This window comes from Lelliottia jeotgali, assembly GCF_016771845.1.
GTDB classification, from domain to species: Bacteria; Pseudomonadota; Gammaproteobacteria; order Enterobacterales; family Enterobacteriaceae; genus Enterobacter; species Enterobacter jeotgali.
The window spans coordinates 55,741-113,411 of record NZ_JAENMQ010000015.1; the positions used below are offsets into that span (position 1 = coordinate 55,741).

Sequence of the window (57,671 nt, forward strand, 5' to 3'; positions counted from 1 at the left end):
CGTCCAGGAAATCGTCTACAACCCCGATTACGATACGCTGTATCAGGAAGAGCTCAATCCAGCACTGGAAGGATACGAGCGAGGTGTGTTGACGAACACTGGTGCTATCGCCGTGGACACCGGGATTTTTACCGGCCGTTCGCCGAAAGATAAGTATATCGTCCGTGACGACACCACCCGCGATACGCTGTGGTGGGCAGATAACGGTAAAGGGAAGAACGACAATAAGCCGCTCTCCCAGGACACCTGGCAGCATCTGAAAGGACTCGTCACTCATCAACTCTCCGGCAAGCGCCTGTTCATTATTGATGCCTTCTGTGGCGCCAATGCCGACACCCGTCTTTCAGTGCGCTTCATTACCGAAGTTGCCTGGCAGGCGCATTTCGTGAAGAACATGTTTATTCGCCCGACCGATGAGGAATTACAGGATTTCGAGCCTGATTTCATCGTGATGAACGGTGCGAAATGCACTAACCCTCAGTGGAAAGAGCAGGGCCTGAACTCGGAAAACTTCATCGCCTTCAACCTGACCGAGCGCATCCAGCTTATCGGCGGCACCTGGTACGGTGGCGAAATGAAGAAAGGGATGTTCTCGGTGATGAACTACCTGCTGCCGCTGCAGGGCATTGCCTCCATGCACTGCTCTGCTAACGTTGGTGAAGAAGGTGATGTGGCGGTATTCTTTGGCCTCTCCGGCACCGGCAAAACCACCCTTTCCACCGATCCGAAGCGCCGTCTGATTGGCGACGATGAACACGGCTGGGACGATGACGGCGTGTTCAACTTCGAAGGCGGCTGCTACGCCAAAACGATCCGCCTGTCGGCAGAAGCGGAACCGGACATTTTCGGTGCCATCCGCCGCGATGCGCTGCTGGAAAACGTCACCGTGCGTGCCGATGGAAGCGTCGATTTTGACGATGCCTCGAAAACCGAAAACACCCGCGTGTCGTATCCGATCTATCACATCGATAATATCGTGAAGCCGGTGTCCAAAGCGGGCCACGCCTCGAAAGTGATCTTCCTCACCGCCGATGCCTTTGGCGTGCTGCCACCGGTTTCCCGCCTGACGGCCAGCCAGACGCAGTATCACTTCCTGTCCGGTTTTACGGCGAAACTGGCCGGCACCGAGCGCGGTGTGACTGAACCGACGCCAACCTTCTCCGCCTGCTTCGGCGCGGCGTTCCTGTCCCTGCACCCGACGCAATACGCCGAAGTGCTGGTGAAACGTATGCAAGCCGCAGGCGCGCAGGCGTATCTGGTGAACACCGGCTGGAACGGGACGGGTAAACGCATCTCCATCAAGGATACGCGTGCGATTATCGACGCGATTATCGATGGTTCGCTGGATGATGCGGAAACCTTCACCCTGCCCATGTTCGATCTGGCGATCCCAACGTCGCTGCCGGGCGTGGATACGCATATCCTCGATCCGCGTAATACCTACGGCTCACCGGAACAGTGGCAAGAGAAGGCCGAAACGCTGGCGAAGCTGTTTATTGAAAACTTTGAGAAGTACACCGATACGCCAGCAGGTGCGGCGTTGGTGAGTGCAGGACCAAGGTAAAAGCAAAACGGCAACTTCGGTTGCCGTTTTTAATGTTTTCTCCCTCTCCCTTAAGTGAGAGGGGATTGTTAGGTGCGATTTTTAACTCTCTTTCACCTGCCCTCGCGTCACCGGAACTGGCAGCCACGCGCGAATACTCAAACCACCCCGCTCGCTGGTACCAATCTCCAGCAGCCCGTTATGGTTGTCGATAATACGCTGCACAATCGCCAGCCCTAATCCGGTACCGCTGGTGCTACGTGCGCTGTCGCCGCGCACAAACGGCTGGAACAGATGCTTGCGCTGCTCAGGCTTTATCCCCGGACCATCGTCTTCAACCTGGAACCAGGCGCGATTCAGTTCCGAACCACTGCTGACTTTAATCCAGCCATTACCGTAGCGCGCAGCGTTGACCACCATATTGGCGACGGCACGTTTGATGGACAATGGATGCATACGGACCTGAATCTCGCCCGACTGCAAATCAGTATCAATTTCACGCTCGTAACCGCTTTCTGCCGCCACCACTTCGCCAAGCACGCCGTTAAGATCGGCCATTTCCATCGGCATTTCCTGACCGGTACGCAGGTAATCAATGAACTGTTCGATGATAGCGTTACACTCTTCGATGTCCTTGTTGATGGACTCCGCGAGATAGCCGTCCTCTTCGCCCATCATTTCCGTCGCCAGACGAATACGCGTCAGCGGCGTACGCAGATCGTGGCTCACACCGGCCATCAGCAACGTACGGTCGTCAGCAAGCTGCTTAACGCCCGCCGCCATGTGGTTAAAGGCACGCGTTACAGAGCGAACTTCAGACGCACCATATTCACGCAGGGGCGGCGGAATAATGCCTTTCCCCACCTGTAAAGCGGCGTGTTCAAGATCGACTAAGGGTCGGTTTTGTATTCGGATAAACAGCCACGCGCCGCCTATCGCCATCAGCATGATCGCCAGGGTATAGCGAAACAGCGGCGAGAAATCGCCCTGATGGATTTCGGTCAGCGGGACGCGCACCCAAATATTGGGTGACAGCCAGGTTTTCAGCCACACAACCGGCGAGCTTTTGTTGACCTCAACGCGCACTTCCGTCGGGCCACCCAGTTGCTGCGCCATCTGCTGACTTAAGAATTCGTAGTGTTGCGCCCAGCGCAGGCCAGCGTCTTCCGCCGCTTCGTTGGAATAGAGCGAAATTCCCAGCTCGCGGTAAATTTCACGCCGAAACGCCGGAGGAACCACCAGCTGCGTGCCGTCCTCCAGCTGCAGTTTATCGGTCATTAGCATACGAACTTCGTAGGCTAAGACCTTATTGAACTGCTGGAGGCTGGGCAGAATCGCGAAGTTCAGCACCACCAGATACGTCGTCACCAGGCTGACGAACAGCAGGGTGACGATCAGTAGCAGAGTGCGGGCAAACGAGCTGCGCGGTGAAAAGCGCATTCGCCTCATGCTTTAGAACCGTCCGGCACAAAGACGTAGCCCAGACCCCAAACGGTCTGAATGTAGCGAGGATGCGCAGGATCTTCTTCGACCATGCGGCGCAGACGAGAGATCTGGACGTCGATGGAACGCTCCATCGCGGAGTATTCACGACCGCGAGCCAGGTTCATCAGCTTGTCGCGCGACAGCGGCTCACGCGGATGGCTGACCAGCGCTTTCAGAACCGCAAATTCACCGCTGGTCAGCGGCATAGGTTCATCTTCACGGAACATTTCGCGCGTACCGAGGTTCAGCTTGAACTTACCGAAGGCAATCACGGCCTCTTCCTGAGACGGTGCGCCCGGCAGTTCGTTGGCCTGACGGCGAAGGACTGCGCGAATACGCGCCAGCAGTTCACGCGGGTTGAAGGGTTTTGGAATGTAGTCGTCGGCACCAATTTCGAGGCCTACGATACGGTCAACTTCTTCCCCTTTCGCCGTCACCATAATGATCGGCATTGGGTTGCTCTGGCTGCGCAGACGGCGGCAGATAGAAAGCCCGTCTTCACCAGGGAGCATTAAATCGAGCACCATCAGGTGGAACGATTCACGGGTAAGCAGGCGATCCATTTGCTCGGCGTTCGCCACGCTTCGAACCTGGAAGCCCTGCTCGGTCAGATAACGCTCAAGCAGCGCACGCAGGCGCATGTCGTCATCCACGACCAGAATTTTATAGTTCTCTTGCATTGTATGTACTCCCAAAGGTCCGGATAGTATTTCAGTACGTATTCTAAAAAAGTGCGCGTCTACGACCAGCTAATTCTGGTATAAATTCTAGTCGAAATTGTTACAAAGCATATTTAACAGCAGCTTATCTGCACATTTCATCACATTAATCATTATTAATCCTGTCTGGTAAGCTATGTGGTACGTAATGTGCGTAATGTCTGCAACTGAGTCGAGTCTTAAGGTCACACCATGAAAACGCCGCTAATCACCCGCGAAGGGTACGAAAAACTCAAAAAAGAGATGGATTACCTCTGGCGGGAAGAGCGCCCGGAAGTGACCAAAAAAGTGACCTGGGCGGCCAGTCTCGGCGACCGCAGTGAGAACGCTGACTATCAGTATAATAAGAAACGCCTGCGCGAGATTGACAGACGCGTCCGTTATCTCACCAAATGCCTTGAGAACCTAAGAATTGTTGATTATTCGCCGCAGCAAGAGGGCAAAGTGTTCTTCGGCGCGTGGGTAGAAATTGAGAATGATGATGGCGATATCCGCCGCTTTCGCATTGTCGGCTACGATGAAATTTTTGGTCGTAAGGATTACATCTCGATCGACTCGCCGATGGCCCGCGCGCTGCTCAAAAAGGAAGTCGGTGATTTAACCATCGTCCAGACGCCCGGCGGTGAAGCCAGCTGGTACGTCAACGAAATTGAGTACGTTAAATAGTCCGAGAGCACCCTCCACGGCTGGCATTTTCGCGTGTCAGCCCGTATAACTATCCCCCTGTTTTTCGACAAACCAGATGACAAAGCCATGATGAAAGATTCGCTCTGCCGCATTATTGCGGGTGAACTTCAGGCCAGAGCCGAGCAGGTAGAAGCTGCCGTTCGCCTGCTTGATGAAGGGAACACCGTGCCGTTTATTGCACGTTATCGTAAGGAAGTCACCGGCGGTCTGGATGACACGCAGCTGCGCAACCTGGAGACCCGTCTGGGCTACCTGCGCGAGCTGGAAGACCGTCGTCAGGCCATTCTCAAATCCATCGGCGAGCAGGGCAAACTGACCGATGCGCTGGCAGGTGCTATCAACGGCACGATGAGCAAAACCGAGCTCGAAGACCTTTATCTGCCGTACAAACCTAAGCGCCGCACCCGCGGGCAGATTGCGATTGAAGCAGGCCTTGAGCCGCTGGCGGATCTGCTGTGGAACACCCCGTCACACGATCCGGAAACGGAAGCCGCGAAATTTATCGACGCGGAAAAAGGCGTGGCCGATACCAAAGCCGCCCTCGACGGTGCGCGCTATATCCTGATGGAGCGTTTTGCCGAAGACGCCGCGCTGCTCTCCAAAGTGCGTGATTATCTGTGGAAAAATGCCCATATCGTCTCAACCGTGGTGAGCGGTAAAGAAGAGGAAGGCGCGAAATTCCGCGACTACTTCGATCATCACGAACCGATCTCTACCGCACCGTCGCATCGTGCGCTGGCAATGTTCCGCGGCCGTAACGAAGGTGTGCTGCAACTCTCCCTTAATGCCGATCCGCAGTTCGACGAGCCGCCGAAAGAGAGTTATTGCGAACAGATTATTACCAACCACCTCGGCCTGCGCCTGAATAATGCTCCGGCAGACAGCTGGCGCAAAGGCGTGGTGAGCTGGACATGGCGCATCAAAGTGCTGATGCACCTCGAAACCGAACTGATGGGCACCGTGCGCGAACGCGCCGAAGACGAAGCGATTAACGTCTTTGCCCGAAACCTGCACGACCTGCTGATGGCCGCACCGGCTGGCCTGCGCGCCACTATGGGCCTCGATCCGGGCCTGCGTACTGGCGTGAAAGTGGCCGTTGTCGACGGGACCGGCAAACTGGTCGCGACCGACACCATCTATCCGCACACCGGCCAGGCCGCGAAAGCCGCCGTGGTGGTTGCCGCCCTGTGTGAAAAATACAACGTTGAACTGGTGGCGATCGGAAACGGTACCGCATCGCGCGAAACCGAACGCTTCTTCCTCGACGTGCAGGAGCAGTTCCCGAAAGTCACCGCGCAGAAAGTGATCGTCAGCGAAGCCGGAGCGTCGGTTTACTCGGCGTCCGAACTGGCGGCGCTCGAGTTCCCGGACCTCGACGTTTCCCTGCGCGGCGCGGTCTCTATCGCCCGCCGCCTGCAAGATCCGCTGGCAGAGCTGGTGAAAATCGATCCGAAATCGATCGGTGTCGGCCAGTATCAGCACGACGTGAGTCAGACTCAACTGGCGCGCCGTCTGGATGCGGTGGTGGAAGACTGCGTAAACGCCGTCGGTGTAGACCTGAACACCGCCTCCGTTGCTCTGCTGACCCGCGTGGCAGGCCTGACCCGCATGATGGCGCAGAATATCGTCGCCTGGCGTGATGAGAACGGTCAGTTCCAGAACCGCCAGCAGTTGTTGAAGGTGAGCCGTCTCGGGCCGAAAGCCTTTGAGCAGTGCGCGGGCTTCCTGCGTATCAACCACGGCGATAACCCGCTGGATGCCTCAACCGTTCACCCGGAAGCTTATCCGGTGGTGGAGCGTATTCTGGCTGCCACTCAGCAAGCGCTGAAAGACCTGATGGGCAACAGCACCAATCTGCGTGACCTGAAAGCCGTCGATTTCACCGACGACAAATTCGGCGTGCCAACCGTCTCCGACATCATCAAAGAGCTGGAAAAACCAGGTCGCGACCCGCGCCCTGAGTTTAAAACGGCGAAGTTTGCCGAAGGCGTTGAAACGATGAAAGATCTGCAGCCGGGAATGGTGCTGGAAGGCGCGGTAACAAACGTCACCAATTTTGGTGCCTTTGTCGATATCGGCGTACATCAGGACGGTTTAGTGCATATCTCTTCCCTGGCCGATAAGTTCGTGGAAGACCCGCATACCGTGGTCAAAGCGGGCGATATCGTGAAGGTGAAGGTGCTGGAAGTGGATATGCAACGCAAGCGTATCGCGCTGACGATGCGTCTTGACGAGCAGCCAGGCGAAACCAACGCTCGTCGTAATAACGGCGGCGGCGCGCGCGAGCAATCCCGTCCAGCAGCCAAAGCCGCGAAACCACGCCCTCAGGCTCAGCCTGCCGGTAACAGCGCGATGATGGATGCGCTGGCCGCCGCGATGGGCAAAAAACGTTAATGTCCCCCATTTGCCCGGCTGAATGTTGGCCGGGCAAACGCAGTATCGCCCGACAATCACACCGCAATAAGCTGGAATAAATAAGAACGTACTCACTCATTTATTAGTAAATATGGAACCGATTGCATATCCATATTTATACCAACGATTATCACTTAGTTAACAAATTAATAATTCATACCTCACTCCCCATCTCATTAAAAATTGAGCAAGGTCAAACAGTCCTCGAATTAATGTCCATATGAACATCCGGTCACATTTTAAATATTGCTGATAGAAACCATTCTCATTATCATGAACCTGTTGATTATTTAACCTTCGGTCAAAGTGGTTTCTATGCAATACACACCAGACAGTGCCTGGAAAATTACCGGTTTTGCCCGCGAAATTAGCCCGGCGTATCGTCAAAAACTCTTGTCATTAGGCATGCTGCCTGGGTCTTCGTTCCAGGTTGTGCGCATTGCGCCATTAGGCGATCCCGTGCATATCGAAACCCGTCGCGTCAATCTGGTATTGCGTAAGAAAGACCTCGCGTTATTAGAAGTCGAAGCTTTAATCCGATAAATCGCCAGCCGTTATACCGAGTCTAAAACAATGAAAAAATTAACCATTGGCTTAATTGGCAATCCTAATTCCGGCAAGACCACCTTATTTAATCAGCTAACGGGCGCACGTCAGCGCGTCGGTAACTGGGCGGGCGTCACGGTGGAACGTAAAGAAGGCCAGTTTTCGACGACGGACCATCAGGTCACTCTCGTTGACTTACCTGGCACTTATTCGCTCACCACCATTTCATCGCAGACCTCGCTCGATGAGCAAATTGCCTGCCACTATATTCTGAGCGGCGACGCGGATTTACTGATTAACGTCGTCGATGCCTCCAATCTTGAGCGTAACCTGTACCTGACCCTGCAATTGCTGGAGCTGGGCATTCCGTGCATCGTCGCGCTGAACATGCTCGATATTGCCGAGAAGCAAAAAATTCGTATCGACATCGATGCCCTTTCAGCACGCCTTGGTTGTCCGGTGATTCCGCTGGTCTCCACCCGCGCGCGTGGGATCGACGCCCTAAAGCTGGCGGTCGATCGCCACACCGGCAATACCGATCTTGAGCTGGTTCATTACCCGCAACCGCTGGTGCGCGAAGCCAGCATACTGGCGCAAGAAATGACCCACGCGATGCCGCAGAAACAGCGCAACTGGCTGGGGCTGCAAATGCTGGAAGGCGATATCTACAGCCGTGGTTATGCGGGCAACGCCGCACAGCATCTGGATATTTCGCTGGCGCGACTGAGTGACGAAATCGACGACCCGGCGCTGCATATCGCCGACGCACGCTATCAAAGCATCGCAGCGATTTGCGAAGTGGTCAGTAATACCCTGACCGCCGAACCTAGCCGCTTCACCTCTGCCGTTGATAAAATTATTCTCAACCGCTTCCTCGGCTTGCCGATCTTCCTGCTGGTGATGTACGTGATGTTCCTGCTCGCCATCAACATCGGCGGCGCGCTCCAACCGCTGTTCGATGTCGGCTCTGTGGCCATTTTTATCCACGGCCTGCAATGGCTGGGCTACACGCTGCATCTGCCTGAATGGCTGACCATTTTCCTCGCGCAGGGGCTGGGTGGCGGTATCAACACCGTTCTGCCGCTGGTGCCGCAAATCGGCATGATGTATCTGTTCCTCTCCTTCCTTGAGGATTCCGGTTACATGGCCCGCGCGGCCTTCGTGATGGATCGCCTGATGCAGGCGCTCGGTTTGCCAGGTAAATCCTTCGTTCCACTGATTGTCGGTTTTGGCTGTAACGTTCCGTCGGTGATGGGCGCACGTACGCTTGATGCGCCGCGTGAGCGCCTGATGACCATCATGATGGCGCCGTTTATGTCCTGCGGCGCACGACTGGCGATCTTCGCAGTCTTTGCGGCGGCGTTCTTTGGCCAGGAAGGTGCGCTGGCAGTATTTTCCCTGTACCTGCTGGGTATCGTGATGGCGATTCTCACCGGCCTGATGCTCAAACACACCATCATGCGCGGCGAAGCCTCACCGTTTGTGATGGAACTGCCGGTCTACCACGTCCCGCACATCAAAAGCCTGCTGATCCAGACCTGGCAGCGCCTGAAAGGTTTTGTTCTGCGCGCCGGTAAAGTCATTGTCATTGTCAGTATTTTCCTTAGCGCGCTGAACAGCTTTACCCTCAGCGGTCAGGCGGCGGATAATATCAACGACTCGGCGCTGGCCTCCGTCAGCCGCGTGATCACCCCGCTGTTCAAGCCGATTGGCGTTCATGAAGATAACTGGCAGGCCACCGTTGGGCTGTTCACCGGCGCGATGGCAAAAGAAGTGGTTGTGGGCACCCTGAACACGCTGTATACGGCGGAAAATATTCAGGAAGAGGAGTTTAACCCGGCGGAATTCCACCTCGGAGACGAGCTACTGGGCGCGGTGGATGAAACCTGGGAGAGTTTGAAAAACACCTTCAGCCTGAGCGTGCTCGCCAATCCCATCGAGGCCAGCAAAGGCGACGGTGAAATGGCAACTGGCGCGATGGGCGTAATGAGTCAGAAGTTCGGCAGTGCGTCAGCGGCCTATAGCTATCTGATCTTCGTCCTGCTCTACATTCCGTGCATTTCCGTGATGGGGGCGATTGCCCGCGAATCCAGCCGTGGCTGGATGGGCTTCTCGGTTCTGTGGGGGCTGAACATTGCGTACTCGCTGGCGACCGTCTTCTATCAGGCCACCAACTTTAACCAGCATCCACGCTACAGCCTGGTCTGCATCCTGGCGGTTGTGTTGTTCAACGTCATCCTTATTGGCCTGCTTCGCCGCGCACGCAGCCGTGTCGACGTCAACCTGCTGGCGACCAACAAAACGGCGGCCAACTGCTGTAACAGTCCTGCTGGCGACTGCCACTAAGAGGTAAGAGTTTATGGCATCGATGATTCAGGTTCGTGATCTACTGGCGCTTCAGGGGCGAATGGAGGCCAGACAGTTGAGCCTTTCCCTGCACACGCCACAGCCGATGATCGATGCCATGCTCGAAAGACTGGAGGCAATGGGAAAAGCTGTTCGGGTTCAGGAAGATAAGGACGACTGCTTGTCCGGTAGCTGCAAAAGCTGCCCGGAAGGGAAAGCGTGCCTGCGGGAATGGTGGGTACTGCGCTAATGTGATTTGCCGGGAAAACGAAACGCCTCCCGGCAATAATGGCTACTTACTTAAACACTTCCGCCGTGGCGCGAACGTCTTTCTCATTCTTCGTACCGCTGGTGATCACATAATATGTGCCGCCTAATTTATCCGCCTTTTCCGACAGCTCTTTTTTCGCATCCATCGGTGAGGTTTTATCTGACGTTGAAACATCCCCTACTTTGGTCAAGTTCATCTTTTTCGCTTCATCCCTTTGCAACTCTTTCGCCGCAAAAGCCCCAAAAGACAATGACCCAATAACCAGTGAAGCAACAAGTCCTGTGACTATTTTCATATCCATACTCTCCATAGGTTTATAATTGCGTATATCGCAGGGACAATTGCCACAACGACACACTGAGTATTGTCGTGGCACACCAGTTTTTCCAGGATGGATAGAAAACAATCAGTCTAAACGTTGACTTAACGCAGTCAGCGCCGCGCAAAACTCAGCGGGATGTGAAACAAAAGGCGCGTGCGCCGCTTTGGCAATAACCAACGACTCACTCTGCGGCCACTGCGCATCCAGCATCGGCACCACTTTGCGCGGAACCAGCCCATCAAGATAACCGTAGATTCGCAGATGCGGCACGGTAAGCGCAGCCAGTTGTTCGCGCAGGTCGACGGTTTTCAGGATCTCCAGGCCGCCATTCAGAACATCAACGTCCGGCATTGGCAGAGCCAGCACCGCGTTTTTGAGCATTCGCGCATCCTGTCGTGCCGTTTCGGTGCCCATTGTTTGCAGTGCCAGAAAACGCTCAACCGTGCGCTTGAAATCTTCGCTCAGCTGCTGCTGAAAGCCCGCTAAGACCTCCGGCTTGATACCTGGCCACTCGTCGCGGGCGCTAAAACACGGTGAGGAAGCTACCGTCACCAGCGCCTGAACGCGCTCCGGGTGCGTCAGGGCAATCTGACTGGCCACAAGCCCTCCTAAACTCCATCCGAGCCAGATAGCCTTTTGCGGCGCACGTTCCAGAACCTGTTGCGCCATCGCCTCCAGCGCCAGAGCGCCAAAGCCGTGGCTGCGCCCGAAACCGGGCAGATCAACAAGGTGCAACGTAAATTGCGAGGCCAGTTCCTCCTGAATGCAATGCCACACCTCGGCATTCAGCCCCCATCCGTGCAGCAGCACAAGATCAACATTTCCTGTGCCTGTGGTCTGCCACCAAAGATTATTCATCGGTTAGGATTCTCTTTTTTAACAAGGAAGTTGCTCATGCTAACAGTGCCTGGCTTGTGCTGGCTATGCCGAATGCCGCTCACGATAAGCCACTGGGGAGTGTGTTCGGTCTGCACACGCTCATTCCAGACCCGTACGCCCTGTTGCCCGCAATGCGGATTACCGGCAACGAGCGTCCACATCCCCTGCGGAAGGTGCCTGCAAAAGCCGCCGCCCTGGGATGCTCTGGTCGCGGTCGATGATTACGTTCAGCCGCTGAGTGGCCTGATCCATAAACTGAAATTTTCCCGGCAAACCCAGCTGGCCGCCCCTCTCGCTCGCCTGCTGGTACTGGCGGTTTTGCACGCCAGACGCACACGAAATTTGCCTGCGGTGGATTTACTCATCAGCGTGCCCCTCCACCACCGGCGCCACTGGCGTCGCGGGTATAATCAGAGCGAGGTGTTATGTCACCCACTTGCCCACTGGCTACGCTGCAGTTATCACCCTGTCGCGCTGAAACGCACACATGCCACGGCAATCCAGCATCAGCTCAGCGCGAGGTTGCGCAAAAGAAACCTTAAAAACGCCTTTCGGCTTGAATTGTCGGTCAAGGGCCGCCATATCGCGATTGTGGATGATGTCGTCACAACCGGCAGCACGGTAGCAGAACTTTCCCGACTGCTTTTGCAAAGCGGCGCGGCGACGGTTCAGGTATGGTGTTTGTGTCGCACCTTGTAGCCCTTTTCCGATGGGCGTATTATTATACCCAGGTAATTTAGTCAACTATTAGGCCAAAGCTATGATCCGTATTTCCGATTCTGCACAATCACACTTTGCCAAACTGCTGGCAAATCAGGAAGAAGGGACGCAGATCCGCGTGTTTGTGATTAATCCAGGCACTCCGAATGCAGAATGCGGTGTCTCTTATTGTCCTCCGGACGCTGTGGAAGCATCTGACACTGCCCTTAAATTTGAGCAGCTCACCGCCTATGTCGATGAGTTAAGCGCGCCGTATCTTGACGATGCGGAAATCGATTTCGTTACCGATCAGCTGGGTTCTCAGCTGACGCTGAAAGCACCGAACGCGAAAATGCGTAAAGTGTCCGACGATGCCCCGCTGATGGAGCGCGTGGAATATCTGCTGCAATCGCAGATCAACCCGCAGCTGGCCGGTCACGGCGGTAAAGTCACCCTGATGGAAATCACTGACGACGGTCTGGCTATCCTGCAGTTCGGCGGCGGGTGCAACGGGTGTTCTATGGTCGACGTGACCCTCAAGGAAGGGATCGAGAAGCAAATGCTGAACGAATTCCCTGAGCTGAAAGGCGTGCGCGATCTGACCGAACACCAGCGCGGCGAGCACTCATACTACTGAGTTCCCGTCTGTCTTTGCCGGGTGGCGGCTTCACCTTATCCGGCCTACAGTTCGAGGCTTATGTAGGCCCGCTAAGCGTAGCGCCATCGGGCAAATGACCGCACACCACATCCAGGCCGGGTACGGCGTAACCGCCAACCCGGCTTTTGTTTGCCCATCACTCCCTCCCCATATGTTGACCTGCGTCTCATAATTCAAATTTTGCCTGCCAGGGTGATTCTCAATCCGCACATGTTACCCGTATCATTCACATGGGCACTAAGCATCCTCATAACAGCCGACTAAACTCAATAGTTTCGCAGGCAACCAGTATTAGTGCCGTTAATTCTCTGTTCCCAGTTGGGACAATCGGAAATTGTCGTCGAAACAATGACGTTACCCATAACAATTGAAAGGCCAGGTTAATCATGCCATTAGTTATCGTCGCTATCGGTGTTGTCTTATTACTGCTCTTGATGATCCGTTTCAAGCTGAACGGCTTCATCGCTCTGGTTCTGGTGGCACTTGCAGTCGGTCTGATGCAAGGAATGCCGCTGGTCAAAGTCATTAGCTCTATCAAAGCCGGTGTCGGCGGAACGCTTGGCAGCCTGGCGCTGATCATGGGCTTCGGCGCCATGCTCGGTAAAATGCTGGCAGACTGCGGCGGCGCACAGCGTATCGCGACCACGCTGATCGCCAAATTTGGTAAACAGCACATTCAATGGGCGGTGGTATTAACCGGTTTTACCGTCGGTTTCGCGCTGTTCTATGAAGTTGGCTTCGTGCTGATGCTGCCGCTGGTCTTCACCATCGCGGCTGCGGCGAATATCCCGCTGCTGTATGTCGGTGTGCCAATGGCCGCTGCGCTGTCTGTGACCCACGGCTTCCTGCCACCGCATCCGGGTCCAACCGCTATCGCGACCATCTTCCACGCGGATATGGGTAAAACCCTGCTGTTCGGTACCATCCTGGCGATCCCAACCGTTATCCTTGCGGGTCCGGTATTTGCTCGCTGCCTGAAAGGCATCGACAAGCCCATCCCGGAAGGTCTGTACAGCGCAAAAACCTTCACTGAAGAAGAGATGCCAAGCTTTGGCGTCAGCGTCTGGACTTCTCTGGTGCCGGTCGTGCTGATGGCGATGCGCGCCGTGGCAGAAATGGTGCTGCCGAAAGGTCACGCGTTCCTGTCCGTCGCTGAGTTCCTCGGTGATCCGGTCATGGCGACGCTGATTGCCGTCCTGATTGCGCTGTTTACCTTCGGTCTGAATCGCGGTCGTAACATGGACCAGATTAACGACACGCTGGGCTCTGCCATCAAAATTATCGCCATGATGCTGTTGATCATCGGCGGTGGCGGTGCGTTCAAGCAGGTTCTGGTGGACAGCGGCGTGGATAAATACATCGCCTCTATGATGCATGAAACCAACATTTCTCCGATTCTGATGGCATGGTCTATCGCCGCCGTTCTGCGTATCGCGCTGGGTTCTGCGACCGTTGCAGCGATTACCGCTGGCGGTATCGTGGCGCCGCTGATTGCGACCACCGGCGTGAGCCCTGAGCTGATGGTTATCGCAGTAGGTTCCGGTAGCGTGATTTTCTCCCACGTGAACGATCCGGGCTTCTGGCTGTTCAAGGAGTACTTCAACCTGACTATCGGTGAGACCATCAAGTCCTGGTCGATGCTGGAAACGATTATTTCCGTGTGCGGCCTGATTGGCTGTCTGCTGTTGGGGATGGTGGTTTAAGCCTTACCCGGTCTGGTTGATCTGTGCGGTCATTTGCCGGGTGGCGGCTGCGCCTTACCCGGCCTACAAGGTAAACGCAAAACGGCAACCAAAGGTTGCCGTTTTTAATGTGTTCTCCTTCTCCCCTGGGAGAGGGTCGGGGTGAGGGCATCAAACCGCACCCTCCGTAGGCCCGGCAAGCGCATTTGCGCCGCCGGGCTTTTTTATCACTTCTTCGCTCTTCTGCGCTTATCCAAATCCTTAATCAGCTTGTTCACGCCGTCGTCGGCAAACATCTTCTCAAGGGTGGTGGACAGCTTACGCCGCCAGTTTTTGTACTGATAGCTGGTGCCCGGAATGTTTACCGGCTCCGCCATTCCCAGCCAGTCTTCCGGCTGCAAACCCAGCAGAGCGCTGTTGCTGTCGGCAATATAGCGCTGCATCGCGCGATTGAGCGTCGGCGTCATCGCCATTAGCGAGGCCTTATGCCCGGCACGTTTTGGCAGACAGCCGTGCTTATGCAGCGCATCCAGCAGCCCTTGTTTTGCCAGCTCGCGATCCTGATACAGCCCGCGCAGCACCCCTTCATCCGGATACAAACCTAGCGTTTTGCCAAGCGTGAGATCGCCACTTTCCCAATAGCCTCGCAGCGTAGGAAGATCATGCGTTGTCGCGACAGCCATTGATTGTTCAGGATACGCTTTCGGCGAACGGAACGTCTTCTCATGGTCACTTTCGAAATAGAGTACTTTGTATGAATAAACGCCACTCTCGCGTAATTTGCTGACGATTTCAACCGGTACAGTACCGAGATCTTCGCCAATCACCATGCAGGAGTGACGCTGGCTTTCCAGCGCCAGAATCGACAGTAAATCGTCCACCGGATAATGCACATACGCGCCGTGATCCGCCGTTTCACCGTACGGAATCCACCACAGACGCAGCACAGACATTACGTGGTCGATACGCAATGCGCCGCAGTTTTGCATGTTGGCGCGCAGCAGATCGATAAACGGCTCGTACCCGCGCGCCGCCATCACGTGCGGGTCCATCGGCGGCAGGCCCCAGTTCTGACCCAGCGGACCGAGAATATCCGGCGGCGCGCCGACGGAGGCTTTCAGGCAGTAAAGCTCGCGATCGCACCAGGTTTCGGCTCCGCCTTCCGCCACGCCCACCGCCAGATCGCGGTACAGGCCGATCGGCATGTCGTAGCCCTGGCTCTCCTGCCAGCAGGCGGCAAACTGGCTGTACGCCAGCCATTGCAGCCACAGGAAGAAATCCACTTCGTTGGCGTGTGTTTTGCAGAAGGCTTTCACTTCCGGGGAATCCACCGACTGATACGCCTCTGGCCACACCGGCCAGCCCCAGCGCATTTCGTCCTCTTTCACCTGATAGGCATGCAGCGCATCGAACGCCGCCTGCCAGTAAAGGCTGTCACCTTCCTGGGTGACAAATTGACGGAACGCTTTCATCTGTTCGTCGGTGCGTTTTGCAAAGCCCTTCCACGCCATGCGCAGAGCGGCCATTTTCAGCGCCGTGACCGTTGCGTAGTCGACCCAGTCGGCGTCTCGCACCTGTTTCAGCGTCTGCTGAGTGGTGCTCATCTTCCACCACTCCTGCGCCTCTTTGCTGTTTTTGAAATCATCCAGCGCGTTGACGTCGATATAAATCACGTTCAACCAGCGCCGGGATGACGGGCTGTACGGGCTGGCGCTTTCCGGATTCGCCGGATACAGCGCGTGGATTGGGTTAAGGCCGATAAACGCCCCACCGCGTTTGCCCACGTCCGTCAGCATTTTCTTCAGATCGCCAAAATCGCCGATCCCCCAGTTGTCGTCCGAACGCAGCGTATAGAGCTGCACGCAGGCGCCCCACAGCTTTTTGCCTTCACGCAGTGCCTGCGGTTCGTAGCAGCGTTTCGGGGCAATAATCACCCGACAATGGAAACGATGCTCGCCCTGAGTGAGCGTCAGAGTGTGGTAGCCTTGCGGCAACTTCGTCGGAAGGTTGAGCTGTTTACCGCCCGTGGCATGGCCCTTATGTTCCTGACCCTCTTCGGTGATTAACAGCCAACTGAACTCGCCGCTGCCGTCAATCATCAGCGGCATTTTCTTGCCCGCAGTGAACACTTTCACCAGCGGAACCGGCATCACCGCCGCTTTCGCGACGGGTTTAGCCTTGTGCATGGCGTCCAGCAAACGTCTTTTGGTTTCAGCGCCAATTGACTGTGGTTTACCGTGAGCATTGATGTAACTGGGGCTGATCCCCGCCGCCAGCGCGGCATTATCCAGACGTTTGCTATCCATCGCGCTTCCTTAGCGTTTTGCCTGCCAGATACGGGCCTGATAATCACGGATTGAACGGTCAGAGCTGAACATCCCGCAGCGCGCGGTGTTCAGAATACACGCCCGGGTCCAGGCGTCCTGATCGCGATACAGCACATCGACCTGCTTCTGTGCATCCACGTAGGCGGTGAAGTCCGCCATCACCAGATACGGATCGCCACCCTGTTTGCCGATGCTGTGCAGCATCTGGTCAAACGCATGTTTGTCGCCATCGCTGTATTTGCCGCTTTCCAGCTCTTTCAGCACTGCATCCAGCACTTTGTCTTTCTTGCGCCATTTCACCGGGTCATAGCCTTTGGCTTTCAGGGCTTTCACCTCCTCGACCGTATGCCCGAAGATAAAGATGTTCTCTTCGCCCACCTGCTCAGCGATTTCGACGTTTGCACCGTCCAGGGTGCCGACGGTTAACGCACCGTTCAGCGCCAGCTTCATGTTGCCAGTGCCGGACGCCTCTTTGCCCGCCGTGGAGATCTGCTCAGAAATATCCGCCGCCGGGATCAGCATTTCCGCCGCCGACACGCAGTAATCCGGCAGGAACACCACTTTCAGCTTATCGCCGACGTTCGGATCGTTGTTCACCGCGTCGGCCACTTTGTTGATGGCCAGAATGATGTTCTTCGCCAGGTAGTAGCCAGGCGCGGCTTTGGCACCAAACAGGAACACGCGCGGCACGCGGTCGGCGTTCGGGTTCTCGCGGATCTCTTTATACAGCGCCAGAATGTGCAGCAGGTTCAGGTGCTGACGTTTGTACTCATGCAGGCGTTTAATCTGGATATCAAAAATCGCGTTTGGATTGATTTCAATCCCGGTACGCACTTTCACGAACGCCGCCAGGCGCACTTTGTTCTCTTGCTTAATAGCCTGATATTTCTGACGGAACTTCGCGTCGTCAGCCTGTTTTTCCAGGTTGATCAGTTGGTCGAGATCGTTGGCCCACTCTTTCTTCAGGGTTTTATCCAGCAGCGCGGCAAGCGCCGGGTTGCACTGTTTGATCCAGCGACGCGGCGTGATGCCGTTGGTGACGTTATGGAACTTGTTCGGCCAAAGCTGGTGATATTCCGGGAACAGATCTTTGACCACCAGATCCGAGTGCAGCGCCGCCACACCGTTCACCGCAAAGCCGCTGACCACACACATATTCGCCATGCGCACCTGTTTATCGTGCACCACCGCCAGTTTCGCCCACACCGCTTTGTCGCCCGGCCAGGTTTTGCTCACCAACACTTTGAACTGGTCGTTGATCTGATTAATGATCTGCATATGGCGCGGCAGAAGCGCTTTCACCAGCTTCTCGTCCCAGCACTCCAGCGCTTCTGGCATCAGGGTGTGGTTGGTATACGCGAAGGTCTTGCTGGTGATCGCCCAGGCCGCATCCCAGCTCAGCTGGTGCTCATCGAGCAGTACGCGCAGCAGTTCAGGGATCGCGATCGTTGGGTGAGTGTCGTTCAGCTGGATAACTTCGTAATCCGCCAGCTCAGACAGCTTACGCCCCGCCAGATGATGGCGACGCAGGATATCCGCCACCGAACAGGCGCACTGGAAATACTGCTGCATCAGGCGCAGTTTTTTACCCGCCAGATGGTTGTCGTTCGGGTACAGAACTTTGGTCAGCTTCTCGGCGTCGATACCCTGCTGCTCGGCACGCAGGAAATCGCCGTCGTTAAATTTGGTCAGATTGAACGGATGCGCGTGTTTCGCCTGCCACAGACGCAGCGGCTGCGCGACGCCGTTACGATAGCCCAGCACCGGCAGATCCCAGGCTTCGCCGGTGATGACAAAACCCGGTTCCCAATGGCCCTGCTTCGTGACTTTGCCGCCAATGCCGACGTGCACGTCGAGCTGCGCGTTATGGCGGAACCACGGATAGCTGCCGCGATGCCAGTCGTCCGGGGCTTCAATCTGATGCCCGTCATTAAAGGACTGACGGAACAGGCCGTACTGATAGTTCAGACCATAACCGATAGCGGATTGCCCTACCGTCGCCATTGAATCGAGGAAACAGGCCGCCAGACGCCCTAACCCGCCGTTGCCTAAGCCCGGATCGGTTTCTTCCTCCAGCAAATCGGTCAGGTTCACGTTGTGCTCATTCAGCACCTCGCTCACTTCCTGATACCAGCCAAGGTTCAGCAGATTGTTGCCGGTCAGGCGTCCAATCAGAAACTCCATCGAGATGTAGTTCACATGACGCTGGTTTTTGACCGGCTTCGCCGCTGGCTGAGCGCTGAGCAGTTCGGCCAGCGCACCGCTCACGGCTTGCCACCACTGATGAGGCGTCATGTCCTCTGCTGCAAACAAACCAAAACGCTGCCACTGACGCGTCAGGGCAGCCTGAAATTGAGCTTTGTTGAAGGTAGGCTGTGACATAGGGAATCGGCATCCTGTAGAGAAAGAAAACATAATGGCGCTAGTGTGCCTGGCTCATTCCCCCTCTTCCTCCTCCTGCCGGGGATTAGGCAGGGAGGAGTAACGGGGATGAGCGCAAAAGTGTGATCAAGGCCACTCTTGAGCATAGAACGAGTGTGCCGGGAAGGGGGAAAGATAAACGGGAAGAGTGTCAAATAAATGAAATGCAGTTTCGGATGAAATTAATATCAGCAGAAATGATTACTTACCAGGAATAATATTTATGTGTTTTAGGCGTTTCTCAGAGGGTTATTTTCCAGTAACAACTATACCGGTTATTTATTAACTTCGTGATGAGAATCGCCTTATGAAACCAGTTTCAGGATAAAGGCACTAAATGCATACAAGCCAGCATCCATGCTGGATACAGGGCATTTAAAAAAGTTCCCGGTCAATGGGGAATAATTTTGTGACAGAGTGCAAATTCAGGGATAGAAAAAACGGACATAACTTGCAATAGTTCCTTTTCTGGCCGACCTTATATCTATTAATTACGAAGCGCAAAAAAAATCGATTTCCTCGTTTCCCCACAGTGAAGTGAAAAACTTATGTTGATTCCGTCCAAATTAAGTCGCCCGGTTCGTCTTGACCATACTGTGGTCCGCGAACGCCTGTTGGCGAAACTTTCCGGCGCGAATAATTTCCGACTGGCGCTGGTTACGAGTCCTGCAGGTTATGGAAAAACAACGCTCATCTCACAGTGGGCCGCAGGTAAAAGCGATTTAGGCTGGTATTCCCTTGATGAGGGCGATAACCAGCAGGAGCGCTTTGCCAGCTATCTGATCGCGGCCATTCAGCAGGCGACCAACGGGCATTGCGTCACCAGTGAAGTGATGGTGCAAAAGCGCCAGTACGCCAGCCTCTCCTCCCTGTTCGCCCAGCTGTTCATCGAACTGGCCGAATGGCATCGCCCGCTGTTCCTGGTGATTGACGATTACCATCTGATTACCAATCCGGTGATCCACGAATCGATGCGTTTCTTCCTGCGCCATCAGCCGGAAAATCTCACCCTGGTGGTGCTGTCGCGTAACCTGCCGCAGCTGGGCATTGCCAACCTGCGCGTGCGCGATCAGCTTCTCGAAGTGGGCAGCCAGCAGTTGGCCTTCAACCATCAGGAAGCGAAACAGTTCTTTGACTGTCGGCTCAGCTCGCCGATTGAAGCCTCCGAAAGCAGCCGTCTGTGCGACGATGTGGCCGGTTGGGCAACTGCTTTGCAGCTCATCGCGCTCTCAGCCCGACAAAATAACAGCCCGACGCACCAGTCTGCACGCCGCCTGGCGGGCATTAACGCCAGCCATTTATCCGATTATCTGGTCGATGAAGTGCTGGACAGCGTTGATCCGGCCACCCGCCAGTTCCTGCTGAAAAGCTCGCTGCTGCGCTCGATGAACGACGCGCTAATTGTGCGCGTAACCGGCGAAGACAACGGCCAGATGCGCCTTGAAGAGATCGAACGCCAGGGACTGTTCCTGCAACGCATGGACGACTCCGGGGAATGGTTCAGCTTCCATCCGCTGTTTGGCAACTTCCTGCGCCAGCGCTGCCAGTGGGAAATGGCTACCGAATTACCCGACGTTCACCGCTCCGCCGCCGAAAGCTGGATGGCGCAAGGCTTCCCGAGCGAAGCTATCCACCACGCGCTGGCCGCCGGTGACGCCAATATGCTGCGCGACATTCTGCTTAACCACGCCTGGGGTCTGTTCAACCACAGCGAACTGACGCTACTCGAAGAGTCGCTCCGCGCCCTGCCGTGGGAAAGCCTGCTGGAAAACCCGCGTCTGGTGCTGTTGCAGGCGTGGCTGATGCAGAGCCAGCACCGTTATAGCGAAGTAAACACATTACTTGCTCGCGCCGAACAAGAGATGAAAGGCGAGATGGACGGCACGCTGCACGGTGAGTTTAACGCCCTGCGTGCGCAGGTTGCCATCAACGACGGCGACCAGGAAGAGGCTGAGCGTCTGGCGATGATCGCCCTCGACGAACTGCCGCTGGCGAACTATTACAGCCGCATTGTTGCCACCTCGGTCCACGGTGAAGTGCTGCACTGCAAAGGCGATCTCACGCGTTCCCTGTCGCTGATGCAGCAAACTGAGCAGATGGCCCGCCGTCACGATGTCTGGCATTACGCCCTGTGGAGCATGATCCAGCAGAGCGAAATCTTATTTGCTCAGGGGTTCCTGCAAGCCGCCTGGGAGACTCAGGAAAAAGCGTTCCAGTTGATTCACGATCAGCACCTGGAACAGCTGCCGATGCACGAATTCTTGCTGCGCATTCGCGCGCAATTACTGTGGGCCTGGGCGCGTCTGGATGAGGCCGAAGCGTCTGCTCGTCACGGCGTTGAGGTGCTTTCCACCTTCCAGCCGCAGCAGCAGCTGCAATGCCTGGCCCTGCTGGTGCAGTGCTCCCTGGCGCGCGGCGATCTGGATAATGCCCGGAATCACCTGAACCGCCTCGAAAATCTACTCGGCAACGGCCAATATCACAGCGACTGGGTTTCCAACGCCGATAAAGTGCGGGTGATCTACTGGCAAATGATCGGCGATAAAAAATCCGCCGCCAACTGGCTGCGCCAGACGCCAAAACCGGAATTCGCCAATAACCACTTCCTGCAAAGCCAGTGGCGCAACATCGCCCGCGCGCAGATCCTGCTCGGTGAGTTTGAGCCTGCGGAAATTGTGCTGGAAGAGTTAAACGAGAACGCCCGCAGCCTGCGTCTGATGAGCGATCTGAACCGCAACCTGCTGCTGCTCAATCAGCTTTACTGGCAGGCAGGGCGCAAAAACGACGCGCAGCGCGTGCTGCTGGAAGCCTTACAACTGGCGAACCGTACCGGATTTATCAGTCATTTTGTGATTGAAGGCGAGACGATGGCGCAGCAGCTGCGCCAGCTGATTCAGCTCAATACGTTACCGGAACTGGATCAACACCGCGCCCAGCGCATTCTGCGCGAGATTAACCAGCATCACCGCCACAAGTTTGCGCACTTCGACGAGAACTTTGTCGAACGTCTACTGAACCACCCGGAAGTACCGGAACTTATTCGCACCAGCCCGCTCACCCAACGTGAGTGGCAGGTTCTGGGGTTGATTTACTCGGGCTACAGCAACGAACAGATTGCGGGCGAGCTGGCGGTCGCAGCGACCACCATCAAAACGCACATTCGTAATTTGTATCAGAAACTCGGCGTGGCGCATCGTCAGGATGCGGTGCAACATGCGCAGCAGCTGTTAAAGATGATGGGGTATGGCGTGTAATTCATTGCCCGGTGGCGCTACGCTTACCGGGCCTACGGTTTAGTAGGTCGGGTCAGGCGCAGCCGCCACCCGACATGAGGATTAGCACAATTCCAGCTGCAAGTTGTTATCTCTAATCACCTGCAACACCCCCGCCGGTGGCATGACGTCGGTGTACACCGCGTTCACCATGCTGATGCTGCCCATGTTTACCATCGCGTTACGACCAAACTTCGAGTGGTCCACCACCAGCATCACGTGGCGAGAGTTCTCGATAATCGCCCGCTTGGTGCGCACTTCGTGGTAGTCAAACTCCAGCAATGAGCCATCGCTATCAATGCCGCTGATCCCCAGAATGCCGAAATCGAGGCGGAACTGGGAGATAAAGTCGAGGGTCGCTTCGCCAATAATTCCCCCGTCGCGGCTGCGCAGTTCACCGCCCGCGAGGATGATGCGGAAATCGTCTTTCTGCATCAAGGTGTTCGCCACGTTCAGGTTATTTGTCACCACGCGCAGGTTTTCATGGTTAAGCAGCGCGTGAGCCACCGCTTCGGGCGTGGTGCCGATATCAATAAACAGCGTCGCGCCGTTGGGAATTTGGCTCGCGACTTTGGCGGCAATCCGCTCTTTCTCGGCGGTTTGCGTCGCCTTGCGATCGTGCCATGAGGTGTTTACGGAACTCGACGGCAGCGCCGCGCCGCCGTGATGGCGAAGAATGCGGTTCTGATCGGCCAGGTCGTTTAAATCACGACGAATGGTCTGCGGGCTGACGGCGAATTGCTCGACCAGCTCTTCGGTGCTGACGTATCCCTGTTTTTTAACCAGTTCGATAATGGCGTCATGACGTTGCGTTTGTTTCATGAAATATCCCTGGGAATTATGTTCGTTTTCGCGCATTCAGCGTATCAGCAAAGGCCATCACCAGCCCTACGGCCAGCCCGGCAACGTGCGCGCCGTTGGCGATAGACATACCAAACAGATCAAACCATCCGGCAATTAGCCATATTAATGCAAAGGTTATTAAACCGCGTTGCAGATAGATGCCGCTTTGGGGGTCGCGCTCACCGCGAAGCCAGACGTAGCCCATCAAGGCGTAAACTACGCCCGACAAACCGCCAAACCACGGACCGCTAAACTTATGCTGTACGTAACCGCTTAACAGGGCGCTGATCACGGTGATGACAATGAGTTTGCCGGTGCCGAGACGTTTCTCGACCGCGCCACCGAGATACCACCACCACAGCAGGTTAAAGAGAATGTGCATTACCGAAAAGTGCATCAGGGCGTGGCTGAAGTAGCGCCAGACGTCAAACTGCACCGAAGGATCGTACGGCCAGGCGAGAGCAATCATCACCGGCTGATCGCCGACCACGTTCATGATGATAAACACCAGAATGCAGGCCGCCATGAGCAACAGCGTGAAAGGTCCGGCTCGCTCGCGCACGGTAGCTAAAAAAGGAAAACGTTGATAGTGCAGCCCGCTGTCCGTGTGACCGGAGGTCCAGCTGGCCGCCAGATAGCGCGGGTCGGCAGGGTTTTCCAGAAAACGCGCCAGCTCGGTGTTGACGAAATTCGCCTGACTTTCATCAGCCAGCCAGACATCAGTCTGCGTATGCTGTTGAATCGTCAGGATAACACCCTGCGTCGCCATGTAATCGACAAACGCCTGAGCGACGCGCGGGTTGGTAAAAGAGGTAATCATCAGCATGGGCGGCCGTCGCTTATTTCCGTACAAAAGAGGACAGTATAACCGCGTCAGTTATCAAAGGCGTGCTCTACTTCCGCCGGGAAATGCCGATGCCAGGCGTCGAAGCCGCCATCGACGCTGTACACCGCGTCATAACCCTGCTGGAGCAGATACTGCGCCGCACCTTTGCTACTGTTGCCGTGATAGCACATCACCATCACCGGGGTTTCGAAATCGTTATCGCGCATAAACGCGCCCAGGCTGTCGTTGGTCAGATGAAACGCGCCCGGCGTGTGGCCCATCGCATAGCTTTGCGGGTCGCGGATATCCACCAGCACCGCCTTTCCCTGGTGCATCTTCTGGTGGGCTTCTTCTACATTAATGCATTCAAACTGTTCCATTTTGCTCTCTTTCTTTTCATTTATCTGGTGCGGTCTGGTGCCCTCACCCCGGCCCTCTCCCACAGGGAGAGGGAGCAAACACCAAAAACGGCAACCAGGTTGCCGTTTTGCTTTTAACTCGGCCTCACCCCGGCACTCTTCCACGGGTAGAGGGGGAAAACTATTTTACCGCGTAGTGTACGTCCTGACGGCGGCGAAACGCCATTATGTTATCTCTATCACTCAAAATTGTTTTTTTGATGTTACCAAAAGAGCGTTCATTTGCTATTATGAGCGATATCGAACATTTCTGAGCTTTAACGAAAGTGCGTGAGGGTGACATGGAAACCAAAGATCTGATTGTGATAGGCGGTGGCATTAACGGTGCCGGTATTGCGGCAGATGCTGCAGGACGCGGATTATCTGTACTGATGCTGGAAGCCAACGATCTCGCCTGCGCGACCTCGTCCGCCAGCTCCAAACTGATCCACGGCGGCCTGCGCTACCTGGAACATTACGAGTTCCGCCTGGTCAGCGAAGCGCTGGCCGAGCGTGAAGTACTGCTGAAAATGGCACCTCACCTGGCAATCCCGATGCGTTTTCGTCTGCCTCATCGGCCGCATTTGCGTCCGGCGTGGATGATCCGAATTGGTCTGTTTATGTACGACCATCTGGGCAAGCGCACCAGTTTACCGAGTTCCGCCGGTTTGCGTTTTGGCGCAGAATCCGTTCTGAAACCGGAAATCGTGCGCGGTTTCGAATATTCTGACTGCTGGGTAGACGATGCACGCCTGGTACTGGCGAACGCGCAAATGGTGGTGAAGAAAGATGGCGAGGTCAAAACCCGCACCCGCGCCACCGCTGCACGCCGTGAAAACGGGCTGTGGATTGTCGAAGCCGAAGATATCGATACCGGCGAGAAATTTAGCTGGCAGGCACGCGGCCTGGTGAACGCTACCGGCCCGTGGGTGAAACAGTTCTTTGACGACGGCATGAAATTGCCATCGCCGTACGGCATTCGCCTGATCAAAGGCAGCCACATCGTGGTGCCTCGCGTGCATACCCAGAAGCAGGCCTATATCCTGCAAAACGAAGATAAGCGCATCGTGTTTGTGATCCCGTGGATGGATGAATTTTCGATCATCGGCACCACCGACGTTGAGTACCAAGGCGATCCGAAGAACGTCGAAATCGACGAGAGCGAAATCGGCTATCTGCTGAAAGTCTATAACGCGCACTTTAAGAAACAGCTGGGGCGCGATGACGTGGTCTGGACTTACTCCGGCGTGCGTCCGCTGTGCGACGATGAATCCGATTCCCCGCAGGCGATTACCCGCGACTATACGCTGGATATTCATGACGTTGACGGTCAGGCACCGCTGCTGTCGGTGTTTGGCGGTAAACTGACGACCTACCGTAAGCTGGCGGAAAGTGCGATGGAAAAACTGACGCCGTACTACAAAGGCATCGGCCCGGCGTGGACCAAAGGCGCGACGCTGCCTGGCGGCGATATCGGTAGCGATCGCGATGACTTTGCGGCAAAACTGCGCCGTCGTTATCCGTTTATTACCGAATCCATGGCCCGCCATTACGCGCGCACTTACGGCAGCAATACGGAGTTGGTGCTGGGTGATGCCAAAACGCTTGCCGATCTCGGTGAACATTTTGGTCACGAGCTGTACGAAGCTGAGCTGCGTTACCTGGTGGAACACGAGTGGGTGCGTCGTCTGGACGATGCGATCTGGCGTCGTACCAAAGAGGGAATGTGGCTGGATGCAGAACAGCAATCCCGCGTGGCGCAATGGCTGGTGCAACATGCGGGAAAGCGTAAGTTGTCGCTAGCGTCGTGAGTTTAACGAGAACACCGAACGGTCCCCTCTCCCTTGAGGGAGAGGGTTAGGGTGAGGGGGGAATGCACACGCTGTTGCGAGTTAGTGCGCGCTGATGCCCTCACCCCGGCCCTCTCCCACAGGGAGAGGGAGCAAACCCTTTTACAACCTGACCGGATCAATATGCCAAATCTTCTCGGCATACTCTTTGATGGTCCGGTCTGATGAGAAGTAGCCCATATTAGCGATATTGTGCATTGCTTTGGCGGCCCACTCCTCCTGATGGCGATACAGCTCATCCACCTTGTCCTGACAATCCACGTAGCTGCGGAAATCTGCCAGCACCTGATAGTGGTCGCCAAAGTTGATCAGGGAATCCACCAGATCGCGATAGCGGCCAGGCTCTTCAGGGTTAAACAACCCGGTGGCGATTTGCGTCAGCACTTCACGCAGCTCTTCATCCTGCTCGTAATACTCGCGTGGTTTGTAGCCCTGCTTGCGCAGCTCCTCCACCTCTTCCGCGGTGTTACCAAAGATAAAGATGTTATCCGCGCCGACATGCTCCAGCATTTCGACGTTCGCCCCGTCCAGCGTGCCGATGGTCAGCGCGCCGTTGAGGGCAAACTTCATGTTACTGGTCCCGGACGCTTCGGTCCCCGCGAGCGAAATCTGCTCGGAAAGATCCGCCGCCGGAATGATCAGCTGTGCCAGGCTCACGCTGTAGTTCGGGATAAAGACGATCTTCAGTTTGTCGCCAATCTGCGGATCGTTGTTGATCACCTTCGCCACGTCGTTAATGAGGTGAATGATGTGCTTCGCCATGTAGTACGCCGAAGCGGCCTTACCAGCAAAGATGTTCACGCGCGGCACCCACTCTGCCGTCGGATCGGCTTTGATGCGGTTGTAGCGGGTGATCACGTGCAGGACGTTCATCAGCTGACGTTTGTACTCATGGATACGTTTAATCTGCACGTCGAACAGCGCTTTCGGGTTCGCCACCACGTTCAGATGCTGGGCCATATACACCGCCAGGCGTTTTTTGTTCAACAATTTGGCGTCACGAACCGCCTTGTTCACCAGCGGGAAATCGGCGTGTTGTTCCAGCTCGCTCAGCTGGCTGAGATCGGTGCGCCAGGTGCGACCAATGTTTTCATCCAGTACTTCCGACAGCGGCTGATTGGCCAGCGCCAGCCAGCGGCGCGGCGTGACGCCGTTGGTCACGTTGCAAAAACGCATCGGGAAGATTCTCGCGAAGTCGGCAAACAGCGACTGTACCATCAGGTTCGAGTGCAACTCGGAAACACCGTTTACTTTGTGGCTGATGACCACCGCCAGCCACGCCATGCGCACGCGACGACCGTTAGATTCATCGATAATCGAGGTGCGGCTCAGCAGCCCGGTATCGTTCGGATATTGTTCCTGGAGCGTTTTCAGGAAGTAGTCGTTAATTTCAAAGATGATTTGCAGATGGCGCGGCAGGATCTTGCCGAGCATGTCGACCGGCCAGCTTTCCAGCGCTTCGCTCATCAGCGTGTGGTTGGTGTACGAGAAGACCTGGCAGGTCACCTCGAACGCCTCTTCCCAGCTAAACTTGTGCTCGTCGATCAGCAGGCGCATCAGCTCTGGAATCGACAGCACCGGATGGGTGTCGTTGAGGTGAATTGCGGTCTTTTCGGCCAGGTTATTATAGGTTTTGTGCAGCTGATAGTGGCGGCTCAAAATGTCCTGGATCGTCGACGACACCAGGAAATATTCCTGACGCAGGCGCAGCTCGCGCCCGGAGTAAGTGGAGTCATCCGGATAGAGTACGCGCGATACGTTCTCGGAGTGGTTTTTATCTTCCACCGCCGCAAAGTAGTCGCCCTGGTTGAATTTACCGAGGTTGATTTCGCTACTGGCCTGGGCATTCCACAGACGCAGCGTGTTAGTCGCATCGGTGTCGTAGCCGGGGATGATCTGGTCGTAGGCGACGGCGAGGATCTCTTCGGTTTCCAGCCAGCGGCTCTTTTTGCCTTCGAGCTGCACGCGGCCGCCGAAGCGTACTTTGTAGCGCGTATTGTGGCGTTTAAATTCCCACGGATTACCGTACTCCAGCCAGTAGTCCGGCGACTCTTTCTGCCGCCCGTCGACGATATTTTGCTTGAACATGCCGTAGTCGTAGCGGATGCCGTACCCACGTCCCGGCAGAGCCAGCGTTGCCAGCGAGTCGAGGAAACACGCCGCCAGACGACCCAAACCGCCGTTGCCTAAACCGGGGTCGTTTTCTTCATCGATCAGTTCTTCTAAATCTAACCCCATCTCTTCCAGTGCGTTTTTGACATCGTCGTAAATCCCGAGCGATAACAGCGCGTTGGAAAGGGTGCGGCCAATCAAAAACTCCATCGACAGGTAATAAACCTGACGTGTTTCCTGCGACAGCTGAGCGCGGTTCGAGCGCAGCCAGCGTTCGACCAGTCGGTCACGCACGGCAAACAGCGTGGCGTTCAGCCACTCGTGCTTGTTGGCGATCACCGGATCTTTCCCGATGGTAAACATCAACTTATAGGCGATGGAATGCTTTAACGCTTCTACGCTGAGTGTCGGGGATGCATAACTAAAAGGTGCATTCATATCAGTGACTCCGCCTTATGACATCAAGCGTTGATAAAGATCGCGGTATGACTGCGCCGCAACGTGCCAACTAAAATCCGTCGCCATCGCCTGACGTTGCACGAAACGCCATAAAGAGGGACGCGACCACAGAACAAATGCCCGCCGAATGGCCCGCAACAGCGACCAGGCGTTGCTGTCTTCAAAGGCAAAACCGGTGGCGATGCCATCCGCCAGATTCTCAAGCGACGTATCAGAAACCGTATCCGCCAGCCCACCGGTGCGACGCACCAGCGGCAGCGTGCCGTATTTGAGGCCATATAGCTGAGTTAAGCCGCACGGCTCAAAGCGGCTTGGCACCAGGATAACGTCTGAGCCGCCCATAATGCGGTGCGAGAACGCTTCGTGATAGCCAATCTGCACCCCGACCTGCCCAGGATGCTCGGCGGCGGCGGCAAGAAAACCTTCCTGCAACACCGGATCGCCCGCGCCCAACAGCGCCAGTTGCCCGCCCTGCTCCAGCAGCCCCGGCAGCGCTTCCAGCACCAGATCCAACCCTTTCTGGTTGGTCAGGCGGCTGACCACAGCGAACAACGGCACTTTGTCGTTAACCTTCAGCCCCATTGCAATTTGCAGCTGACGTTTGTTTTCGGCTTTATCTTCCACCGAATCACGGCTGTAGCGCGAGGCCAGTAAAAGGTCTGTTTCCGGACTCCAGATTTTTTCATCCACCCCGTTCAGAATGCCCGACAGGCGTCCTTCCCGGTGGCGCTGGCGAAGCAGCCCTTCCATACCGTAACCAAACTCCGGCTCGGTGATTTCACGCGCGTAAGTCGGGCTGACTGCCGTGATGTGATCGGCGTAATACAGCCCCGCTTTCAGGAACGAAATCTGACCGTTAAACTCCAGCCCGTGCATGTTATAGAACGACCATGGCAGATCGATGTCATTCATATGATGGGCGTAGTACATGCCCTGGTACGCCAGGTTGTGCACCGTAAATACTGACTTTGCCGGGTGGCCGCGCGCCGCCAGATAGGCCGGTGCCAGCCCGGCGTGCCAGTCGTGCGCATGCACGATCTCCGGGCGCCAGAACGGGTCGAGCCCGACCGCCATTTCGGCTCCCACCCAACCGAGCAGCGCAAAGCGCAGCACGTTGTCGGTATAAGCGAATAAGTTCGTATCGTGGTACGGACTCCCCGGACGATCGTACAAATGGGGTGCATCAATCAGGTAAATGCCAACGCCATTGTAGTGGCCAAACAGCAGGGTGATACGCCCGGCGAACGTGTCGCGACGGCTCACCACCTGCGCGTCAGGGATGCCACGGCGGATATCAGGAAAAGCAGGCAGCAGCACGCGGGTGTCGATACCTTCCGCAATTTGCGCCGCCGGTAATGCGCCGAGTACATCCGCCAGCCCGCCCGTTTTCAGCAGCGGGAACATCTCAGAACAGACATGTAAAACCTGCATTATCGCTCCTGTTTGACCTGCAGTTTGCGCAGCATTTCACGCGTGACCAGCACGATGCCTTCTTCTGAGCGGTAGAAGCGGCGAGCGTCTTCCTCCGCATTCTCCCCAATCACCATCCCTTCAGGGATTACACAGGCACGGTCGATAACACAGCGACGTAAACGGCACGAGCGTCCAACCCAAACGTCCGGCAGCAGCACCGAAGAATCGATATTGCAGAAGGAGTTGACCCGTACACGTGGGAACAGCACCGACTGCACTACCACCGATCCCGAAATAATGCACCCGCCCGACACCAGCGAGTTCAGCGTCATGCCGTGGCTACCAGAACGGTCCTGCACAAACTTGGCGGGCGGCAGCGATTCCATGTGGGTGCGAATCGGCCAGTTCTGGTCATACATATCCAGTTCAGGAGTGACGGAGGCCAGGTCGAGGTTGGCTTTCCAGTACGCTTCAAGGGTGCCGACATCGCGCCAGTACGGCTCTGCTTCCGGGTCAGACTGCACACAGGACAATGGGAAGGGATGTGCATAAGCCATGCCAGCTTTGGTGATTTTCGGGATGATATCTTTGCCGAAATCGTGGCTCGAATTTTCGTCCTTGTCGTCCTCTTCCAGCAGCTCATAAAGGTATTCGGCATCAAAGATATAGATGCCCATACTGGCGAGGGATTTGGTGGCATCCGTCGGCATGGTCGGCGGATTGGCCGGTTTTTCAACGAAGTCGATAATCTTGTCGTTTTCGTCCACGTCCATCACGCCAAACGCCGTCGCTTCAGCAACGGGCACCGGCAGACACGCCACGGTGCAACGCGCCCCTTTTTCGACGTGATCGATGAGCATGTGCGAGTAGTCTTGCTTATAGATATGGTCGCCCGCGAGGATAACGATGTATTCCGCACCGTAGCGGCGAATGATATCGAGGTTTTGCGTCACCGCATCGGCCGTGCCGCGATACCAGTTCTCACCATGTACGCGCTGCTGCGCCGGGAGCAGGTCAACAAACTCATTCATCTCTTCACTGAAGAATGACCAGCCGCGCTGGATGTGCTGCACCAGGGTGTGCGACTGATACTGCGTGATCACGCCAATACGACGAATACCGGAGTTCAGGCAGTTGGAGAGTGCAAAATCGATAATACGGAACTTACCACCAAAGTGAACGGCAGGCTTGGCGCGCTTGATGGTCAAATCTTTCAGACGGGTACCGCGTCCACCAGCGAGTATCAGCGCGACCGTTTTTAAGGGTAACTGGCGCGCCAACATCAAGGGATCGTTCTTCTCTAATCTCACCATGACTAACTCCTTTTTTATCATCTTTGGAATACGCACACTCCGTGTGCAGGCCCATGCCAGACAGCCATTACCACCGGATTATCCTCTCCGGCAAATGGGGAGATGGCGCGCCATTCCCCTTCAGGTAAAACAATCTCTGCAACGTCGTGCGTCGCGTTTAACGTGATTAGCCAGTTATCCGAAAGCAAAATTTGCAGACACGGAATACCGTGCTGCCACTCGCTCGCATTGAGCGGCTGTGCCTCTTTATTCAGCCAGCGTACATTGCCGTCCCCCTCTTCCCACCAGCTATCTGCCGTGAGCGCCGGGATCTGTTTACGTAGCTGGATCAATGCAGCGGCAAAGTGAGTTAGCCCGCTGTTCGCCTGTTCCCAGTCAAGCCAGGTCAGAGCGTTATCCTGACAGTACGCATTGTTATTGCCGTGCTGGCTGTGACCGAATTCGTCACCCGCCAGCAGCATTGGCGTTCCTTGCGCAAGCAGCAGCGTGGTCAGCAGGGCATGCACGCTGGCTCGCCGCCGCTCGATGACATCCTGACTGCCGCCTAACCCTTCTATACCATGATTAAAGCTATGGTTATTGTTAGTCCCATCGCGGTTTTCTTCGCCGTTTGCCTCATTGTGTTTCTGATTGAAACAAACGCAGTCGCGCAGGGTGAACCCGTCGTGCGCTGTCACCAGATTGACACTGGCGGACGGCTTTCTGCCGGTACGCCTGAAAATATCGCTGGACGCGGAAAAGCGCCCGGCAAACTCGCCCAGCGACAGACTTTTTTCGAGCCAGAAACGGCGAGCACCGTCACGGTAATAATCGTTCCACTCGGCAAACAACGGCGGGAAATTTCCCACCTGATAGCCACCGTCACCAATATCCCACGGCTCGGCGATCAGCTTGACGCGTGACAGCACCGGACAGTTTTTAATCGCTTCAAACAGCGGCGCCTGCTGGCTGAACATTGGCGTTCGGCCCATGACCGACGCCAGGTCAAAGCGGAAACCGTCGATATGAAACGTCTCAACCCAGTATTTCAGGCACTGGTACGCAAAGTCCGCCACTGCCGGATGGCTGAGATTGAGCGTGTTACCGCAACCGGTCCAGTTGTGATAATCACCGTCATCCCTGATCCAATAATAGCTACGGTTATCGATTCCGCGCATCGAGAGCGTGGGTCCGTCGAGATCCAGCTCTGCGCTGTGGTTCAACACCACGTCCAGAATCACTTCAATTCCGGCCTGATGCAGGGCTTTTATCGCATCGCAAAATTCCTCTCTGGCGCGCTCCGGATGCGAGGCATAGCGCGGGTCGAGGGCAAACATCGCCAGCGGGTTATAGCCCCAATAATTCACCAGTCCGAGTCTTTGCAGGCGCGGTTCGGAGGCAAAATGCGCCACCGGCAGTAATTCCAGCGCGGTAATGCCCAGATTTTTGAGATAAGCGATCATCACCGGATGACCGAGCGCCTTGTAGGTGCCGCGAATCTCCTGTGGAATGGCCGGATGCAGGTAGGTCAGACCTTTAACGTGGGCTTCGTAGATAACGGTACTGCCCCACGGCGTGGCGGGGGGTGCGTCATCTTCCCAGTCGTAGGCGTCGCCCACGACCACGCTTTTTGGCGCAATCACCGCACTGTCGCGAGGCTCTGGCTCGTGGTCACCGTCAAAGAAAAGCGTATCGTCTTTCACGTCGCCCTCTACGCGCAGGGCACAAGGATCGACCAGCAGTTTTGCCGGGTTAAATCTCAGGCCTTGCGACGGCTCCCACGGGCCATGCACGCGAAAACCGTAGCGCAAACCGGGCCGCCCGTCGGCCAGATAGCCGTGCCAGATATCTCCGCTGCGCTGCGGCAGATCGTAGCGGTATTCATTTCCCTCGCCGTCAAACACACAGAGTTCCACCCGTTCCGCGTGGGCGGAAAAGAGGGTGAAATTCACCCCTTTGCCGTCAAACGTTGCCCCCAGCGGTGCGGGTTTGCCTGCCGTGAGTTGGGTCATTCGCCCTCCCGAACCAGCCAGATAGTTGAGAGCGGTGGCAGCGTGATGCTCAGCGAGTTAGGACGCCCGTGGCTTTCCCACTCGTCGCTATGAACGCTGCCGCCGTTACCGGCGTTGCTGCCGTGGTAATGGCTGGAGTCGGTGTTGAGGATTTCGCGCCATCTGCCCGGCTGGTTGATCCCGAAGCGGTAATGCTGGCGCGGTACCGGCGTAAAGTTGCTGGCGACGATGATTTCATTGCCTGCACTGTCGCGGCGCACGAAGATCAGCACCGAACGCTCGTGATCGTCCACCACCAGCCATTCAAAACCGTAGGAGTCAAAGTCCAGTTCGTGCATCGCCTTGTGATGGCGATAGGTCAGGTTGAGATCGCGCACCAGACGCTGGACGCCGTGATGCCAGTTGTCACCGCCTTCCAGAAGATGCCAGTCGAGGCTCGCGTCGTGGTTCCACTCGCGCCCCTGGGCAAACTCATTGCCCATAAACAGCAGTTTTTTACCGGGGAACGCAAACATCCAGCCGTAATAAGCGCGCAGGTTGGCGAACCGCTGCCACGCATCGCCCGGCATACGGTCCAGAATCGATTTTTTGCCGTGAACCACTTCGTCGTGAGACAGCGGCAGGACAAAGTTTTCGGTGCCGTTGTAAAGCATCCCGAAGGTCAATTTGTCGTGGTGATACTGGCGATAAACTGGGTCGAGTTTGAAGTAGTCGAGGGTGTCGTGCATCCAGCCGAGATTCCACTTGTACCAGAAGCCCAGCCCCCCCATTGATGGCGGACGCGACACGCCGGGGAAGTCGGTCGACTCTTCGGCCATCGTCACCGCGCCTTCGACCTGCTCGCCGAGAATGCGGTTGGTGCTGCGCAGGAATTCAATCGCTTCGAGGTTTTCTCGACCGCCGTATTCGTTCGGGATCCACTCGCCCTCTTTGCGGCTGTAGTCGCGATAGATCATCGACGCCACCGCATCCACGCGCAGGGCGTCGATGCCGAAGCGTTCAATCCAGTACAGGGCGTTGCCCACCAGGTAGTTCGCCACTTCGCGGCGACCGTAGTTATAAATCAGGGTATTCCAGTCCTGATGGAAGCCTTCACGCGGATCGCTGTGCTCGTACAGATTGGTGCCGTCAAACTGCGACAGGCCAAAATCATCCGACGGGAAATGGCCCGGCACCCAGTCAAGGATCACGCTCAGCCCGGCGGCGTGAGCGGCATTGATGAAGTAGCGGAAGTCATCGCGTGTACCAAAGCGGCGCGTCGGCGCATACAGCCCCGTCGGCTGATAGCCCCAACTGCCGTCGAACGGGTGTTCGTTAATCGGCAGCAGCTCCAGATGGGTAAAACCCATCCATTTGGCGTACGGCACCAGTTGATCCGCCAGTTCGCGATAGCTCAGCCAGAAGTTGTTGTCCGTGTGGCGGCGCCAGGAACCGAGGTGGACTTCATAGATGGAGATAGGCGCGTCGAAGCGGTTGGCCTGCTTGCGCTCTTCGGTCTGCACGATTTTCTCCGGCAGACCGCAAATCAGCGACGCGGTGTCCGGGCGCATTTGCGCTTCGAAGGCGTATGGGTCGGCTTTGACCCGCAGTTTGCCGTGAGCGTCGATCATTTCGAATTTATAGAGCTGGCCGTTATGCGCGCCGGGGATGAACAACTCCCAAATGCCCGATTCACGCCGCAGGCGCATCGGGTGGCGGCGACCGTCCCAGTAGTTGAACTGCCCGACCACCGACACGCGCTGCGCGTTCGGTGCCCAGACGGAAAAGCGTGTCCCGGTAATACCGTCCATCGTATCGGCGTGTGCGCCGAGCGTTTCGTAAGGGCGAAGATGTGTGCCTTCTGAAAGCAGCCAGGCATCCATCTCTTGTAAAAGAGGACCAAAACTGTAGGGATCGTCGATCAAGTTTTCATGACCATGCCAGAGCACGGCAAGCTGATAACGGAAAAGATTTTTACGTCGTGGAACCACACCCGCAAAAAAACCACGTGAATCGAGGCACTCCAGTTTGCCTACCTTACGGCCGGTTTTAAGTTCAATTACCCACACTTCCGCAGCGTCGGGTAACAGCGCGCGGACTTCCAGCCCGGCTTCGGTAATGTGCATACCCAGCACCGAGAAGGGGTCAGCAAAATGACCTGCAATAAGCGCATTTATCACGTCTCTATCAATACGATCGGACATGGTATTCATCCTGTTTTTTCTAATGTCGCCCTATTTAAGCGCTCCGGCGCGACTTTTAATGTGACCTGAACGGTGCGGCACAAAGTGCGTCCTCTTGCTCCGTCCTACCTCAGGTAAGAAATGACTCTTCCATAAAGCATAGCCAACGACGAAATGACTCCTGATAAAAAATAAAACCTCTGCGCATAACTCCGTGTCGTGCGCAAAAAAAGGGGGTGAAAATCACCCCCTTTATTAGCAAATTGTTAGGCCAGCTGTCGCAACATGCGGCGAAGCGGCTCGGCGGCGCCCCACAGGAGCTGGTCCCCGACGGTGAAGGCCGAGAGATACTCCGGCCCCATGTTCAGTTTACGCAGGCGCCCCACCGGTGTGGTCAGCGTGCCGGTAACGGCAGCAGGGGTCAGTTCACGCATGGTGATATCGCGATCGTTTGGCACCACTTTCGCCCACGGATTGTGCGCAGCCAGCAGCTCTTCGACGGTCGGAATAGACACATCTTTTTTCAGTTTAATGGTGAAGGCCTGGCTGTGGCAGCGCAGCGCGCCGACGCGCACGCACAAACCATCAACCGGGATCACTGTAGAAGTGCTGAGGATTTTGTTGGTCTCAGCCTGGCCTTTCCACTCTTCGCGGCTCTGGCCGTTGTCGAGCTGTTTGTCGATCCACGGGATCAGACTGCCCGCCAGCGGAACGCCGAAGTTATCGACCGGCAGGTCACCGGAGCGGGAAAGCGCCGTGACTTTGCGTTCGATATCCAGAATCGCCGAGGCCGGGTTCGCCAGCTCGTCTGCAACATGGCTGTGCAACTGACCCATCTGTGCCAGCAGTTCGCGCATATGGCGCGCGCCGCCGCCGGAAGCGGCCTGGTAAGTCGCAACGGAAACCCACTCCACCAGATCCTGCGCGAACAGGCCGCCCAGGGACATCAGCATCAGGCTGACAGTACAGTTGCCGCCGACAAAGGTTTTCACGCCGTTGTTCAGGCCGTCAGTAATAACGCCCTGGTTCACCGGGTCGAGAATAATGATGGCGTCGTCTTTCATACGCAGAGAGGAAGCGGCGTCAATCCAGTAACCCTGCCAGCCGCTTTCACGAAGCTTTGGATAGATTTCGTTGGTATAATCGCCGCCCTGGCAGGTCACTATAATATCTAGTGCCTTCAGCGCTTCCAGATTGAAGGCGTCCTGAAGCGTGCCCGTAGAGGCTCCGCCGAACGCGGGCGCAGCTTGCCCGAACTGGGAAGTGGAGAAGAAGACCGGGCGGATGGCGTCAAAATCGCGCTCTTCGATCATGCGTTGCATGAGGACAGAGCCGACCATACCGCGCCAGCCGATAAAACCAACGTTTTTCATAAAGTATGTTCCTGCAGAGGTGTGTGCTGTGTGTGTCAACCCGTATCCAACGGGTATAGCCTTCACATTACAAAATGCTGCCAAAGTCGCAAGTGAAATTAATCAATGATTGCGCTGCGATCAGTAATACCACTAATTACAATAGAAACCACAGGGTTTATCAGGGATAACAAATAATGACTGAAATCATTTCCGCGGCGGTGCTTTTGATCCTGATTATGGATCCGCTTGGGAACCTGCCCATCTTTATGTCGGTGCTGAAACACACCGAGCCGAAGCGCCGCCGGGCGATCATGATCCGCGAGCTGCTCATCGCCCTGCTGGTGATGTTTATCTTCCTGTTCGCGGGGGAAAAGATCCTCGCCTTCCTGAATCTGCGCGCCGAGACGGTGTCGATTTCCGGCGGCATTATTCTGTTTCTGATCGCGATTAAGATGATTTTCCCGAGCGCCGATGGCAGCAATAGCAGCGGTCTGCCTGCGGGCGAAGAGCCGTTTATCGTGCCGCTGGCGATCCCGCTGGTCGCCGGGCCGACGATTCTGGCGACGCTGATGCTGCTGTCACATCAGTATCCGAATCAGATGAGCCACCTGGTGATTGCCCTGCTGATTGCCTGGGGCGGAACCTTTATCATCCTGTTGCAGTCGTCACTGTTCCTGCGCCTGCTCGGTGAGAAAGGGGTGAACGCGCTGGAGCGTCTGATGGGGTTGATCCTGGTAATGATGGCGACGCAGATGTTCCTGGACGGGATTCGGGCGTGGATGAAAGGCTAGGTAAAAGCAAAATGGTCACGCCAGTGACCATTTTTGGTGTTTGCACCCTCTCCCCGTGGGAGAGGGCCGGGGTGAGGGCACCAGCGTGCGCATTTCCCCCCTCACCCTAACCCTAACCCTCAAGGGAGAGGGAACCGATCGGTGATTAGCTCAGCAGCGTAAACGCAATCATCCCGACAATCGCGCCTGTCGTGCCGAGGATGGTTTCCATCAGCGTCCAGGTTTTCAGGGTTTGTGCTTCGGTCGCGCCGGTAAATTTACCGAACAGCCAGAAGCCTGCGTCATTCACGTGGGAAACAACAATCGAACCGCCCGCGATACAGATAGACAGTGCCGCCATCTGCGCGCCAGAGTAGTTCAGCTGTTCAATCACCGGCATCACCAGGCCAACCGCCGTCAGACAAGCGACCGTGGCGGAACCCTGAATGATGCGCACCGCCGCTGCCAGCACGAAGCAAGTCACGGCAATCGGCAAGCCCATTCCGGTCAACGCTTCGCCCAGAGCCGGGCCAACGCCGGAATCCACCAGCACTTGCTTGAACACACCGCCCGCACCGATCACCAGCAGAATAATCCCCGCCGGTTGCAGCGCCGCGCCGCAGATTTCCATCACGCGGTCTTTCGGCATCCCCTGACGCATCGCCAGGCCGTAGATCGCCACCAGACACGCCACCAGAATCGCGGTGAACGGATGGCCGATAAACTCAAACCATTCGTAGGCATTCGACCCGACCGGCACAAAGCGCGCGGCGATGGTTTTCAGGCCCACCAGCACTAAAGGCAGCAGGATCAGCGACAGGCTGAAGCCGAACGATGGCATTTTGCCTTCGCCCAGGTGCGGCTCGCTGATGTCATCAGGAATGTGCAGTTCAACGTAGCGGCTGATAAAGTTGCCCCACAGCGGTCCGGCAATAATCATCCCCGGGATCGCGGCGCACAGGCCAATCAAAATCATCCAGCCAAAATCAGCGTGCATCTGGGAAGCCAGCAGCATTGGCGCAGGCCCAGGCAGCAGGAACGCTGCGGCCGCTGCCACGCCCGCAAACAGCGGAATGACCAGCTTCACGAGGTTGGTGCCGGTATGACGCGCCATCGAGAACGCGACGCTAATCAGCAGCACCACGGCCACTTCGAAGAATAGCGGCAGCGCGCAAATCAGACCGGCCAGACCAATCGCATAATGCGCACGGCTGTGACCGAAGGATTTGAGCATCTTGACGGCAATCTGATCGACCGCGCCCGTCTCATGCAAAATCTTGCCAAACATCGCGCCCAGCGCGACCACAATCGCCAGGAAACCCAGCGTGCCTCCCATCCCTTTTTCCATTGTCGCTGCGATTTTATCGAGCGGCATACCGGAAAAGAGACCTGCACCAATAGAAACCACCATCAAAGCGACGAAGGCATGCATACGCGCCTTCATCACTAAAAACAGCAGCAGCAAAACCGAGCCGACTGCCGTCAAAACAAGCGTTAAAGTTGTCACTGCTTACTGCCTTTTTTTAATGACCTCAATGGTGCTGGCAACAACACCGTCCAGCGGCTGATCGATATCGACGATCAGAACATCGCTTTCGTCCGCACCCGGTTCCTGCAGCGCGTCGAACTGCGTCACCAGCATCTGAGTTTTGAAGAAATGACCTTTACGCGCTTTCAGACGGCTTTCGATGACCTCGAAATCGCCTTTCAGATAGATAAAGGAGAGGTTTGGATTACCGTCACGCAGCAGATCGCGATAGGTCTTTTTCAGCGCCGAACAGACAATCAGCGACACTTTGTTGGTGCGCTGCATCGCAAACGCGGCATCGTTCAGCGCCTGCAACCACGGCTTACGATCGTCGTCGTTCAGCGGCTCGCCAGCGGCCATTTTGGTGATGTTGCTGCGCGGATGAAGGAAGTCGCCATCCAGAAACGCGGCCTGGAGCTGATGCGCCACTTCGCTGGCGACGGCAGATTTACCGCTACCGGAAACGCCCATCAGAACGTAAACGTGGTGATCGAGATTTGTCGTGCTCAAAGGGTGCCCCTCAGTCAATTGTTACGGGTAACAGTTATCGGTAACATTGTCCTGCCGGGGCTATAGAGAAGCAATATCCATTCGTGCGCGAAGTGAATAAGTGTGAGCTACTTCAAATTTGTCAGACTAAATTGATCCACCCGGTGACAAGGTGAAACCTAAATCTAACATTTTAGGTGTTACAACTTCACCTCGAATGCGCGCCAGCAGGCGTTCTGCACCGATGCGGCCCATACGTTCGCGCGGCGTCAGGACACTCGCCAGACGCGGCTCCATCACCTGCCCGATATCGTGACCGTGGAAGCCAGCAATAGCGATATCGTCAGGGATTTTTAGCCCCAGACGCTGGCATTCAAAGGCCGCGCCGACCGCAAGGTCATCGTTGGTACAGAAAATGCCATCAAGCTGCGGATACTCCCGGCGTGCCTGGCGCATGAGCTCAATACCGGACGAATAGGAAGACGACTGCTCAACCATCACGCTGTACGGCGTTAAGTTCGCGTCGAGCATGGCCTGCTCATAGCCCTTCTGTTTGATGATAGTACGTTCATCGAGACGTGCGCCGAGATACGCCACATGGCGATGACCGCGTGCGAGGATGGCGGCTGTCATTTGACGTGCGGCTTCGAAGTTATCGAACCCAACGGCGATATCCAGGCACGGCGATTGGCTGTCCATCAGCTCGACCACCGGAATACCGGCGACTTCGATCATCTTCAGGGTGCGAGGCGTGTGCGTACGTTCGGTTAAGATCAGGCCGTCGATGTTCCAGGAAAGCATCGATTCAAGACGTTCTTCTTCCAGTTCCGGTTTGTATCCGTAGTGCGCGAGCATGGTTTGATAACCGTAGGCGTCGGTAACGCTTTCGATTCCGCGCAGCACTTCGGCGAAGACCTGGTTAGTTAAAGAAGGAAGCAGAACACCGACCGCACGGCTGGTGGCATTGGAGAGAATATCGGGCGCGCGGTTGGGGATATAACCCAGTTCATCGAGAGCAGCGGCAATCTTGCCACGCAACGCCAGGGAAACCTGTTCCGGGTTACGCAAAAAGCGGCTGACCGTCATTTTGGTCACGCCGACGCGATCGGCCACATCCTGAAGTACGGGTCGTTTCTTTTTCATCGTCCTGAGAGAAGCCTTTAATGAGACATTCTCTCAGTTTATCACGGACAAAGGCCAACCTTCCCCTGTCAAATGTGGAAGGTTGGCCTTTTATCATAATTAATACACTAAATCATTCGAGTTGCATCAAGGCGGCAACGCAGCAAATCCCCGGGAGCGTACATAAGTACGCGACCGGGGTGAGCGAGGAAAGCCAACGAAGATGCGGCTTGAAGGATGACGTGTATTTATACTGGCGGCAGATCAAACAGCAGTATTTCACTTTCGCTGTCGGCATGAACGGACAACGCCTGCTCATCCCAAATCGCCAGACCGTCGGCGGTGGTGGCTTTAGTCCCGTTGATGGTGACTTCGCCTTTCACTACCTGAATCCACACGCGGCGGTTCGCAGCAATCTGATGCACAGACTGTTCGTTTTTCGCCAGCGCCCAACGGTACAGCTCCATATCCTGATGCACTTTCAGGGAGCCATCACGCGCATCCGGGGAAAGTACCAGCTGTTTGCCCTGCAGGGCGTCAAAGCGGCGCTGCTCGTAGCGCGGCGTGATGCCGGTTTCTTCTGGAATGATCCAGATTTGATACAGGTGCAGTTTTTCGGTTTTGCTCGGGTTGTACTCCGAGTGACGCACCCCGGTACCGGCGCTCATAATCTGGAACTCGCCAGCCGGAACCTGCTCTTCGTTACCCATACTGTCTTTGTGCGCTACGGCGCCTTCCAGCACATAAGTCAGGATTTCCATGTCTTTGTGCGGATGGGTACCGAAGCCCTGACCTGCGTCAATCACGTCATCGTTAATCACGCGCAGCGCCGAGAAGCCCATGAAGTTCGGGTCGTAATAGTCCGCGAACGAGAAGGTATGCCATGAGTCCAGCCAGCCATGATTTGCGTGACCACGATCGCCTGCTTTACGTAAAAAGATCATTGTTTTTCACCCCAGTTCGTTTCGATGGAGTAAGTGTGGACGCAAACGGCCAGGGATCATAGAGGGTGAAAATTGACTCCTCTGTTCAAAAATTATGAACAAGCCCAGAGGAGTCTTTTTAGCTTACTTCGCGAGGGTAATCGTGGCCGGAGAAGCCTGCTCGAACCCGCGTTCAAGGATCTCCAGATTGGTCAGAACTTCAGATTCCTTGACGTAATTCGGCGCACCTTCGGTGAGGGTGGCGAACAGCGCATCGTAGACGCGGCCATAGTCGCCGGTTTCCGGTGTAAGCTCCTCTTTCACCGTCACGCCTTCGCGATTGACGTACTCCAGTTGGCCTATCGATTCATCCGCCGCAAAGCCCGGTTCGCCCGGCATGATATTGGCCTTCAGGCTGGTTTCCTGCTGGTCGATGCCGTATTTGATAAACGAGCCGCGAGTGCCGTGCACGATAAATTTCGGGTAATCGGTTTTCACCAGATGGCTGGTTTTGACGATGGCTTTCAGGTCGCCAAAGAACAGCTGCGCTTCAAAGGTGTCGTCCGGGTTGGCTTTGTTGCGCAGGCTGCGAATGTCATACGACACGTGATCCGGGCGGCCAAACAGGGAGATTATCTGGTCCATCGTATGCACGCCCAAACCGTAGAACGCACCGTCCTGAGGCAGACCAGGCTTGGTTTCCGCCACCGGGCGATACATGTCGAAATGGCTTTCGATCTCAACGATATCGCCCAGTTTCCCGCTCTCAATGGCCTGTTTCGCTAACAGGAAGCAGGTATCAAAGCGACGGTTCTGGTACGGCGTGACGGTCAGCCCTTTGCTTTTTGCCAGCGCAAACAACTCTTTGGCTTCAGCCATTGTCGGCGTGAAAGGCTTTTCCACCAGCACGTTTTTGCCTGCTTCCAGCGCGCGTTTCGCGTACTCAAAGTGGCTGTCAGCGTGGGTGCAGACGATCACCAGTTTGACCTGCGGATCGTTTAAGACCTCATCAAGATCGCTGGTGAAATGAATGTGGGAATACTGTGGGGACTGCTCTTCCGGCTTCGCATGGCGGCGGAAGATATGCGCCACATGCCAGCTGTCTTTACGGTTGAGAACATACGGAAGGTGATAGCGGGTGGTGCTTTTACCAAATCCAATAAATGCGCAATGTAATGTCATGGCTCAGTCCTTGTTAAGGTTGCTGGGACTACCATAGCGCAAGTTTTCCCATCGCCCCAACAAATGCTCGCGCATCAGCCGTCGGCGACGCAGACAGTTTGCGCACGGCAAGCGCGCAGCAACCGGAGCGTACTTAATGTACGTGAGGATTGCGAGCACTTCCCGGGGGCAAAGTGGCAAGTAAGCCAGGCTGAAACAGGATAAAAAAAAGCCAGCGCTAGGCTGGCTAAAGTAATACTGGAAGCAATGTGAGCAATGTCGTGCTTTCAGGTTTCCGTAGAGGTCTTCCTGAACGCGAGACAATAATAATCATTCTCATTCGCACTTGTCCAATACTTTTTGCAAAAAAGTGAGTTGACTCACCTTTCAAACTCCATGATGTTAAAGAGGACATTAACCTAACGAGGATGAAGGAATGAGTGAGATAGTGATACGCCACGCTGAACCGAAAGATTACGACGCGATCCGTCAGATCCACGCCCAGCCGGAGGTGTACCACAACACACTACAAGTTCCTCATCCGTCTGAAGAGATGTGGCATGACCGGCTAACGGAACGCGTCGGCGTCAAGCAGCTGGTCGCCTGTATTGACGATATCGTGGTCGGGCATCTGTGCATCGAAGTGACACAGCGCCCGCGCCGCAGCCACGTGGCGGATTTTGGCATTTGCGTGGGGGCGCAGTGGCACAATCGCGGCGTCGCCAGCGCGCTGATCCGCACCATGATTGATATGTGTGACAACTGGCTGCGCGTTGATCGTATTGAGCTGACGGTGTTTGTCGATAATGAACCGGCGATCGCGGTGTACCGCAAGTACGGTTTTGAAATCGAAGGGACCGGCAAAAAATATGCTCTGCGCAACGGTGAGTATGTGGATGCGTATTATATGGCGCGGGTGAAATAATCGTTGCGAATTGCCGGGTGGCGCTGCGCTTACCCGGCCTACGTTCGTGCCGTTGTTTGCCGGGTAAGGCGAAGCCGCCACCCGGCAAACAATCAGTACCCTGCCGTCAAATCATCCACCGACCGCGGGTCCGATGCGCCAGAAAGCGTTCCGTCGGGCGCGACCACAATACTCTGCGTACTGCCCATCGCCTCTTTCACCACCACCTTCTGCCCGCGCTGCTCCAGCAGTTTGATGGTGTCCGGGCTAAAGCCTTTCTCCACGCGCAACTCATCCGGCAGCCACTGATGGTGGAAGCGCGGTGCGTTGGTCGCTTCCGCCACGTTCATACCAAAATCGATGCTGTTGACCACCATTTGCAGCACCGTCGTGATAATACGGCTCCCGCCAGGACTGCCCGTCACCAGCCAGGTTTTACCGTCTTTCACCACGATGGTCGGTGACATCGACGACAGCGGACGTTTCTTCGGCCCGACGGCATTCGCATCGCCGCCCACCAGCCCATAGACGTTCGGCACGCCCGGTTTGGCGGAGAAATCATCCATTTCGTTATTGAGCAGTATCCCGCTGTTCCCCGCGACAATCCCAGTGCCAAACACGGTGTTGAGCGTGTAAGTCACCGCCACCGCGTTACCGTCTTTATCCACCACCGAGAAGTGGGTGGTCTGATTGCTTTCATACGGCGCGAGTTTGCCGGGGCGGATCTGGCTCGACGGCTTAGCCTTGTTGATATCAATCTGATCCGCCAGCGATTTGGCGTAGGCTTTGTTGGTCAGCGCCTGCCACGGCACTTTCACAAAATCCGGATCGCCGAGGTATTCCGAGCGGTCGGCATAGGCATATTTTTCCGCCTCGGCCATCACCTGCATCGCATCGGCGCTACCAAAGCCAAATTTGTGCATATCGAAGTTTTCAAGAATATTGAGGATCTGCACGATGTGAATCCCACCGGAGGACGGTGGCGGCATGGAGAACACTTGATACCCGCGATACTCTCCGCTAATCGGCGTGCGTTCCACCGCTTTGTACTCCGCCAGATCCGCTTTGGTGATAAGCCCCCCGTTCTTGTGCATCTCGTCGGCAATCTGGTCGGCAATCGCCCCTTTGTAGAAGGCGTCTGGGCCGTTTTCGGCAATCAGTTCCAGGCTTTTGGCGAGATTTTTCTGCACCAGCTTATCGCCCTTCTTCAGCGGTTCGCCGTCTTTCCAGAAGATGGCTTTGCTGTTTTCGTGATTCGGGATCACTTCGCTGCCGTAGGTTTTGAGATCGTCCGCTAACGCGTCATTGACCACAAACCCGTCGCGCGCCAGTTTGATCGCTGGTTGCACCACTTTATTCAGCGGCAGCGTGCCGTATTTTTCCAGCGCCAGCGAGAAGCCAGCGACCGTACCCGGCGTGCCGCTCGCCAGATGCGAGGTCAGGGATTTTTTGCTGTCCGGGTTGCCCTGATCGTCAAGGAACATATCGCGCGTGGCCTGATTCGGCGCCATTTCACGGAAGTCGATAGAAGTGGTTTTGCCGTCTTTGGTGCGCAGCAGCATAAAGCCCCCGCCACCGAGATTCCCCGCCTGCGGATGCGTTACCGCCAGGGCATAACCCACGGCGACGGCGGCGTCGACGGCATTACCGCCCTGTTTGAGAATATCCACGCCGACCTGCGTAGCCATCGCATCAACGGACGCCACCATCCCCTGCTTCGCCCGCACGGGATGGAAAACATCTTCTTCCACGCCGTAGGAGACTGGCGGTGCGGCAGGCGGATTCGCCGCCACGGTAAATGTGCCGCCGGCCATCAGCGCAGCGATCGCTACCCAGCGCAAAAACGTTGGTTTTATCATTGTTGTTCTCCAGGTGAAGGGAGCCAAATTCCCGTTTAAGCCTGGTTCACAACTCCTAAAAAATCATCGTGGTGGCGGATTCGAGGTAAACTTAAGAGAAGCCTCAGAAGGAGGAAATGACAATGAAACGTTTACTGATCTTAACGGCACTGCTTCCGTTCGCCGTGCTCGCACAGCCACTCAATACCATGAACAACCCGAACCAGCCGGGATATGAAATCCCGAGCCAGCAGCGGATGCAGACCCAGATGCTGGGCCAACAGCAGCAGCAAAAAGGGATGTTGAATCAGCAGTTGAAAACCCAGACTCAGCTTCAGCAGCAGAGCCTGCAAAATCAGATGAATAACAACACGCAGATGATTCAGCAGGGCCAGCCGCGGGTGCAGCCGTTGCCGAATCCGAACGGTGGGATGTTAAGCGGCGGGACGAGCAGCGGTCAGCAGCAACATATGCTGCCGCCACGCTCGAACGGCGATATGCTCAATAATCCGCAGAATTAAAGTTCGGGCCAATCACGTCAATCGCATCGGTGCAGATGCAATCCACGCCCCAGCGCAGCAACTCCGCTGCACGCTGGGGTTTATTCACCGTGTAAACCAGGATGTGCAATCCAGCATCCTTCAGCATCTTCACGCGCGCCTCATCCAGCAGACGATGGTTCAGGTGGATCGACACGCAATCTAAGCGGGTGGTCAGCTCGCGCCAGTCGTCACGCCATTCGTCCAGCAATAGTCCGCGCGGCAGTTCCGGTGCAGCTGCTTGTGCTGCTTCGAGGGCGTCGATTTCAAACGACGACAGCAGCGGTGCGGTCATCCCCTCCCACATTTCGCGCGCGGCCAGCGCAATCACTTTCCCGGTGAGCGGCCCGGTGCCGGTGGTCGGTTTGATTTCGATGTTGGCCATCATCCCGTGCTGACGACAGCGGTCTGCCACTTCCGCCAGCAACGGCAGCGGTTCGCCTTTGAACTCGCCGCTGAACCAGCTTCCGGCGTCCACTTTCAGCAGATCGCGCCACGGCAGATCGCCCGCCACACCCCAGCCGTTGCTGGTGCGCTCAAGGTTATCGTCGTGCAACAGGAAAATTTCGCCATCTTTCGACAGCTTGGCGTCAAATTCAATCATCTGATGACCGTAATACGCGCCCTTATCAATCGCTGCCAGGGTGTTTTCCGGTGCTCGTTTCCCGCCGCCACGGTGGGCGACGATGTGAGGATATGGCCAGTTACTCATACGCGTTGTCCTGTTTCACCATCAAATAAGTGCAGGTGATTTTCCGGCAGATGCAGCCACAGCGTGCTGCCCGCCTTTGGGCGTTCCTGATGCGCGAGGCGCACCACCAGCTTTTGATCGCCCCAGCGCCCGTGCGCCAGGTTGTCCGCACCCAGCATCTCCAGCGTGTCCATCACCAGGGGCACGCCGCCTTCCGCCTGCGAGCTTAGCGCAATATGTTCCGGGCGGATACCGAGCGTCATTTTACGCCCGGCGTAGCCGCGATAAAACCAGTTCACCGGCAGCGCCATACCGCTATCCAGCTCAAAATGGGTCCCCGCGTTGCTGATGCGCCCTTCCAGCAGATTCATCGCCGGGCTGCCGATAAAGCTGGCAACGAAGCGGCTGGCCGGTTTTTCGTACACTTCTACAGGCGTACCGATCTGCTCGGCGATGCCTTTGTTCATCACCATCACGCGCTGGGCGAGGGTCATCGCTTCGACCTGATCGTGGGTGACGTACAGAGAGGTGGTTTTCAGGCGACGATGCAGATGCTGCAGTTCGAGGCGCATCTGCACGCGCAGTTTAGCGTCGAGGTTGGAGAGCGGCTCGTCGAACAGGAACACCGCCGGATCGCGCACGATCGCCCGGCCCATCGCCACGCGCTGGCGCTGGCCGCCGGAGAGCTCGCGCGGGCGACGTTTCAGCAGCCCATCCAGCTCCAGAATGCGCGCGGCCTCTTTCACTTTCTCTTCGATATGGCCCTTGCCCATCCCGCGGATTTTCAGGCCCCAGGCCATGTTCTCTTCCACGCTCATGTGCGGATACAGGGCGTAGTTTTGGAACACCATCGCGATCCCGCGATCTTTCGGTTCCATTTCGGTCACGCGCTGGCGGTCAATCCAGATATCACCGCTGGTCACGCGCTCAAGCCCGGCCACCATACGCAGCAGCGTCGATTTCCCGCAGCCGGACGGGCCGACCATCACGATAAATTCGCCGTCCGCCACGTCCAGCGTCAGGGGTTGAATCACCTGGGTTTTGCCGTCCCAGCTTTTGGTTACTGCCTGTAATTTTAATCCAGCCATCTTATTTCTCACTGTCTACTAAACCACGCACGAACGCGCGTTGCATGGCTAAAACGATAACGACCGGGGGAATCAGCGTGAGCAGCATTGCCGCCATCACCTGGTTCCAGAGGGTGGTGCCTTCGCCGGTAGCGATCATGCCTTTGATGCCTGCCACGGCGGTGCCGAGATTGACGTCCTGCACAATCAGCAGCGGCCACAGATACTGGTTCCAGCCGTAGATAAAAGTGATCACAAACAACGCCGCGAGATTAGTTTTGGAAAGCGGCAGCACGATGTCGCGGAAGAAACGCATCGGCGAGGCACCGTCGATGCGCGCGGCTTCAATCAGCTCGTCCGGCAGGGTCATAAAGAACTGGCGGAACAGGAAGGTCGCGGTCGCCGAGGCCATCAGCGGCAGGGTCAGGCCCGCGTAGCTGTCGAGCATTCCAAGATTGGCGATCACTTCCACAGTCGGGAAGATACGTACTTCGACCGGCAGCATCAGGGTGATAAAGATCATCCAGAAGAACAGGTTACGCAGCGGAAAACGGAACCAGACGATAGCGAAGGCCGAGAGCATCGAGACCACGATTTTGCCGACCGTAATGCTAAACGCCATGATGAAGCTGTTGAGCATCATCAGCCAGAACGGCGCGCTGTTAACCCCAACGCCCTGGGTCCAGATGGTCGCCATATTCTCGAAAAGATGGCCGCCGGGAATGAGCGTCATCGGCGTGTCGAAGACCGCTTTGGTATCCAACGTAGCGGCAACAAAGGCCACGTAAAGTGGGAACAGAATGACGACGATCCCGAGAATTAACATGGTGTGGCTGAAAATCGTCAGCCCCGGACGGTTCTCAATCATTGGTAGCGCACCTTACTTTCGACATAGCGGAACTGAACCACCGTCAGCACAATCACCAGCCCCATCAGTACCACCGACTGCGCGGCAGAAGCTGACAGATCCAGACCGGCAAAGCCTTCGCGATAGATTTTGTAGATAAGCGTGGTGGTCGCTTGCACCGGTCCACCGGCGGTGGCGGCGTCGATCACCGGGAAGGTGTCGAAGAAGGCGTACACCAGGTTGACCACCAGCAGGAAGAAACTGACCGGCGCAATCAGCGGCAGCGCCAGTTTGAAGAAGCGGCGAATCGGCCCAGCGCCGTCAATCGCGGCGGCTTCAACCAGCGATCGCGGTATGGATTGCAGCGCAGCAAAGAAGAACAGGAAGTTGTAGCTGATCTGCTTCCACACCGAGGCGAAGACCACCAGAAACATCGCCTGCCCACTGTTTTGCGCGTGGTTCCAGTCGTAGCCAAATTCACCGAGGAAATGGGTAATCAGCCCACGCCCTGGGTTAAACAGGAAGATCCACAGCACGGCGGCAACGGCGGGTGCCACGGCGTAAGGCAGCAGCATCAGCGTCTGATAAAGACGGCTGCCGCGCACCACGTAATCGACCAGTGCGGCGAAAAACAGCGACACCGCAAGGCCGCTGAACGTCACCAGGGCGCTGAATTTGATCGTCGTCCAGAAGGAGTCGAGGTAATAGCTGTCGTGCCAGAGTGCGGCGAAGTTATCCAGCCCAACAAACTGGCTGGAGAGCCCGAACGGATCGACGCTTTGTACCGAGTACCACAGCGCTTCGCCCGCAGGCCAGATGAAAAAGATAACGGTGATAATCAGCTGCGGGGCGACCAGCAAATAGGGCAGCCAGCGCGAACGGAATACCGGACGGGATGATGACATAGAGGGACTCTTTTCCAGAAAACGCCGGGTGGCGGCTTCGCCTTACCCGGCCTACAAGGTGCATTTTCTCCCTCTCCCCGTGGGAGAGGGTTGGGCTGAGGGCATCAGCCCGCATTAAACCTGTAGGCCGGATAAGCGCAGCGCCATCCGGCAAAAACATTAAGACTTGGTCGACTGCTCAAAGCGGCGCAGCAGCTGATTCCCGCGCTCTACTGCGGAATCCAGCGCCTGCTGTGGCGTTTTCTTGCCGGTCCAGACGCTTTCCAGTTCTTCATCCACGATGGTACGAATCTGCGGCATGTTGCCCAGACGCAGACCTTTGGTGAACGGTAACGGCGGCTTGTTCAGCATCTGGCGGGTGGCGATATCCGCACCTGGGTTTTTGTCGTAGAAGCCCTGCTCACGTGTCAGGTCGTAGGCGGCTTTGGTGATCGGCAGATAGCCCGTCTTCTGGTGCCACTCGGCAGCAATTTCTGGTTTTGCGAGGAAGTCGAGGAACTCCGCCACGCCTTTATACGTACCGTTGTCTTTGCCCTGCATCACCCACAGGCTCGCTCCGCCGATGATGGCGTTCTGCGGTGCGCCTTTGACATCCGCGTCGTAAGGCATCATGCCCACGCCGTAGTTGAATTTGGCGTAGTGACGGATATCCGCCAGCGATCCGGATGAAGCGGTGGTGATGGCGCAATCGCCGTTGTAGAACTTCTCGGTGGATTCGTCTTTACGTCCGAAGTAGCTGAAATCGCCTTTCTTGTTCAACGCTTCCAGCAGGGCGATGTGCTTCACCTGCTCCGGCTTGTTGAACTCGAGTACCGCGTCGGTACCGTCAAAGCCGTTGTTTTTGGTGGCGACCGGCAGACCGTGCCAGGCGCTAAAGTTTTCGATCTGGATCCAGCCCTGCCAGCCGCTCGCATAGCCGCACTTCATGCCTGCTGCTTTCAGTTTGGCGGTGTACTCGGCCAGGTCTTGCCAGGTTTTCGGCGGCTGATCTGGGTTCAAACCGGCTTTTTTGAAGGCGTCTTTGTTGTAGTACAGAACCGGCGTGGAGCTGTTAAACGGCTGGGAAAGTAAATGCCCGGTTTTGGAGTCGGTGTAGTAACCGGAAACCGTTGGCACGAACTGAGATTCATCAAAGTTAATGCCCGCGTCTTTAAACACTTCATAGACCGGTTTGATCGCTTTCGAGGCCATCATGGTGGCAGTGCCGACTTCATACACCTGCAGCAGCGCCGGTGCGTTACCGGTACGGAACGCCGCGATACCCGCGCTCAGACTCTGTTCGTAGTTACCTTTGTACACCGGCACAATTTTGTAATCCGGGTGGGTATCGTTGAAACGCTGCGCCAGGGAATCAACCTCTTTGCCCAACTCCCCTTCCATCGAATGCCAGAACGGAATCGTGGTGACAGCCATTGCGTTCGTCGCAAAAGCCAGACCGATTGCCAGACCCAAAGCTGTGTGTCGTAACGAAGTCATTGTCATCTCTCTTTATTGTGCCGGATGCGCGATATCACGCGTTTTATGCTCGCGAGGTAACATGACATGCTCGAATGACAGAAAAATAACTGTTTATTTACAGAATGATGACAGACGGGGGTCAGGGGGATGATGGAATAGTGACGGGGATGTGGCAGTTTAGAAGGTGCTGTCTGGTGCCCTCACCCCGCCCTCTCCCACAGGGAGAGGGAGAAAACATAAAAAACGGCAACCTTTGGTTGCCGTTTCGCCTGGAACTCGTAGGTCGGGTAAGGCGAAGCCGCCACCCGGCATTTCACAAACTAACCGCCCAAATACGCACTCCGCACCGCTTCGTTCGCCAGCAGCGCGTCGCCGGTATCGGAAAGCACCACGTGGCCGTTCTCCAGCACGTATCCGCGATCCGCGAGCTTCAGCGCCTGGTTGGCGTTCTGCTCGACGAGGAAGATGGTCATCCCCTCTTTGCGCAGCTGCTCGATGGTGTCGAATATCTGCTGGATGATGATCGGCGCTAAACCGAGCGATGGCTCGTCGAGCAGCAGCAGACGCGGCTGACTCATCAGCGCACGGCCAATGGCCAGCATCTGCTGCTCACCGCCGGACATGGTGCCTGCACGCTGAATGCGGCGCTCGTACAAACGCGGAAAGAGTTCATACACGCGTTTAATCCGGGTCTGATACTGCTCGCGCTCGGCAAAGAAGCCGCCCATCGCCAGGTTTTCTTCTACCGTCATCCGGGAAAACACCCGGCGGCCTTCGGGAACAATCGCCACCGCTTCACGCATAATTTTGGCGGTCTGCCAGTCGGTGATGTCTTTACCGTCAAAGACGATGCGCCCGCTGGTGGCACGCGGATCGCCACACAGGGTACCGAGCAGCGTGGTTTTCCCCGCGCCGTTGGCCCCGATGAGCGTCACGATCTCGCCCTGATTGATATGCAGGCTGACGTCGTGCAGGGCCTGAATCTTGCCGTAGTGGGCATTCACCTTGTCAAAAGATAACATCGCTTTTTCCATTTTATGCCTCACCCAGATAGGCGCGGATCACGTCCGGGTTATGTCGAATTTCATCCGGCGTGCCGTTCGCCAGCGGCGTACCCTGGTTCACCACGTAGATACGATCGGAAATGCCCATCACCAGTTTCATGTCGTGCTCAATCAGCAGAATGGTGGTGTCGTGATGATTGCGCAGCTCGACGATCAGCTCGTCCAGCTCTTTGGTCTCTTTCGGGTTCAGACCGGCAGCCGGTTCATCGAGCATCAGGATTTCCGGCTGCGTCACCATGCAGCGGATAATCTCGAGACGACGCTGATCGCCATAGGCCAGGTTGCTCGCCTGACGGTTAGCGTGCTGCAACAGGCCAATACGATCGAGCCAGGTGGCAGCGCGATCGAGGGCTTCGCTCTGCGCACGGCGGAAGGCCGGGGTTTTCAGCAGGCCGGAGAAAACACCGCTTTTCAACTGCTGATGTTGCGCCACCAGCAGGTTTTCAATCACCGTCATTTCACGGAACAGACGCACATGCTGGAAGGTACGCACCACGCCCATGCGGGCAATTTGCTGGCCCGGCAGCCCCTCAAGATGCTGATCGCGCAGCATGATGGTCCCGCCGGTCGGCTTGTAGAAACCGGTCAGGCAGTTGAACACCGTGGTTTTCCCCGCGCCGTTCGGGCCAATCAGGGAGACGATCTCTTTCGGGAACAGGTCTAGCGAGACATTATTGACCGCCAGCAGGCCGCCAAAACGCATCATCAGACCGTTTACGGATAATAATGGCTGACTCATGCCTGCTCTCCTTTCGCTTGCCCGTTCTTCAGCTTCAACTGTGGACGGGTCATCGGCAGCAAGCCCTGCGGACGCCAGATCATCATCAGCACCATCAAACCACCCAGCATTAACATGCTGTATTCGTTAAAGTCGCGCATCAATTCGCGGGAAACCACCAGCAAAATGGCCGCGAGGATCACCGCAAACTGCGAACCCATCCCGCCGAGCACCACGATGGCGAGCACGAAGGCCGATTCGGCGAAGGTGAAGGATTCCGGGCTGACGAAGCCCTGACGCGCGGCAAACAGGGTTCCGGCAAAACCGGCGAACGCGGCGCTGATGGTAAAGGCGGTCAGCTTGATGCGCGTCGGGTTCAGGCCCAGGGAGCGGCAGGCGATTTCATCTTCGCGCAGGGCTTCCCACGCGCGACCCAGCGGCATGCGCAGCAGACGGTTAATCACGAACAGCGTAATGACCACCAGCAGCAGTGCCACCAGATAGAGCCAAATCACGCGGTCGGACGGGTCGTACTTCACGCCGAAGAAGTTGCTGAAAGTATCCCAGCCCCCTTCCCGCGCGGAACGGCTGAACTCCAGGCCGAAGAAGGTCGGTTTCGGGATCTGGCTGATGCCGTTCGGGCCGCCGGTCACTTCGGTATTGTTCAACAGCAAGATACGGACGATTTCGCCGAAGCCTAAAGTCACAATCGCCAGGTAGTCACCGCGCAGGCGCAGCACCGGGAAGCCGAGCAGGAAACCGGCGGCGGCAGACACCAGGCCCGCCAGCGGCAGACAGGTCCAGAAACCGAGGCCGTAATAGTGGTTCAGCAGCGCAAAGGTGTAGGCACCGATGGCGTAGAAACCGCCGTAACCGAGCACCAGCAGGCCAGACAGACCGACTACCACGTTCAGGCCGAGGCCCAGAATCACGTAGATCATGGTCAGGGTGGCGATATCCACGGTCCCGCGCGAGACCATAAACGGCCACGCAACAGCAGCAACTAACAGCGCCACCAGGAACAGTTTCTGTTTAACGGAGGAACCGTCGATGGCAGGCAGCACGAATTTCGGGCCGGAGACGTTTTTCAACGTCTTCTGGAACACCGGACGCAGCAGCTGGAACAGGAACACCACGGCGGTGCCGACAAACACCCACTGCCAGCGGATATCGGCGGCGGTATCGACCACCAGTTTGGTGCCATCCAGTTCTAACTGCACGCCCATAAAGACGCCCGCGAGGACGAAGAACATGGCGGCAGAGAGGAGCGCCATCGCAAAATGCATCGGTTTCATACTTTCTCTACCTCCGGACGACCCAGGATCCCGGTAGGCATCACCAGCAGCACCAGAATCAGCAGCGCGAACGACACCACGTCTTTATATTCGGTACTCAGGTACGCCGAGGAGAGCGCTTCAGCAACGCCCAGAATCAGGCCACCGATCATCGCGCCAGGAATACTGCCGATCCCACCCAGAACCGCGGCGGTGAAGGCTTTCATCCCAGCCATAAAGCCGATGTACGGGTTGATCACGCCGTAGAACTGGCCGAGCAGCACGCCCGCGACGGCGGCCATCGCCGCACCGATCACAAAGGTCAGGGCGATCACGCGGTCGGTGTTAATCCCGAGCAGGCTGGCCATTTTCAGATCTTCCGCGCAGGCGCGGCAGGCGCGGCCCATGCGGGAGTAGCGGATGAAAATGGTCAGTGCCAGCATCGCCAGGAAGGTCACAATCCAGATAACCAGCTGCATGGTGGTGATGGACGCCGAGAAGTTTTCGCTGGCACCGACAATCCACTGGCCGTTGAACAGGCTTGGCAGCGCCACGTCGCGCGAGCCTTCCGTCAGGCTGACGTAGTTTTGCAGGAAGATGGACATCCCGATGGCGGAGATGAGCGCAATCAGTCGCTTGGAGCTGCGCACGGGCCGATAGGCCACGCGCTCGATGCTCCAGCCGTAGGCGCTGGCAATCACAATCGCACCGACAAAACCGGCACCGACCAGCAGCCAACTGCTGTCGATGCCCATCATCATCAGGGCGGCGATGATCATAAAGGAGACATAGCTGCCGATCATATACACCTCGCCGTGGGCGAAGTTGATCATGCCGATAATGCCGTAAACCATGGTGTAGCCGATGGCGATCAGCGCATAGGTGCTTCCCAGCGTGACGCCGTTAAACATCTGCTGCAAGAAATAGAGAAACTGCTCGGACATAAGGGAACCTTTTTAGACCCGCAGGACGGGATACTGAACCCACTCTAAATAATTCGAGTTGCAGGAAGGCGGCAAGCTGGCACACCCCCGGGAGCGTACACGAGTACGTGACCGGGGTGGGCGAGCGCAGCCAACGCATCTGCAGCTCGAAGTATGACGAGTGGTTGTCTTATTTGGCTACCGAGGAAGATCCATCGGCGTGCCACTGGAAGACACCAAATTCAAATCCCTTTAGATCGCCTTTCTCATCCCAGTTCAGCGGCCCAATCACGGTATCAGCACCATGAGCTTTCAAATCTTTGACTAAATCCAGCGGTTCTTTGCTGCCGGTACGTTCCAGGGCAGTTGCCAGAGACTGCACCGCCGCGTAGGTGATCCAGACGTAAGGACCGCTCGGATCTTTCTTCTGCGCTTTGAGCGCCTCTACGATAGCTTTGTTCGCCGGTTCCTGGTCATAGCGTTTTGGCATCGTCACCAGCATGCCTTCACCCGCATCGCCCGCGATGTTCGACAGGGACGCGTTACCCACGCCTTCCGGGCCCATGAACTGGGTTTTCAGACCGGTCGCGCGTGCCTGGCGCAGCATCTGACCCATTTCCGGGTAGTAGCCGCCGTAGTATACGAAGTCGATGTTCTCTTTTTGCAGACGGGCCAACAGCGCAGAGAAGTCTTTCTCACCGGCGGTGATGCCGTCGAAGAAGACCACGTTCGCGCCACCTTTTTTCAGGCCATCCTGGACGGAACGCGCCAGGCCTTCGCCGTATTGCTGTTTATCGTGAATGATCGCGATGCGCTGCGGCTTCACTTTTTCGAGGATGTACTTCGCAGCCGTCGGCCCCTGAGAGGAGTCCAGACCGGCGGTACGCATGATGTGTTGATAGCCACGCTGCGTCAGCTCCGGGTTCGTGGCTCCTGGCGTAATCATCAGAATGCCTTCGTCTTCGTAGATATCGGAAGCAGGCTGAGTCGAGGACGAACACAGGTGGCCGATAACGTACTGAATGCCATCGTTAACGATTTTGTTGGCTACGGCGACGGCTTGTTTTGGGTCACAGGCGTCGTCGTATTCCACGCCAACCAGCTTATCCCCTTTGATACCGCCTTTGGCGTTGATGTCTTTGATCGCCTGACGCGCGCCGTTGAACTCCATATCGCCCCACTGGGCAACCGGACCGGACATGGCACCGACGACGGCAACTTTAATGTCTTCCGCTATGGCTGCCTGCGAAATCGCTAATGCAACCATTCCCGCGATTAATGCTTTCGCGTTCCTTTTCATCTGTGAATCCCCATTCGTGACGTGATGTATATATTTTGTTTTATTATGGTTAAAAAGCATTCTGTACTTTTAATGAACAACGCTATTTTTACCAGTGCCTTTAATGGTTTAGCGCAGTTTTTCACTAAAAACCAGACTAAAATCTCTATTTTTCAGGCGATTAAGCAAAGATAATATTCTGAAATCAGACAGAGATAAACAAATAAAAGTGCAGTTTGCAGCATAAAATAACGGTACAAAGCGCCGAATAAAACACTGCCTTTCAGGTTAAAATTCTGCTTAATTTTCGATCCATGCATTTTCACACTGCACATTGCGCTGCTAAAAAAGTAATCACCTGGAGAATGGTTTAAAAAAGGGGAAGCCGCTGGCGAGATAAATTGAGTACACTGCCTTTATTCTTTTTGATTTGGACAAGCAGCTAATGAAACTGACCATCCTTCGTCTGGTGTCCTTTAGCGACCAGGATCACATCGACCTGGGCAAGATCTGGCCGGAATATTCCCCTTCTTCACTGGCCGTGGATGAAACCCATCGTATTTATGCCGCCCGCTTTAACGAGCGTCTGCTGGGTGCGGTGCGCGTGACGCTGAGCGGAACACAAGGCGCGCTGGATTCTTTGCGTGTGCGCGAAATCACCCGCCGTCGCGGCGTGGGGCAATATTTGATTGAAGAGCTTACCCGCGATAATCCGGCGGTGTCATGCTGGTGGATGTCGGATATCGGTGTGGAAGACCGCGCAGTGATGACCGCATTTATGCAGGCGCTGGGGTTTGTCGAGCAAGAGAATGGATGGGAGAAGCGTTAGCTTCAATGCGATCCCTTTAATCTCTAAGGCTAGTCCCCCTGAATCTTATCATCGATGGGGGAATTCCCACCCAGTCGCGCTTATCCGATAAGTCCAGCTCACATCCCTGCTGAGAAATATTCAGGTAATACCGATAAAAAGCACGTATTCATCTTTTATTTTCAAAATTAAATATTATTGTTAGCTGAATTTAATAAATCGGCAGAATTCATTCATGAGTGATATAAATTACGAGCATTTAAATGATGTGCATTATGGAATGCATTATAATTTCACCTCCCCACTAGAAGACGACGTTTTCTTTTCTCTCATCCCAGAAAGAAACATCCCTGAATCCTACTCACCCAT

General features: G+C 56.0%; 47 protein-coding genes (2 of these 47 only partly in view). 16 read left to right on the forward strand and 31 right to left on the reverse strand.

What is annotated here, in order from left to right:
• Positions 1-1,564 carry the 3' portion of a phosphoenolpyruvate carboxykinase (ATP) gene (gene pckA, locus JBO43_RS20710; protein WP_202674955.1) on the forward strand. 53 nt of this gene lie to the left of the window's left edge, so the window shows 1,564 of its 1,617 coding nt (coding positions 54-1,617); its start codon lies off the left edge, out of view; it ends in the stop codon at positions 1,562-1,564.
• Between the two features lie 81 nt (positions 1,565-1,645).
• Here the strand turns inward: pckA and envZ are convergent, their stop codons facing one another.
• Entirely contained in the window at positions 1,646-2,992 is a 1,347-nt protein-coding gene (gene envZ, locus JBO43_RS20715) for a two-component system sensor histidine kinase EnvZ (RefSeq protein ID WP_095283724.1), read from the reverse strand.
• Entirely contained in the window at positions 2,989-3,708 is a 720-nt protein-coding gene (gene ompR, locus JBO43_RS20720; protein WP_001157751.1) for an osmolarity response regulator transcription factor OmpR, read from the reverse strand. The genes envZ and ompR overlap by 4 nt, the downstream gene beginning before the upstream one ends.
• 231 nt (positions 3,709-3,939) lie before the next feature.
• Here ompR and greB point away from each other — a divergent pair, with 231 nt between their 5' ends.
• The 5 genes from greB (at position 3,940) to feoC (ending at position 9,991) form a co-directional block, all read left to right on the forward strand.
• Positions 3,940-4,413, forward strand: a complete 474-nt coding sequence (gene greB / locus JBO43_RS20725) for a transcription elongation factor GreB (RefSeq protein ID WP_103947367.1) — start codon at positions 3,940-3,942, stop codon at positions 4,411-4,413.
• Positions 4,414-4,500: 87 nt separating this feature from the next.
• A complete protein-coding gene (locus JBO43_RS20730) occupies positions 4,501-6,828 on the forward strand; it encodes a Tex family protein (RefSeq protein ID WP_202674967.1) in 2,328 nt (775 codons plus the stop codon).
• Positions 6,829-7,164: 336 nt separating this feature from the next.
• Complete coding sequence (feoA, locus tag JBO43_RS20735) at positions 7,165-7,392, forward strand: ferrous iron transporter A (protein WP_095283726.1); 228 nt, start codon at positions 7,165-7,167, stop codon at positions 7,390-7,392.
• A gap of 30 nt (positions 7,393-7,422) precedes the next feature.
• Entirely contained in the window at positions 7,423-9,741 is a 2,319-nt protein-coding gene (gene feoB, locus JBO43_RS20740) for a Fe(2+) transporter permease subunit FeoB (protein WP_103947368.1), read from the forward strand.
• Positions 9,742-9,754: 13 nt separating this feature from the next.
• Positions 9,755-9,991 carry a [Fe-S]-dependent transcriptional repressor FeoC gene (feoC, locus tag JBO43_RS20745; RefSeq protein ID WP_202674956.1) on the forward strand — a complete coding sequence of 79 codons (237 nt, stop codon included), beginning with the start codon at positions 9,755-9,757 and terminating at the stop codon, positions 9,989-9,991.
• A 46-nt stretch (positions 9,992-10,037) separates the two neighbouring features.
• On the opposite strand, the gene JBO43_RS20750 is transcribed toward feoC, so the two are convergent.
• On the reverse strand, positions 10,038-10,307 hold the full coding sequence (locus JBO43_RS20750; RefSeq protein ID WP_095284412.1) for a YdgH/BhsA/McbA-like domain containing protein: 270 nt from the start codon (positions 10,305-10,307) through the stop codon (positions 10,038-10,040).
• 111 nt (positions 10,308-10,418) lie between these two features.
• Positions 10,419-11,192 (reverse strand): pimeloyl-ACP methyl ester esterase BioH, encoded by a 774-nt coding sequence (bioH, locus tag JBO43_RS20755; RefSeq protein ID WP_095283729.1) that lies wholly within the window; start codon positions 11,190-11,192, stop codon positions 10,419-10,421.
• Positions 11,193-11,228: 36 nt separating this feature from the next.
• Here bioH and gntX point away from each other — a divergent pair, with 36 nt between their 5' ends.
• The 3 genes from gntX (at position 11,229) to gntT (ending at position 14,273) form a co-directional block, all read left to right on the forward strand.
• Positions 11,229-11,912 carry a DNA utilization protein GntX gene (gene gntX, locus JBO43_RS20760; RefSeq protein ID WP_095283730.1) on the forward strand — a complete coding sequence of 228 codons (684 nt, stop codon included), beginning with the start codon at positions 11,229-11,231 and terminating at the stop codon, positions 11,910-11,912.
• Positions 11,913-11,973: 61 nt separating this feature from the next.
• Positions 11,974-12,549 carry a Fe-S biogenesis protein NfuA gene (nfuA, locus tag JBO43_RS20765; protein WP_095283731.1) on the forward strand — a complete coding sequence of 192 codons (576 nt, stop codon included), beginning with the start codon at positions 11,974-11,976 and terminating at the stop codon, positions 12,547-12,549.
• 407 nt (positions 12,550-12,956) lie between these two features.
• Complete coding sequence (gntT, locus tag JBO43_RS20770; protein ID WP_095283732.1) at positions 12,957-14,273, forward strand: gluconate transporter; 1,317 nt, start codon at positions 12,957-12,959, stop codon at positions 14,271-14,273.
• 206 nt (positions 14,274-14,479) lie between these two features.
• Here gntT and malQ read toward each other — a convergent pair whose 3' ends face one another.
• Positions 14,480-16,558: a 4-alpha-glucanotransferase gene (gene malQ, locus JBO43_RS20775; protein WP_202674957.1), complete on the reverse strand. Its 2,079-nt coding sequence runs from the start codon at positions 16,556-16,558 to the stop codon at positions 14,480-14,482.
• A gap of 9 nt (positions 16,559-16,567) precedes the next feature.
• Positions 16,568-18,961: a maltodextrin phosphorylase gene (gene malP / locus JBO43_RS20780; protein WP_095283734.1), complete on the reverse strand. Its 2,394-nt coding sequence runs from the start codon at positions 18,959-18,961 to the stop codon at positions 16,568-16,570.
• Positions 18,962-19,548: 587 nt separating this feature from the next.
• On the opposite strand from malP, the gene malT reads away from it, so the two are divergent.
• Positions 19,549-22,254, forward strand: coding sequence for an HTH-type transcriptional regulator MalT (gene malT, locus JBO43_RS20785; protein WP_095283735.1), 2,706 nt, complete (start codon positions 19,549-19,551; stop codon positions 22,252-22,254).
• 81 nt (positions 22,255-22,335) lie between these two features.
• Here malT and JBO43_RS20790 read toward each other — a convergent pair whose 3' ends face one another.
• Genes JBO43_RS20790 through glpE form a run of 3 tightly spaced genes read right to left on the reverse strand, consistent with a single transcriptional unit; the run spans position 22,336 to position 24,321 of the window.
• Positions 22,336-23,094, reverse strand: coding sequence for a DeoR/GlpR family transcriptional regulator (locus tag JBO43_RS20790; protein ID WP_095283736.1), 759 nt, complete (start codon positions 23,092-23,094; stop codon positions 22,336-22,338).
• Positions 23,095-23,110: 16 nt separating this feature from the next.
• Positions 23,111-23,941: a rhomboid family intramembrane serine protease GlpG gene (glpG, locus tag JBO43_RS20795; protein ID WP_202674958.1), complete on the reverse strand. Its 831-nt coding sequence runs from the start codon at positions 23,939-23,941 to the stop codon at positions 23,111-23,113.
• A 47-nt stretch (positions 23,942-23,988) separates the two neighbouring features.
• The gene (gene glpE / locus JBO43_RS20800; RefSeq protein WP_095283738.1) at positions 23,989-24,321 is read right to left on the reverse strand and encodes a thiosulfate sulfurtransferase GlpE; all 333 of its coding nucleotides are present in this window, start codon (positions 24,319-24,321) and stop codon (positions 23,989-23,991) included.
• 320 nt (positions 24,322-24,641) lie between these two features.
• Here glpE and glpD point away from each other — a divergent pair, with 320 nt between their 5' ends.
• Positions 24,642-26,150, forward strand: a complete 1,509-nt coding sequence (gene glpD, locus JBO43_RS20805; protein WP_202674959.1) for a glycerol-3-phosphate dehydrogenase — start codon at positions 24,642-24,644, stop codon at positions 26,148-26,150.
• 141 nt (positions 26,151-26,291) lie between these two features.
• On the opposite strand, the gene glgP is transcribed toward glpD, so the two are convergent.
• The 6 genes from glgP to asd all read right to left on the reverse strand — a co-directional run bounded on the left by glgP (position 26,292) and on the right by asd (position 37,012).
• On the reverse strand, positions 26,292-28,739 hold the full coding sequence (gene glgP / locus JBO43_RS20810; protein WP_103947374.1) for a glycogen phosphorylase: 2,448 nt from the start codon (positions 28,737-28,739) through the stop codon (positions 26,292-26,294).
• Positions 28,740-28,754: 15 nt separating this feature from the next.
• Positions 28,755-30,191 (reverse strand): glycogen synthase GlgA, encoded by a 1,437-nt coding sequence (glgA, locus tag JBO43_RS20815; RefSeq protein ID WP_095283741.1) that lies wholly within the window; start codon positions 30,189-30,191, stop codon positions 28,755-28,757.
• Complete coding sequence (glgC, locus tag JBO43_RS20820) at positions 30,191-31,486, reverse strand: glucose-1-phosphate adenylyltransferase (RefSeq protein WP_103947375.1); 1,296 nt, start codon at positions 31,484-31,486, stop codon at positions 30,191-30,193. The genes glgA and glgC overlap by 1 nt, the downstream gene beginning before the upstream one ends.
• A 17-nt stretch (positions 31,487-31,503) precedes the next feature.
• Positions 31,504-33,477: a glycogen debranching protein GlgX gene (glgX, locus tag JBO43_RS20825; RefSeq protein WP_202674960.1), complete on the reverse strand. Its 1,974-nt coding sequence runs from the start codon at positions 33,475-33,477 to the stop codon at positions 31,504-31,506.
• Positions 33,474-35,660, reverse strand: coding sequence for a 1,4-alpha-glucan branching enzyme (gene glgB, locus JBO43_RS20830; RefSeq protein ID WP_103949397.1), 2,187 nt, complete (start codon positions 35,658-35,660; stop codon positions 33,474-33,476). Before glgB ends, glgX begins: the two co-directional genes overlap by 4 nt.
• 245 nt (positions 35,661-35,905) lie before the next feature.
• Positions 35,906-37,012: an aspartate-semialdehyde dehydrogenase gene (gene asd / locus JBO43_RS20835; RefSeq protein WP_095283745.1), complete on the reverse strand. Its 1,107-nt coding sequence runs from the start codon at positions 37,010-37,012 to the stop codon at positions 35,906-35,908.
• 176 nt (positions 37,013-37,188) lie between these two features.
• Between asd and yhgN the strand changes: the two genes are divergently transcribed.
• Positions 37,189-37,785: an NAAT family transporter YhgN gene (yhgN, locus tag JBO43_RS20840; protein ID WP_095283746.1), complete on the forward strand. Its 597-nt coding sequence runs from the start codon at positions 37,189-37,191 to the stop codon at positions 37,783-37,785.
• Positions 37,786-37,930: 145 nt separating this feature from the next.
• Here yhgN and gntU read toward each other — a convergent pair whose 3' ends face one another.
• The 5 genes from gntU to JBO43_RS20865 form a co-directional block, all read right to left on the reverse strand.
• Positions 37,931-39,271 carry a gluconate transporter gene (gntU, locus tag JBO43_RS20845; protein ID WP_095283747.1) on the reverse strand — a complete coding sequence of 447 codons (1,341 nt, stop codon included), beginning with the start codon at positions 39,269-39,271 and terminating at the stop codon, positions 37,931-37,933.
• 3 nt (positions 39,272-39,274) lie between these two features.
• The gene (gene gntK / locus JBO43_RS20850) at positions 39,275-39,802 is read right to left on the reverse strand and encodes a gluconokinase (RefSeq protein ID WP_095283748.1); all 528 of its coding nucleotides are present in this window, start codon (positions 39,800-39,802) and stop codon (positions 39,275-39,277) included.
• 126 nt (positions 39,803-39,928) lie between these two features.
• Positions 39,929-40,924, reverse strand: a complete 996-nt coding sequence (gene gntR / locus JBO43_RS20855) for a gluconate operon transcriptional repressor GntR (protein WP_095283749.1) — start codon at positions 40,922-40,924, stop codon at positions 39,929-39,931.
• Between the two features lie 227 nt (positions 40,925-41,151).
• Positions 41,152-41,847: a pirin family protein gene (locus JBO43_RS20860; RefSeq protein WP_095283750.1), complete on the reverse strand. Its 696-nt coding sequence runs from the start codon at positions 41,845-41,847 to the stop codon at positions 41,152-41,154.
• A gap of 123 nt (positions 41,848-41,970) precedes the next feature.
• Complete coding sequence (locus tag JBO43_RS20865) at positions 41,971-43,008, reverse strand: oxidoreductase (RefSeq protein ID WP_202674961.1); 1,038 nt, start codon at positions 43,006-43,008, stop codon at positions 41,971-41,973.
• A 415-nt stretch (positions 43,009-43,423) separates the two neighbouring features.
• Between JBO43_RS20865 and yhhY the strand changes: the two genes are divergently transcribed.
• Entirely contained in the window at positions 43,424-43,912 is a 489-nt protein-coding gene (gene yhhY / locus JBO43_RS20870) for an N-acetyltransferase (protein ID WP_202674962.1), read from the forward strand.
• Positions 43,913-44,004: 92 nt separating this feature from the next.
• On the opposite strand, the gene ggt is transcribed toward yhhY, so the two are convergent.
• Positions 44,005-45,750: a gamma-glutamyltransferase gene (ggt, locus tag JBO43_RS20875; RefSeq protein ID WP_202674963.1), complete on the reverse strand. Its 1,746-nt coding sequence runs from the start codon at positions 45,748-45,750 to the stop codon at positions 44,005-44,007.
• A 122-nt stretch (positions 45,751-45,872) separates the two neighbouring features.
• Here ggt and JBO43_RS20880 point away from each other — a divergent pair, with 122 nt between their 5' ends.
• Positions 45,873-46,250 (forward strand): DUF2756 family protein, encoded by a 378-nt coding sequence (locus JBO43_RS20880; RefSeq protein ID WP_103949402.1) that lies wholly within the window; start codon positions 45,873-45,875, stop codon positions 46,248-46,250.
• Here JBO43_RS20880 and ugpQ read toward each other — a convergent pair.
• From ugpQ to livK, 10 genes are all read right to left on the reverse strand, one after another.
• Entirely contained in the window at positions 46,231-46,980 is a 750-nt protein-coding gene (ugpQ, locus tag JBO43_RS20885; RefSeq protein WP_095283754.1) for a glycerophosphodiester phosphodiesterase, read from the reverse strand. The genes JBO43_RS20880 and ugpQ overlap by 20 nt on opposite strands.
• Entirely contained in the window at positions 46,977-48,047 is a 1,071-nt protein-coding gene (locus tag JBO43_RS20890; protein ID WP_095283755.1) for a sn-glycerol-3-phosphate import ATP-binding protein UgpC, read from the reverse strand. Before JBO43_RS20890 ends, ugpQ begins: the two co-directional genes overlap by 4 nt.
• 1 nt (position 48,048) lies before the next feature.
• Positions 48,049-48,894: a sn-glycerol-3-phosphate ABC transporter permease UgpE gene (gene ugpE / locus JBO43_RS20895; RefSeq protein WP_103947380.1), complete on the reverse strand. Its 846-nt coding sequence runs from the start codon at positions 48,892-48,894 to the stop codon at positions 48,049-48,051.
• Positions 48,891-49,778, reverse strand: coding sequence for a sn-glycerol-3-phosphate ABC transporter permease UgpA (gene ugpA, locus JBO43_RS20900; RefSeq protein WP_095283757.1), 888 nt, complete (start codon positions 49,776-49,778; stop codon positions 48,891-48,893). Before ugpA ends, ugpE begins: the two co-directional genes overlap by 4 nt.
• Before the next feature lie 159 nt (positions 49,779-49,937).
• A complete protein-coding gene (ugpB, locus tag JBO43_RS20905; RefSeq protein ID WP_095283758.1) occupies positions 49,938-51,254 on the reverse strand; it encodes a sn-glycerol-3-phosphate ABC transporter substrate-binding protein UgpB in 1,317 nt (438 codons plus the stop codon).
• Positions 51,255-51,556: 302 nt separating this feature from the next.
• Positions 51,557-52,270 carry a high-affinity branched-chain amino acid ABC transporter ATP-binding protein LivF gene (gene livF / locus JBO43_RS20910; RefSeq protein ID WP_095283759.1) on the reverse strand — a complete coding sequence of 238 codons (714 nt, stop codon included), beginning with the start codon at positions 52,268-52,270 and terminating at the stop codon, positions 51,557-51,559.
• A 1-nt stretch (position 52,271) separates the two neighbouring features.
• The gene (gene livG / locus JBO43_RS20915; RefSeq protein WP_095283760.1) at positions 52,272-53,039 is read right to left on the reverse strand and encodes a high-affinity branched-chain amino acid ABC transporter ATP-binding protein LivG; all 768 of its coding nucleotides are present in this window, start codon (positions 53,037-53,039) and stop codon (positions 52,272-52,274) included.
• On the reverse strand, positions 53,036-54,313 hold the full coding sequence (gene livM, locus JBO43_RS20920; RefSeq protein WP_095283761.1) for a branched chain amino acid ABC transporter permease LivM: 1,278 nt from the start codon (positions 54,311-54,313) through the stop codon (positions 53,036-53,038). Before livM ends, livG begins: the two co-directional genes overlap by 4 nt.
• The gene (gene livH, locus JBO43_RS20925; protein WP_095283762.1) at positions 54,310-55,236 is read right to left on the reverse strand and encodes a high-affinity branched-chain amino acid ABC transporter permease LivH; all 927 of its coding nucleotides are present in this window, start codon (positions 55,234-55,236) and stop codon (positions 54,310-54,312) included. The genes livM and livH overlap by 4 nt, the downstream gene beginning before the upstream one ends.
• Before the next feature lie 169 nt (positions 55,237-55,405).
• On the reverse strand, positions 55,406-56,515 hold the full coding sequence (gene livK / locus JBO43_RS20930) for a high-affinity branched-chain amino acid ABC transporter substrate-binding protein LivK (protein WP_095283763.1): 1,110 nt from the start codon (positions 56,513-56,515) through the stop codon (positions 55,406-55,408).
• Positions 56,516-56,939: 424 nt separating this feature from the next.
• On the opposite strand from livK, the gene panM reads away from it, so the two are divergent.
• The gene (gene panM / locus JBO43_RS20935; RefSeq protein ID WP_202674964.1) at positions 56,940-57,323 is read left to right on the forward strand and encodes an aspartate 1-decarboxylase autocleavage activator PanM; all 384 of its coding nucleotides are present in this window, start codon (positions 56,940-56,942) and stop codon (positions 57,321-57,323) included.
• 214 nt (positions 57,324-57,537) lie between these two features.
• On the forward strand, positions 57,538-57,671 hold the 5' portion of the coding sequence (locus JBO43_RS20940) for a hypothetical protein (RefSeq protein WP_202674965.1). 571 nt of this gene lie beyond the right edge of the window; only the first 134 of its 705 coding nucleotides appear in the window; the start codon lies at positions 57,538-57,540; its stop codon lies off the right edge, out of view.

Excerpts from the sequence above, each read along its gene's own strand:
- envZ (WP_095283724.1), bottom strand. The coding sequence starts at position 2,992 with ATGAGGCGAATGCGCTTTTCACCGCGCAGCTCGTTTGCCCGCACTCTG.
- malQ (WP_202674957.1), bottom strand. The coding sequence starts at position 16,558 with ATGGATAGCAAACGTCTGGATAATGCCGCGCTGGCGGCGGGGATCAGC.
- JBO43_RS20880 (WP_103949402.1), top strand. The coding sequence starts at position 45,873 with ATGAAACGTTTACTGATCTTAACGGCACTGCTTCCGTTCGCCGTGCTC.
- ugpE (WP_103947380.1), bottom strand. The coding sequence starts at position 48,894 with ATGATTGAGAACCGTCCGGGGCTGACGATTTTCAGCCACACCATGTTA.
- JBO43_RS20790 (WP_095283736.1), bottom strand. The coding sequence starts at position 23,094 with ATGAAACAAACGCAACGTCATGACGCCATTATCGAACTGGTTAAAAAA.
- yhgN (WP_095283746.1), top strand. The coding sequence starts at position 37,189 with ATGACTGAAATCATTTCCGCGGCGGTGCTTTTGATCCTGATTATGGAT.
- livH (WP_095283762.1), bottom strand. The coding sequence starts at position 55,236 with ATGTCCGAGCAGTTTCTCTATTTCTTGCAGCAGATGTTTAACGGCGTC.
- ompR (WP_001157751.1), bottom strand. The coding sequence starts at position 3,708 with ATGCAAGAGAACTATAAAATTCTGGTCGTGGATGACGACATGCGCCTG.
- asd (WP_095283745.1), bottom strand. The coding sequence starts at position 37,012 with ATGAAAAACGTTGGTTTTATCGGCTGGCGCGGTATGGTCGGCTCTGTC.
- ugpQ (WP_095283754.1), bottom strand. The coding sequence starts at position 46,980 with ATGAGTAACTGGCCATATCCTCACATCGTCGCCCACCGTGGCGGCGGG.
- gntR (WP_095283749.1), bottom strand. The coding sequence starts at position 40,924 with ATGAAAAAGAAACGACCCGTACTTCAGGATGTGGCCGATCGCGTCGGC.
- nfuA (WP_095283731.1), top strand. The coding sequence starts at position 11,974 with ATGATCCGTATTTCCGATTCTGCACAATCACACTTTGCCAAACTGCTG.
- JBO43_RS20750 (WP_095284412.1), bottom strand. The coding sequence starts at position 10,307 with ATGAAAATAGTCACAGGACTTGTTGCTTCACTGGTTATTGGGTCATTG.
- glgA (WP_095283741.1), bottom strand. The coding sequence starts at position 30,191 with ATGCAGGTTTTACATGTCTGTTCTGAGATGTTCCCGCTGCTGAAAACG.
- feoB (WP_103947368.1), top strand. The coding sequence starts at position 7,423 with ATGAAAAAATTAACCATTGGCTTAATTGGCAATCCTAATTCCGGCAAG.
- gntT (WP_095283732.1), top strand. The coding sequence starts at position 12,957 with ATGCCATTAGTTATCGTCGCTATCGGTGTTGTCTTATTACTGCTCTTG.
- gntX (WP_095283730.1), top strand. The coding sequence starts at position 11,229 with ATGCTAACAGTGCCTGGCTTGTGCTGGCTATGCCGAATGCCGCTCACG.
- glgP (WP_103947374.1), bottom strand. The coding sequence starts at position 28,739 with ATGAATGCACCTTTTAGTTATGCATCCCCGACACTCAGCGTAGAAGCG.
- panM (WP_202674964.1), top strand. The coding sequence starts at position 56,940 with ATGAAACTGACCATCCTTCGTCTGGTGTCCTTTAGCGACCAGGATCAC.
- livM (WP_095283761.1), bottom strand. The coding sequence starts at position 54,313 with ATGAAACCGATGCATTTTGCGATGGCGCTCCTCTCTGCCGCCATGTTC.
- glpG (WP_202674958.1), bottom strand. The coding sequence starts at position 23,941 with ATGCTGATGATTACCTCTTTTACCAACCCGCGCGTCGCTCAGGCGTTT.
- feoA (WP_095283726.1), top strand. The coding sequence starts at position 7,165 with ATGCAATACACACCAGACAGTGCCTGGAAAATTACCGGTTTTGCCCGC.
- livF (WP_095283759.1), bottom strand. The coding sequence starts at position 52,270 with ATGGAAAAAGCGATGTTATCTTTTGACAAGGTGAATGCCCACTACGGC.
- yhhY (WP_202674962.1), top strand. The coding sequence starts at position 43,424 with ATGAGTGAGATAGTGATACGCCACGCTGAACCGAAAGATTACGACGCG.
- JBO43_RS20730 (WP_202674967.1), top strand. The coding sequence starts at position 4,501 with ATGATGAAAGATTCGCTCTGCCGCATTATTGCGGGTGAACTTCAGGCC.
- glpD (WP_202674959.1), top strand. The coding sequence starts at position 24,642 with ATGGAAACCAAAGATCTGATTGTGATAGGCGGTGGCATTAACGGTGCC.
- greB (WP_103947367.1), top strand. The coding sequence starts at position 3,940 with ATGAAAACGCCGCTAATCACCCGCGAAGGGTACGAAAAACTCAAAAAA.
- glgX (WP_202674960.1), bottom strand. The coding sequence starts at position 33,477 with ATGACCCAACTCACGGCAGGCAAACCCGCACCGCTGGGGGCAACGTTT.
- malP (WP_095283734.1), bottom strand. The coding sequence starts at position 18,961 with ATGTCACAGCCTACCTTCAACAAAGCTCAATTTCAGGCTGCCCTGACG.
- ggt (WP_202674963.1), bottom strand. The coding sequence starts at position 45,750 with ATGATAAAACCAACGTTTTTGCGCTGGGTAGCGATCGCTGCGCTGATG.
- JBO43_RS20865 (WP_202674961.1), bottom strand. The coding sequence starts at position 43,008 with ATGACATTACATTGCGCATTTATTGGATTTGGTAAAAGCACCACCCGC.
- glpE (WP_095283738.1), bottom strand. The coding sequence starts at position 24,321 with ATGGAACAGTTTGAATGCATTAATGTAGAAGAAGCCCACCAGAAGATG.
- glgB (WP_103949397.1), bottom strand. The coding sequence starts at position 35,660 with ATGTCCGATCGTATTGATAGAGACGTGATAAATGCGCTTATTGCAGGT.
- JBO43_RS20890 (WP_095283755.1), bottom strand. The coding sequence starts at position 48,047 with ATGGCTGGATTAAAATTACAGGCAGTAACCAAAAGCTGGGACGGCAAA.
- ugpA (WP_095283757.1), bottom strand. The coding sequence starts at position 49,778 with ATGTCATCATCCCGTCCGGTATTCCGTTCGCGCTGGCTGCCCTATTTG.
- livK (WP_095283763.1), bottom strand. The coding sequence starts at position 56,515 with ATGAAAAGGAACGCGAAAGCATTAATCGCGGGAATGGTTGCATTAGCG.
- ugpB (WP_095283758.1), bottom strand. The coding sequence starts at position 51,254 with ATGACTTCGTTACGACACACAGCTTTGGGTCTGGCAATCGGTCTGGCT.
- malT (WP_095283735.1), top strand. The coding sequence starts at position 19,549 with ATGTTGATTCCGTCCAAATTAAGTCGCCCGGTTCGTCTTGACCATACT.
- feoC (WP_202674956.1), top strand. The coding sequence starts at position 9,755 with ATGGCATCGATGATTCAGGTTCGTGATCTACTGGCGCTTCAGGGGCGA.
- JBO43_RS20860 (WP_095283750.1), bottom strand. The coding sequence starts at position 41,847 with ATGATCTTTTTACGTAAAGCAGGCGATCGTGGTCACGCAAATCATGGC.
- glgC (WP_103947375.1), bottom strand. The coding sequence starts at position 31,486 with ATGGTGAGATTAGAGAAGAACGATCCCTTGATGTTGGCGCGCCAGTTA.
- livG (WP_095283760.1), bottom strand. The coding sequence starts at position 53,039 with ATGAGTCAGCCATTATTATCCGTAAACGGTCTGATGATGCGTTTTGGC.
- bioH (WP_095283729.1), bottom strand. The coding sequence starts at position 11,192 with ATGAATAATCTTTGGTGGCAGACCACAGGCACAGGAAATGTTGATCTT.